This window comes from Glycomyces endophyticus, from assembly GCF_039531525.1.
Classification (GTDB): domain Bacteria; phylum Actinomycetota; class Actinomycetes; order Mycobacteriales; family Micromonosporaceae; genus Glycomyces; species Glycomyces endophyticus.
Genome location: NZ_BAAAQF010000034.1, coordinates 1 through 57,103, shown reverse-complemented (window position 1 = coordinate 57,103; position 57,103 = coordinate 1). Strand labels below are relative to the sequence as shown.

At 73.4% G+C, this 57,103-nt stretch carries 52 protein-coding genes (1 of these 52 cut by a window edge); 36 read left to right on the top strand and 16 right to left on the bottom strand.

The genetic code is table 11. From position 1 onward, the window contains the following. On the bottom strand, positions 1-165 hold the beginning of the coding sequence (locus ABD419_RS24130) for a MarR family winged helix-turn-helix transcriptional regulator (protein WP_344492427.1). The gene continues 336 nt to the left of window position 1, outside the view; 165 of the gene's 501 nt are visible here — the first part of the coding sequence; it begins with the start codon at positions 163-165; its stop codon lies beyond the left edge, outside the window. Positions 166-405: 240 nt separating this feature from the next. Between ABD419_RS24130 and ABD419_RS24125 the strand changes: the two genes are divergently transcribed. Further along, on the top strand, positions 406-891 hold the full coding sequence (locus ABD419_RS24125; RefSeq protein ID WP_344492424.1) for a hypothetical protein: 486 nt from the start codon (positions 406-408) through the stop codon (positions 889-891). 5 nt (positions 892-896) lie between these two features. Here the strand turns inward: ABD419_RS24125 and ABD419_RS24120 are convergent, their stop codons facing one another. After that, positions 897-1,529: a hypothetical protein gene (locus ABD419_RS24120; RefSeq protein WP_344492421.1), complete on the bottom strand. Its 633-nt coding sequence runs from the start codon at positions 1,527-1,529 to the stop codon at positions 897-899. A gap of 38 nt (positions 1,530-1,567) precedes the next feature. Continuing rightward, positions 1,568-3,478 (bottom strand): acetoacetate--CoA ligase, encoded by a 1,911-nt coding sequence (locus tag ABD419_RS24115; protein WP_344492418.1) that lies wholly within the window; start codon positions 3,476-3,478, stop codon positions 1,568-1,570. A gap of 159 nt (positions 3,479-3,637) precedes the next feature. Between ABD419_RS24115 and ABD419_RS24110 the strand changes: the two genes are divergently transcribed. Then, entirely contained in the window at positions 3,638-4,804 is a 1,167-nt protein-coding gene (locus tag ABD419_RS24110; RefSeq protein ID WP_344492416.1) for an acetyl-CoA C-acyltransferase, read from the top strand. Between the two features lie 25 nt (positions 4,805-4,829). Here ABD419_RS24110 and ABD419_RS24105 read toward each other — a convergent pair whose 3' ends face one another. The 7 genes from ABD419_RS24105 to ABD419_RS24075 all read right to left on the bottom strand — a co-directional run bounded on the left by ABD419_RS24105 (position 4,830) and on the right by ABD419_RS24075 (position 12,944). Then, on the bottom strand, positions 4,830-6,740 hold the full coding sequence (locus ABD419_RS24105; protein WP_344492413.1) for a helix-turn-helix domain-containing protein: 1,911 nt from the start codon (positions 6,738-6,740) through the stop codon (positions 4,830-4,832). A gap of 44 nt (positions 6,741-6,784) precedes the next feature. Further along, positions 6,785-8,119, bottom strand: coding sequence for an MFS transporter (locus tag ABD419_RS24100; RefSeq protein WP_344492410.1), 1,335 nt, complete (start codon positions 8,117-8,119; stop codon positions 6,785-6,787). A gap of 45 nt (positions 8,120-8,164) precedes the next feature. Continuing rightward, on the bottom strand, positions 8,165-8,947 hold the full coding sequence (locus ABD419_RS24095) for an SDR family oxidoreductase (protein ID WP_344492407.1): 783 nt from the start codon (positions 8,945-8,947) through the stop codon (positions 8,165-8,167). 90 nt (positions 8,948-9,037) lie between these two features. Next, positions 9,038-10,240, bottom strand: coding sequence for an MFS transporter (locus tag ABD419_RS24090; RefSeq protein ID WP_344492404.1), 1,203 nt, complete (start codon positions 10,238-10,240; stop codon positions 9,038-9,040). A 143-nt stretch (positions 10,241-10,383) separates the two neighbouring features. Next, positions 10,384-10,917 (bottom strand): SUKH-4 family immunity protein, encoded by a 534-nt coding sequence (locus ABD419_RS24085; RefSeq protein WP_344492401.1) that lies wholly within the window; start codon positions 10,915-10,917, stop codon positions 10,384-10,386. 252 nt (positions 10,918-11,169) lie between these two features. Beyond that, positions 11,170-12,270, bottom strand: coding sequence for a winged helix DNA-binding domain-containing protein (locus ABD419_RS24080; protein WP_344492398.1), 1,101 nt, complete (start codon positions 12,268-12,270; stop codon positions 11,170-11,172). Between the two features lie 41 nt (positions 12,271-12,311). Further along, the gene (locus tag ABD419_RS24075) at positions 12,312-12,944 is read right to left on the bottom strand and encodes a dihydrofolate reductase family protein (RefSeq protein ID WP_344492395.1); all 633 of its coding nucleotides are present in this window, start codon (positions 12,942-12,944) and stop codon (positions 12,312-12,314) included. A gap of 120 nt (positions 12,945-13,064) precedes the next feature. On the opposite strand from ABD419_RS24075, the gene ABD419_RS24070 reads away from it, so the two are divergent. The 3 genes from ABD419_RS24070 to ABD419_RS24060 all read left to right on the top strand — a co-directional run bounded on the left by ABD419_RS24070 (position 13,065) and on the right by ABD419_RS24060 (position 15,194). Further along, positions 13,065-13,943, top strand: coding sequence for a LysR family transcriptional regulator (locus ABD419_RS24070; RefSeq protein ID WP_344492392.1), 879 nt, complete (start codon positions 13,065-13,067; stop codon positions 13,941-13,943). Positions 13,944-14,040: 97 nt separating this feature from the next. Then, positions 14,041-14,586, top strand: coding sequence for a hypothetical protein (locus ABD419_RS24065; protein WP_344492389.1), 546 nt, complete (start codon positions 14,041-14,043; stop codon positions 14,584-14,586). A 146-nt stretch (positions 14,587-14,732) separates the two neighbouring features. Next, on the top strand, positions 14,733-15,194 hold the full coding sequence (locus ABD419_RS24060; protein WP_344492386.1) for a hypothetical protein: 462 nt from the start codon (positions 14,733-14,735) through the stop codon (positions 15,192-15,194). Between the two features lie 13 nt (positions 15,195-15,207). On the opposite strand, the gene ABD419_RS24055 is transcribed toward ABD419_RS24060, so the two are convergent. Further along, complete coding sequence (locus ABD419_RS24055) at positions 15,208-15,882, bottom strand: NUDIX hydrolase (RefSeq protein ID WP_344492383.1); 675 nt, start codon at positions 15,880-15,882, stop codon at positions 15,208-15,210. Between the two features lie 66 nt (positions 15,883-15,948). Between ABD419_RS24055 and ABD419_RS24050 the strand changes: the two genes are divergently transcribed. The 6 genes from ABD419_RS24050 (at position 15,949) to ABD419_RS24025 (ending at position 22,442) form a co-directional block, all read left to right on the top strand. Beyond that, on the top strand, positions 15,949-16,950 hold the full coding sequence (locus tag ABD419_RS24050; RefSeq protein WP_344492380.1) for an SPFH domain-containing protein: 1,002 nt from the start codon (positions 15,949-15,951) through the stop codon (positions 16,948-16,950). Continuing rightward, complete coding sequence (locus ABD419_RS24045; RefSeq protein WP_344492377.1) at positions 16,947-17,894, top strand: NAD(+)/NADH kinase; 948 nt, start codon at positions 16,947-16,949, stop codon at positions 17,892-17,894. Before ABD419_RS24050 ends, ABD419_RS24045 begins: the two co-directional genes overlap by 4 nt. Positions 17,895-17,909: 15 nt before the next feature. Then, positions 17,910-18,650 (top strand): SDR family NAD(P)-dependent oxidoreductase, encoded by a 741-nt coding sequence (locus tag ABD419_RS24040; RefSeq protein ID WP_344492374.1) that lies wholly within the window; start codon positions 17,910-17,912, stop codon positions 18,648-18,650. A 148-nt stretch (positions 18,651-18,798) separates the two neighbouring features. Further along, entirely contained in the window at positions 18,799-19,986 is a 1,188-nt protein-coding gene (locus ABD419_RS24035) for an IS701 family transposase (protein WP_425556187.1), read from the top strand. Between the two features lie 204 nt (positions 19,987-20,190). Continuing rightward, entirely contained in the window at positions 20,191-21,441 is a 1,251-nt protein-coding gene (locus ABD419_RS24030) for a family 4 glycosyl hydrolase (RefSeq protein ID WP_344492698.1), read from the top strand. Continuing rightward, positions 21,438-22,442, top strand: a complete 1,005-nt coding sequence (locus ABD419_RS24025; RefSeq protein ID WP_344492368.1) for an N-acetylglucosamine kinase — start codon at positions 21,438-21,440, stop codon at positions 22,440-22,442. The genes ABD419_RS24030 and ABD419_RS24025 overlap by 4 nt, the downstream gene beginning before the upstream one ends. 205 nt (positions 22,443-22,647) lie before the next feature. On the opposite strand, the gene ABD419_RS24020 is transcribed toward ABD419_RS24025, so the two are convergent. Then, on the bottom strand, positions 22,648-23,304 hold the full coding sequence (locus ABD419_RS24020; RefSeq protein ID WP_344492365.1) for a DUF998 domain-containing protein: 657 nt from the start codon (positions 23,302-23,304) through the stop codon (positions 22,648-22,650). A 165-nt stretch (positions 23,305-23,469) separates the two neighbouring features. After that, positions 23,470-24,642 (bottom strand): ROK family transcriptional regulator, encoded by a 1,173-nt coding sequence (locus tag ABD419_RS24015; RefSeq protein ID WP_344492363.1) that lies wholly within the window; start codon positions 24,640-24,642, stop codon positions 23,470-23,472. A 383-nt stretch (positions 24,643-25,025) separates the two neighbouring features. On the opposite strand from ABD419_RS24015, the gene ABD419_RS24010 reads away from it, so the two are divergent. From ABD419_RS24010 to ABD419_RS23965, 10 genes are all read left to right on the top strand, one after another. Beyond that, positions 25,026-26,555: an ABC transporter substrate-binding protein gene (locus ABD419_RS24010; protein ID WP_344492360.1), complete on the top strand. Its 1,530-nt coding sequence runs from the start codon at positions 25,026-25,028 to the stop codon at positions 26,553-26,555. A 3-nt stretch (positions 26,556-26,558) separates the two neighbouring features. Continuing rightward, a complete protein-coding gene (locus ABD419_RS24005) occupies positions 26,559-27,566 on the top strand; it encodes an ABC transporter permease (RefSeq protein WP_344492357.1) in 1,008 nt (335 codons plus the stop codon). Continuing rightward, positions 27,563-28,405, top strand: coding sequence for an ABC transporter permease (locus tag ABD419_RS24000; protein ID WP_344492354.1), 843 nt, complete (start codon positions 27,563-27,565; stop codon positions 28,403-28,405). Before ABD419_RS24005 ends, ABD419_RS24000 begins: the two co-directional genes overlap by 4 nt. Then, positions 28,402-29,391 (top strand): ABC transporter ATP-binding protein, encoded by a 990-nt coding sequence (locus ABD419_RS23995; RefSeq protein ID WP_344492351.1) that lies wholly within the window; start codon positions 28,402-28,404, stop codon positions 29,389-29,391. The genes ABD419_RS24000 and ABD419_RS23995 overlap by 4 nt, the downstream gene beginning before the upstream one ends. Continuing rightward, positions 29,381-30,178 (top strand): ABC transporter ATP-binding protein, encoded by a 798-nt coding sequence (locus tag ABD419_RS23990; protein ID WP_344492349.1) that lies wholly within the window; start codon positions 29,381-29,383, stop codon positions 30,176-30,178. Before ABD419_RS23995 ends, ABD419_RS23990 begins: the two co-directional genes overlap by 11 nt. 115 nt (positions 30,179-30,293) lie before the next feature. After that, the gene (locus tag ABD419_RS23985; RefSeq protein WP_344492346.1) at positions 30,294-31,550 is read left to right on the top strand and encodes a cellulase family glycosylhydrolase; all 1,257 of its coding nucleotides are present in this window, start codon (positions 30,294-30,296) and stop codon (positions 31,548-31,550) included. Between the two features lie 220 nt (positions 31,551-31,770). After that, a complete protein-coding gene (locus ABD419_RS23980; protein WP_344492341.1) occupies positions 31,771-33,147 on the top strand; it encodes a glycoside hydrolase family 43 protein in 1,377 nt (458 codons plus the stop codon). A 9-nt stretch (positions 33,148-33,156) separates the two neighbouring features. Next, positions 33,157-34,620, top strand: a complete 1,464-nt coding sequence (locus tag ABD419_RS23975) for a family 43 glycosylhydrolase (protein ID WP_344492338.1) — start codon at positions 33,157-33,159, stop codon at positions 34,618-34,620. A gap of 346 nt (positions 34,621-34,966) precedes the next feature. Continuing rightward, positions 34,967-35,326 (top strand): RNHCP domain-containing protein, encoded by a 360-nt coding sequence (locus ABD419_RS23970; protein WP_425556186.1) that lies wholly within the window; start codon positions 34,967-34,969, stop codon positions 35,324-35,326. Positions 35,327-35,340: 14 nt separating this feature from the next. After that, complete coding sequence (locus ABD419_RS23965) at positions 35,341-35,760, top strand: RNHCP domain-containing protein (RefSeq protein ID WP_344492335.1); 420 nt, start codon at positions 35,341-35,343, stop codon at positions 35,758-35,760. Between the two features lie 70 nt (positions 35,761-35,830). On the opposite strand, the gene ABD419_RS23960 is transcribed toward ABD419_RS23965, so the two are convergent. Further along, complete coding sequence (locus ABD419_RS23960; RefSeq protein WP_344492332.1) at positions 35,831-36,280, bottom strand: hypothetical protein; 450 nt, start codon at positions 36,278-36,280, stop codon at positions 35,831-35,833. A gap of 173 nt (positions 36,281-36,453) precedes the next feature. Here ABD419_RS23960 and ABD419_RS23955 point away from each other — a divergent pair, with 173 nt between their 5' ends. The 4 genes from ABD419_RS23955 to aac(3) all read left to right on the top strand — a co-directional run bounded on the left by ABD419_RS23955 (position 36,454) and on the right by aac(3) (position 40,500). Continuing rightward, a complete protein-coding gene (locus ABD419_RS23955) occupies positions 36,454-37,164 on the top strand; it encodes a YcnI family copper-binding membrane protein (RefSeq protein ID WP_344492329.1) in 711 nt (236 codons plus the stop codon). Continuing rightward, positions 37,161-38,810 (top strand): copper resistance CopC/CopD family protein, encoded by a 1,650-nt coding sequence (locus tag ABD419_RS23950; protein ID WP_344492327.1) that lies wholly within the window; start codon positions 37,161-37,163, stop codon positions 38,808-38,810. Before ABD419_RS23955 ends, ABD419_RS23950 begins: the two co-directional genes overlap by 4 nt. Before the next feature lie 169 nt (positions 38,811-38,979). Continuing rightward, positions 38,980-39,654: a hypothetical protein gene (locus tag ABD419_RS23945; RefSeq protein WP_344492324.1), complete on the top strand. Its 675-nt coding sequence runs from the start codon at positions 38,980-38,982 to the stop codon at positions 39,652-39,654. A gap of 30 nt (positions 39,655-39,684) precedes the next feature. Further along, a complete protein-coding gene (gene aac(3) / locus ABD419_RS23940) occupies positions 39,685-40,500 on the top strand; it encodes an aminoglycoside 3-N-acetyltransferase (protein WP_344492321.1) in 816 nt (271 codons plus the stop codon). Here the strand turns inward: aac(3) and ABD419_RS23935 are convergent. After that, on the bottom strand, positions 40,497-42,242 hold the full coding sequence (locus ABD419_RS23935; protein ID WP_344492318.1) for a glycoside hydrolase family 35 protein: 1,746 nt from the start codon (positions 42,240-42,242) through the stop codon (positions 40,497-40,499). The genes aac(3) and ABD419_RS23935 overlap by 4 nt on opposite strands. Positions 42,243-42,408: 166 nt before the next feature. Here ABD419_RS23935 and ABD419_RS23930 point away from each other — a divergent pair, with 166 nt between their 5' ends. The 10 genes from ABD419_RS23930 (at position 42,409) to ABD419_RS23885 (ending at position 55,063) form a co-directional block, all read left to right on the top strand. Then, complete coding sequence (locus ABD419_RS23930; protein ID WP_344492315.1) at positions 42,409-43,440, top strand: LacI family DNA-binding transcriptional regulator; 1,032 nt, start codon at positions 42,409-42,411, stop codon at positions 43,438-43,440. A gap of 145 nt (positions 43,441-43,585) precedes the next feature. Next, positions 43,586-44,467 carry an ROK family protein gene (locus ABD419_RS23925; protein ID WP_344492313.1) on the top strand — a complete coding sequence of 294 codons (882 nt, stop codon included), beginning with the start codon at positions 43,586-43,588 and terminating at the stop codon, positions 44,465-44,467. 10 nt (positions 44,468-44,477) lie between these two features. After that, positions 44,478-46,301, top strand: a complete 1,824-nt coding sequence (locus tag ABD419_RS23920; protein ID WP_344492310.1) for a class I mannose-6-phosphate isomerase — start codon at positions 44,478-44,480, stop codon at positions 46,299-46,301. Between the two features lie 31 nt (positions 46,302-46,332). Continuing rightward, positions 46,333-47,595 carry an ABC transporter substrate-binding protein gene (locus ABD419_RS23915; protein ID WP_344492307.1) on the top strand — a complete coding sequence of 421 codons (1,263 nt, stop codon included), beginning with the start codon at positions 46,333-46,335 and terminating at the stop codon, positions 47,593-47,595. Positions 47,596-47,602: 7 nt separating this feature from the next. Beyond that, positions 47,603-48,505, top strand: a complete 903-nt coding sequence (locus ABD419_RS23910; protein ID WP_344492304.1) for a carbohydrate ABC transporter permease — start codon at positions 47,603-47,605, stop codon at positions 48,503-48,505. A 1-nt stretch (position 48,506) separates the two neighbouring features. Beyond that, on the top strand, positions 48,507-49,319 hold the full coding sequence (locus ABD419_RS23905; RefSeq protein ID WP_344492301.1) for a carbohydrate ABC transporter permease: 813 nt from the start codon (positions 48,507-48,509) through the stop codon (positions 49,317-49,319). Positions 49,320-49,328: 9 nt separating this feature from the next. Further along, on the top strand, positions 49,329-51,449 hold the full coding sequence (locus ABD419_RS23900) for a glucosidase family protein (RefSeq protein ID WP_344492298.1): 2,121 nt from the start codon (positions 49,329-49,331) through the stop codon (positions 51,447-51,449). Beyond that, positions 51,446-52,615 (top strand): GDSL-type esterase/lipase family protein, encoded by a 1,170-nt coding sequence (locus ABD419_RS23895; protein WP_344492296.1) that lies wholly within the window; start codon positions 51,446-51,448, stop codon positions 52,613-52,615. Before ABD419_RS23900 ends, ABD419_RS23895 begins: the two co-directional genes overlap by 4 nt. Further along, a complete protein-coding gene (locus ABD419_RS23890) occupies positions 52,612-53,739 on the top strand; it encodes a DUF4185 domain-containing protein (protein ID WP_344492294.1) in 1,128 nt (375 codons plus the stop codon). Before ABD419_RS23895 ends, ABD419_RS23890 begins: the two co-directional genes overlap by 4 nt. A 100-nt stretch (positions 53,740-53,839) precedes the next feature. Beyond that, complete coding sequence (locus ABD419_RS23885) at positions 53,840-55,063, top strand: GAF domain-containing sensor histidine kinase (RefSeq protein ID WP_344492291.1); 1,224 nt, start codon at positions 53,840-53,842, stop codon at positions 55,061-55,063. 1 nt (position 55,064) lies between these two features. On the opposite strand, the gene ABD419_RS23880 is transcribed toward ABD419_RS23885, so the two are convergent. After that, positions 55,065-55,706: a response regulator gene (locus ABD419_RS23880; protein ID WP_344492288.1), complete on the bottom strand. Its 642-nt coding sequence runs from the start codon at positions 55,704-55,706 to the stop codon at positions 55,065-55,067. 187 nt (positions 55,707-55,893) lie between these two features. Between ABD419_RS23880 and ABD419_RS23875 the strand changes: the two genes are divergently transcribed. Further along, positions 55,894-57,103 (top strand): CoA-binding protein (locus tag ABD419_RS23875; protein WP_344492285.1); only part of this gene is annotated, 1,210 nt, incomplete at its 3' end.

The following is a 57,103-nucleotide window of genomic DNA, read 5'->3' as shown; positions in this document are numbered from 1 at the left end:
GAACTCCCCGGTCTGGAGGTCGTACCCGGCCATGAACCGCCGCACCTCGGCCCCCCAGTACTGGGCGAGCCGCATCAGCCTCCCCACCACGTCGATCGGCGACGGGTCCACATCCGGTCGCGCGCAGCGCCATTGGTCCACGATCTGATCCACACTCTGTGACATGCCCACCCCATGCTCAGTCCCGTAGTGCCTGAACCCTACCGCCCGGGACCGGCGCCGGAGAGGAGGCTTCCTCACAGGTGGGACCGCGGTCCGGGATCGGCGCGCGGGGCGGGGGACCGGCGGGACACCGGCAGGATTCCGGGCCGCCGTGGACCGATCACGACGGAACCGCAGGTCCGAGCCGTGGGACGGCTGCCTCCTGGCGGACCGGGCGACACGGGCGGCGTTAGAGTCCCTGCCATGGCAGCCTCCAAGATGAAGACGTTCGGCAACGGCACCCCCTATGTCGAGGCCGGGGGCTGGGCGGTGTGCTTCGCTTGGCTCGTCGACTTCATCGTCTACCTGGTCCTGGTCGCCGTGGGGTTCGTGATCCTGGCCGTGATCGGCGAGGCGGCGTCGCTCAGCCCGAACGTGGGCGTGGTGGGCCTGCTCGCGCTCGTGGTGTTCGCACCCGCGCTCTACGGCCTCTGCTACCGCAACGGCCGCGGGCTCGGAGCGATCTGGGCCGGCACCCGCCTGGTGCGCCTCAGCGACGGCGGCAGGATCGGCGCCAAGGGCCCGTGGGCCATGACCGTGCGGTTGACGCTGCTGCCCTTGATCATCGTGGGCGTGGTCGCCGGCGGCGGGTACGCGCCGGACCTGATCAAGCGCGTCAGCATCGACGTGGCCCGGACCCGCCGGCTCCTCGCGGAGCGGCAGGCCGGGTACCTCGCCCCGCGGGTCTGAGCCGACTACTCCTCGACCGGCCGGAGCACCGGCGCGAACGCCACGGTGTCCGCCGGGAAGTGCTCGGCCGCATAGGCTTCGAGTTCGGGGCTCACCAGGAGCACGTCGGTCACGAGGACCCCGTTCGCCTCGTCCGGGAAGCTCCCGAACACCAGCGCCGGGAACGCCTCCTGCAGTTCGGTGCCGAGCGCCTCCAGCTCGGCGGCGCCCAGGTCCTCGGCCGGCTCGCCGATTTCGGGCTCCGAGTACTGGAGCTCGGGGTGGTCGGCGATGTCGATCTCGTCCATCGTCAGCGCGTCCTCGGTGACCGTGAACGCCTTGCCGTCGTAGGTGCCGGTGACGACGTAGGAGCCCCAGCGGACGCCGAGGGCCTCCTCGTGCTCGACCGCGTCCCACTCCCACCCGGTGACGGGCAGGCCCTCGCACTGCGGGGGATAGGACTCGGCGACGACCGCGCAGAGTTCGGCGCTGTCGCGCTCGGTCCCCTGGTAGACCGTGATGACGCCGCGGTAGGTCGTCTCCTCGGCCGCCGCGTCGGCGGGCCCGTCGCTCGAACCGGTCGGTTCGGTGCCCTGCCCGCAGGCGGCGAGCGTGAACAGCGCCGCGAGCGGGAGGAGCCGGTGCAGTTTCATGTCCATGGGGGTTCGACGCCCCGCGACCGTCACCGGTTCCCCGTTCATCCCTTTGGTCGGAAAGCCTCCAGCGCGCCCGGATCGGCCAGCGAGCCCCTGGCCACCGCCTGGTCGACCGGGACGCCCTGGAGGATGCGCTTGACCGGGACCTCGACCTTCTTGCCGGTGACCGTGCGCGGGATCTTCGGCACGGCGACCACCGCGTCGGGGAGGTGCCGCGGGGACAGCTCGGCGCGGATCGCGGCCCTGACCGCGGCCTCCAGCGCCGCGTCGAACTTCCCGGCGGGCTCCACGAACACGATGAGCCGGTCCTCGTCGTCGAGGTGCACCACGAGCGAGTCGGCGACTCCCGGGACGGCCTCGACCACGGTGTAGAACTCGGCGGTGCCCATGCGCACCCCGCCGCGGTTCAGCGTCGCGTCGCTGCGCCCCGAGATGACCGCCGAGCCGCGGTCAGTGATGGTGATCCAGTCGCCGTGCCGCCAGATCCCCGGGTACTTGTCGAAGTACGTGTCCCGGTACCGCTTCCCGTCGTCGTCGCCCCACAGCCCGACCGGCATCGACGGCATCGGCGCGGCGATCACCAGCTCGCCCTCCCGGCCGATCCCGTCGCGCCCGTTCGGATCGAACGACTGCACGTCGGCGCCCAGGCACCGGCACGACAGCTCGCCGCGCCACACCGGCACCGTCGGCGCGCCCCCGATGAACCCCGTGCACAGGTCGGTGCCGCCCGACAGCGACTGGAGCTGCGCGGTCGCGCTGACCGACTCGTGGACGTAGTCGAACCCGGCCGGAGGGAGCGGCGCGCCGGTCGAGCCGACGCCGCGCAGCCGCGACAGGTCGGCCACGTCCTTGGGCACCACGCCGCGGTCCCTGCACGCCATGAGGAACGGCGCGCTGGTCCCGAAGTACGTCGCGCCCGACTCCTCCGCGAGCCGCCACAGCCCCACCGGGTCCGGCGCGCCGTCGAAGGTCACCAGCGCCGCCCCGACCAGCGGCGCCGACGCGAGGTAGTTCCACATCATCCAGCCGGTGGTCGAGTACCAGAAGAACCGGTCGCCGGGGCCGAGGTCGTGGTGGAGGCCGAGCATCTTCGCGTGCTCCAGCGCGATCCCGCCGTGGCCGTGGACGATCGCCTTCGGCAGGCCCGTCGTCCCCGAGGAGTACAGGATGTACAGCGGATGCGCGAACGGGACCGGCGCGAACGCGAGCTCGCCGTCCCGGCCGAAGTCCTCCCACCGCTCGCCGACCGCGAACCCCTCGTCCAGGTACGGGAACGTCACCACCGTCGCCGGGTCGAGCTCCGCCACCACCTGCGCGATCTCGCGGTCGCGCCGGATCGTCTTGGCGCCGTAGCGGTACCCGTCGGTCACGAACAGGACCGCCGGCTCGACCTGCCGCAGCCGGTCCACGACCGCCCGCGCCCCGAACTCGGGCGCGCACGAGGTGAACACCGCCCCGATCGAGGCCGCCGCGAGCATGAGCGCGTACGTCTCCGGCACGTTCGGCATCCACGCCGCGACCCGGTCCCCGCTCCCGACCCCGGCCGCCAGCAGGCCCCCGCGCAGCCGCGCCACCGCCGACCGGAGCTCGGCGAGCGTCCACTCCACCGGGCCGCGCGTGTCCGAGTAGCCCTTGACCGCGACGTCCGCCGCGTCCATGCCCGGCGCCGCGAGCACCGCCTGCGCGTAGTTCAACCGCTCGTCGGGGAACCACACCGCGCCCGGCATCGACGCCGACGCGAGCACCCGCTCCTCCGGGACGGGCCCGCCGAGCCCGAAGTGCTCCCACACCGCGCCCCAGAACAGGCCCGGCCGCTCGACCGAGCACCGCCACAGGTCCCGGTAGGCGTCCAGGCCGACGCCCGCCCGCTCGGACAGGAACCTGCCGAACGCCCCGATGTTCGTGGTCTCGACCGCGTCGGGCCGCGGCCGCCAGAGCACCTCGCCGGTCACGCACTCGCCTCCTTCGATGGGACCGCCGTCGGTCCGCGCCACGCCAAGTGTTCCCCACGCGCGCCGCATCCGCAGTGGCCCTCGCCCACATACCCGCGCCGGAAAGAGTGGCGCCCCCGACCATGGCCGACAGGGCGTCCCACTCACTAGGATCGGCTCATGAGTCACCGCTCCGAGACCACCGTCGTCCTCGCCGCCGCCCGCACCCCGATCGGGCGCTTCGCCGGCGGCCTGGCCGACGTCCCCGCCACCGCCCTCGGCGGCGCCGCCGTCGCGGCCGCCCTCGAACGGGCCGGCGTCGCCCCCGACCGCGTCGGCCAGGTGATCCTCGGCCACGTGCTGCCCGCCGGGTGCGGCCAGAACCCCGCCCGCCAGGCCGCCGTCGCCGCGGGCGTCCCCATGCACGTGCCGAGCCTGTCGGTGAACAAGGTCTGCCTCTCCGGGCTCACCGCCGTCGGCATCGCCGACCGGTTCCTGCGCGCCGGCGACTTCGAGTTCGTCGTCGCCGGGGGCATGGAGTCCATGTCCCGCGCCCCGCACCTGCTCCCCGGCTCGCGCCGCGGCTTCAAGTACGGCGAGGTCACCATGCTCGACCACGCCGCGTTCGACGGGCTCACCGACGCCTACGACGGCGTCTCCATGGGCGAGTCCACCGAGCGCCACGCCCGGTCGCTCGGCATCGCCCGCGCCGACCAGGACGCCTACGCGCTCGCCTCGCAGCTCAAGGCCGCCAAGGGCGCCGCCGACCGCGCCGCCGAGATCACCCCCGTGACCACCCGCAAGGGCGTCGTCGACGCCGACGAGAGCCCCCGCCCCGCCACCACCCTCGACGGCCTCGCCGCACTGCGCCCGGCCTTCACCGCCGACGGCGCCCTGACCGCCGGGAACTCCTCCCCGATGAACGACGGCGCCGCCGCGCTCGTCCTCACCACCAGGTCCACCGCCGAGCGCCTCGGCCTGGAGTGGGAGTCCGAGATCCTCTCGTACGCGACCGTGGCCGGCCCGGACAACTCGCTCCTGCACCAGCCCGCGCGCGCCATCGAGGCGGCCGCCGCGCTGGCCGGCGTGGCGGTCGCCGACCTGGAGACCGTCGAGATCAACGAGGCGTTCGCCGCCGTGGCCCTCGCCTCGATCCGCGAGCTCGGACTCGACCCCGAGCGCGTCAACCGCGACGGCGGCGCGATCGCCCTCGGGCACCCGCTCGGCGCCAGCGGCGCCCGCCTGGTGCAGACCCTGTCCCGCCAGCTCCCCAGCGGCGCGACCGGCGCCGCCGGCCTGTGCGGCGGCGGCGGGCAGGGCGACGCGATCGTGCTGCGCGCCAGGTAGGGCCGTATGCGACGCGCCGGGCGCCTCAGCGCCCGGCGCGCGAGAGCCGGTGCACCCGCAGCGCCAGCTGGACCTCCAGCGACCGCGCGGGGGAGTTCCAGTCGCCGCCGAGGATCGCCGCGACCCGGTCGAGGCGCTGCGACACCGTGTTGACGTGGACGTTCAACGCGGCCTTGGTCTTCGCCAGGTGCCCGCCCGCCGCGTAGTACGCCTCCAGCGTCCCCGCGAGGTCGGTGCCGCGCCGCTCGTCGTAGTCGAGGACCGGCCCGATCGTGCGGCGCACGAACGCGTCCGTGCCGGCCTCCCCCAGCAGGACCCCGATGAAGCCGAGCTGCTCCATGCACGCGCCTTCGCCCTTGCGGCCCAGCGTGAGCATGGCCTCGGTGCACCGCACCGCCTCGGCGTACGCCTCCGGGATTCGCTCGAGGCCGCCGACCCGGCCCGAGGCCCCGACCGTGACGGGCCGCCCGGCGACGCGGCCGAACGCGGCCGCGAGCTTCGCCGCCCGCGTGCCCGGCTCCTCGGCCGGCAGCAGCAGGACCGGCCGCCCGTCGCGGCCCCCGGCCAGGCCGCCCTCGGCCCGCGCGTACCGGTTCGCCTCCGAGGCCAGCCGCGGCTGCGCGTCGCAGTCGAGGACGAAGACCGCGTGCGGCCGGTGCAGGTCCACGCCGAGCTTCCCGGCCCGCAGCAGCAGGCTCGACCCGCCGCTGCGCCGCCGGCCGGCGTCGGTGAGCAGGTCGTCGAGGAGCTCCCCGCGGACGCGGTTTTCGGCGTCCGCCACCGACCGGCGCAGAAGCAGCAGCAGCGCCGTCACCAGGGACGCGCGCTCGAACAGCTGCCGGTCGGCCTCGCCGAGGTCGGCCCGCCCGCCGAGGACGATGCTGCCCAGCGGCTCCGGCCCGGCCGTCACCGCGCACACCCACAGGCCCCCGGCCAGGACCGCGCCGCGACTCGCCTGCGAACCCTCGACCCCCTCGGGCACGAACCGGACCCCGCCCTCCCCGGCGCGCGCCAGCTCGCCGCCCTCGGCGTCGTAGATCCCGATCGGGCCCGCGAACAGCTCCGCGGTCTGCGCCGCCAGGTCGCCGACGTCGCCGCCGCTCAGCACCAGGCCCGTGAGCCGGTCGTGCGCGTCCGCGGCCCGGCGCAGCGCCCCGTTCAGCCGCGCCGACGTCTCCGCGGCCCGGCTCCGCTCGCGCAGCGCCTGCCGCGCCTCCTCCAGCTGCCGCACGCTCTCGATGGCGACCGCCGCGTGGTTGGCGAGCGACACCAGCATCGCCACGTCGTCCGGCGCGAACCCGCGCGGGACCCGGTCGGCCGCGAACAGCACCCCGATGACCTGCTCGCCCACCCGCATCGGGACGCCCACGATCCCGTGCACGCCTTCTTCGGTGACGGCCGCGTCGATCCGCTCGGTGTGGTGGAAGCGCGAGTCCACCCGGTAGTCGGTGCTCGCGTACGGCAGGGCGGTCTCCGCGACCAGCCCGCCCAGGCCCTCGCCCATGCCGAGCCGCAGCTGCTGGAACTGCGCCGACACCGACCCGTCGGTCACCCGCATGAACGTGTCCCCGGCCTCGGGGTCCTGGAGCGCGATGTAGGAGAGGTCCGCGCCCAGCAGGGTCCGGGCCCGGTGCACGATGGCCCGCAGGACCGAGTCGAGGTTCCGCAGCGCCGCCAGGTCGCCGGCCGTGTCGAACAGGGCCGCCAGCTCCGCCTCCCGGCGCCGGCGCTGCGCCAGCGTCCGGGTGATCCGCCGCGCCGACGCCGTCGCCTCCTCGACCGCGGCCACCGCCGCGGCCGAGGCCCGGGACCGCTGCAGGTCCCGGGCCGGGGCCGCGAGCTCGTCGTCCGAGGTGTCCGCCGCGATCAGGCCGATCAGTCGCAGCAGGGCCGCGGCGGCCGGGCCGATGCCGGCTTCGTCGTCGTCGACGGGCACGGGGGTCTTCTCTCAGGTCGGGGGGCGGGCTCGTCCGAGTGTAGCTACGCCCTGACGTCGCTGGTCAGATCGCGTCCCCGGGTCTCGCGGATGACCGCCGCCGTGATCGCCGTGACGACCGCCGCGCCGCACAGGTACACCGCGACCGGCGTCGAGGATCCGAAGTCCGCCAGAAGCTTCACCGCGATGATCGGCGCCAGCGCCCCGGCCACGATCGACGCCAGCTGCGACCCGACCGCCGCGCCCGAGTACCGCACCCGGGTGTCGAACAGCTCCGACACGAACGCCGCCTGCGGGCCGTACATCGCGCCGTGGAACAGCAGGCCCGTCGTCACCGACAGCGTCACCGTCCAGAAGTCCCCGGAGTCCACCAGCGTGAAGAACGCGAACGCCCACCCGGCCATGCCGACCGCGCCCACGAGCGTGACCGCCCGCCGCCCTATCCGGTCCGACAGCGCGCCCCACAGCGGGATCGTCACGAAGTGGACCGCCGAGGCGATGAGCACCGCGTTCAGCGCCAGGCCCCGCGACAGCTCCAGGTGCACGGTCACGTAGACCAGCACGAACGCCGTCAGGATGTAGTACGAGACGTTCTCGCCGAACCGCAGCCCGATCGCGCCGAGCACCTCGCGCCAGCCGGTGCGGAACACCTCCACGATCGGCGGCCGCTCCTTCACACCGCTCGCGGCCTTCGCGGCCTGCGCCGCCAGGAACACCGGCGACTCCGACACCGAGATGCGGATCCACAGGCCGATGACGACCAGGACCCCCGACAGCAGGAACGGGATGCGCCAGCCCCAGTCCAGGAACGCCTCCTCGGACTGGACGACCGCCAGCAGCGCCAGCACGCCCGTCGCGAGCAGGTTCCCGCCCGGCGCCCCGGCCTGCGGCCACGACGCCCAGAACCCGCGGTGCCTCGCGCCGCCGTGCTCGGAGACGATGAGGACCGCGCCGCCCCACTCCCCGCCGAGGGCGAAGCCCTGGACCAGGCGCAGCAGCGTCAACAGGATCGGCGCGGCGACCCCGATCTGGGCGTACACGGGCAGCAGGCCCATCGCGAACGTCGCGCCGCCCATGAGCAGCAGGCTGAGCACCAGCAGCTTCTTGCGGCCCAGCTTGTCGCCGAAGTGGCCGAACACGATCCCGCCGAGCGGGCGGGCGAGGAAGCCGATCGCGTAGCTGAGGAACGCGATGAGCGTCCCGGTCAGCGGGTCGTCGGTCGGGAAGAACGCGGTGTTGAACACCAGCGCCGCGGCCGAGCCGTACAGGAAGAAGTCGTACCACTCCACGGTGGTGCCGACCAGACTCGCGGTGACGATGCGGCCGATGCCGTTGCGGCGCTTGTCTACCGGGGATGGAGTAAGGGCGGTGTCGGTCATGGGCGTGCCTGTTCTCGATAGTAGGGGTACAGGGGGTACAGGGGGCTAGTTGGCGGTCCAGCCGCCGTCGAGCGTGAGGGAGGAGCCGGTGACGAACCCGCTGCCGGGGCCGCACAGCCACACCACGGCGGCGGCGACCTCCTCGGGCTCCAGCAGGCGCTTCACCGGCGTCCGGTCGAGCAGCACCGACCCCAGCGGGTCCTCGCGGCCGGCCGCCGCGAGGTCGTCGAGCTGGCGCTCCACCAGCGGCGTGCGCACGTACCCGGGGTTCACGCAGTTGCTGGTGATCCCGTGCGGCGCGCCCTCGACCGCGGCGACCTTGCTCAGGCCCTCCAGCGCGTGCTTCGCCGCGACGTACCCGGCCTTGTTCGCGCTGGCGCGCAGGCCGTGCACGCTGGAGACGTTCACGATCCGGCCCCACCCGCCGCCGCGCATGTGCGGCAGGCAGCGCTGCATGAGCAGCAGCGGCGCCGTGACCATCACCCGGTGCATGAGTTCGAACCGCTCCGCCGGGAACTCGCCGAGCGACGCCACGTGCTGGAACCCGGCGTTGTTGACCAGGACGTCGACCTCGCCGGGCAGTGCGGCGACCGCGTCGAGGTCCGCGAGGTCGGCGACGTGGGCCGTCCCGCCGACCGCGAGCGCGACCTCGCGCACGGCGTCGCCGTCGCGGTCCACGGCGTGCACCTCGGCGCCGGCCGCGGCCAGCGCGGCGGCGCACGCCCGCCCGATCCCGGACCCCGCGCCGGTCACCAGCGCCGTCCGTCCGGACAGGTTCGCCCTCTCGGCCGCGGACGCGTGCGCCGCGGCGGGTGTTACGGTATTCATGCAGGTAAATGCTAGGGACGAGTCCCCGTCCGGACCATGTGACCGCCCCACACAATCCCCGCCCGCCCCATGTGGCGGACCCCCACCGCGTCAGCGACCGCCGGCGCCCGCCGCCGCGCCGCGGTCCGGGTCGGTGGTCAGGACGCTCGTGACGACGGCCGCCGCCGCGAACAGGGTCCCCGTCAGCGCGATGTGCCCGGCGCCCCCGTGCGTCAGCGTGAGGCCGCCGAGGGACGACCCGAGCGCGATGCCGACGTTGAACGCCACCGAGTTCGCGGCCGACGCCGTGTCGGTGCTCCCCGGCGCGAACTCCATGACGCGGTTCTGGAGCGCGGGGCTGAACATGCCCATCGACAGGCCCGTCAGCACGATCACCCCGCCGGTCACCCACGGGCTCGCCCCGAAGCCCCACATCGCGGCGAAGATCGCGGTGAGCAGGATGAGCGGCAGCGTGACCGCGAGGCGCTGGCTGCGGTCGGTGAGGACGCCGCCCGCCGCGATGCCGCCGAAGTCGGCGAGGCCGCGGACCAGCAGCAGCGGCCCGAGCATCGCGACCGACATGCCGGCGACGGCGGTGATGATCGTCGAGGTGTACGTGTAGACCGCGAAGAACCCGGCGACCGACAGCACGGTCGTGGCGAGCACCAGCGCGAACCGGCGCGCGTCCGGCGTCGTGCCGCGCCCGGCGTGCTCGTTGCGGGTCGGCTTCGCGGGCAGGGCCGCCAGGAGCACGCCGAACGCGATCAGGCCCATCGCCGCGAGCGCGAGGAACGCGGCGGGCCATCCGGCGCGCTGGCCGAGCCAGGTCGCGCCGGGGACGCCGAGCATCGGGCCGATCGAGCCGCCGGTGTAGACCACGGCCATGACGCGGCCGCGCACGTGGACGGGGAACATCCCGGCGGCGACCGGGCCGACGACGCCCCAGAACACGGCCTGGCTGAGCGCGGTCGCGATGCGGGCGGCGAAGAGCGTCCCGTACTCGCCCGCAGCGGCCGATCCGGCGGTCGCGACGATCATGACGGCCATGAGGGCGAGCAGGAGCGGGCGGCGCGGGACGCGGGCGACGAGCTTCACCAGCGGGAGCGTGAGCACCGCGACGGTGACGCTGTACGCGGTGACCAGGAGCCCGACCTGGGACTGCGTGACCTCCAGGTCCCGGGCGATCTCGCCGAGGAGCCCGACGGGGACGGTCTCGACGGTCACGTAGCAGAACGCGGCCACGGCGAGTGCGACGAGCGCGGCCAGGGACCGGCGGTCGAGGGCGGGCGGTTCGGTCGCGGTTCGTCCGGACACGGGGGGACACCTCGTTCACTTCGGCTGCGGGGCAGCGCAAGGGGGCCTGGGGGACCAGGGGCGGGGCCCGTCCGTGAGGCGACGGCGGGGCCGTCGGAAGCGTACAGCGGATCGCGGGGTCCGGCGAACCGGTTCCGGCGCGGTCAGGGGATGCGGTACTCCAGCTGCATGAACGTCATCGACCACCACGACTCGCGGTCGGCGAACGCGGCCGGGTCGATCTTCATGAGGGTGCTGCGCAGGACGGCGGCGCGCCGCGCGCGCCCGGCCCGGCCGGTGTCCTCGTTCACGAAGAGCGCGAAGTGGAACAGGAACTCGCTGAGGGTCCGGAAGCTGGCGTTGACCAGTTCGAGGGTGCCGTCCTTGGCGCCGAACATGAGGACGCGGCCGCTCGCGGTGTCGAAGCAGAACAGGGTCGCCTCGGGGTCGGCGGGCACGGCGCCCACGACCACGACCTGGAGGGCCCCGGCGGGCCCGCGCTCGAGGTCGACGCGGGCGAAGAGCTCGTACCGGCCGGTGAGGTACGAGGTGAAGACCGCGGACATGTCGACCGGGAGGAGGTCGACCTCGGGGTAGGTCCGCGCGGGCGCGGGGAACTCCCGCATCCAGCGGCTGCGCGGGAAGCGGATCACGTTGTCCGCACCCCACGCCTTGACGTACTCCTGGAGGACGCGCATGTCCACTCCTCGGCCGGTGGCACCGCACTGAGAGGGCGTCGGGCGAGCCCCCTCTGTGGACGATAGGGGAGATCGCGCGGTCCCGCCGCCCCCCTCGCCCGCACGCGGGCGACGCGGGTGGCGCGGGTCGCCGCGAGTGACGGCCGCGCAGCGTCGCGGGCGTGAAACCGCCCGTTCGGCCGAGGCCGGGTCGCCCTTGTGGACGATCCGGTGCGGGTGCGGGTGCGGGTGCGGGTGCGGGTGCGGGTGCGGTCAGGCCGGGTCGGCGAGGACGATCCGGCGGTCGGGGTCGTCCGGGGCGATGAAGTCGAGGAGCCGCGCGCCCTCGGCGAGGACGGCCGCGGCGTCGGCGTCCGCGAGCGGCCGCGTGGGGCTGACGGTGACGGTGCTCCCGGCGACCGTCCAGGTCCCGGCCGCGAAGCCGTCGACGAGGACCATCGGGACGCCGCCCGAGGCGCCGGCCGCGTACCGCCTCCGGTCCTCCTCGCTGATGATCCGGGTGCGGTCGCGGTGGCCCTGGAGCGCGTTGTCGAACGCCGGGAGGAACCGCACCGGCGCCGGCCCGTCGGGGTCGGCGAGGACCGCGTCCGGCAGGTCGAACAGTTCGATGCCGTTCTCGCCCTTGCACACCCGCAGTTCGCTGCGCATCGCGTCGACGGTCGCCCGCAGCCGCGTCAGTCCCGACCACGCCTGCACGTCCATGACGCTCGCGGGCCCGAACGCCGCGAGGTACCGCCGGACCAGGCGCTCCAGGTCGCGCTCTTCGCGCAGCGGCACGCCGGTCTGCTCCTCGGCGAGGGAGACGGCGACGTTGGAGGGGTGGCGCCAGCCGCCCCACGCGCCGTTGCGCGCGGCGTGGGTGAGGGCCGCGGTGATCTCGACCGTGTCGGCGAGCCGCCCGGCGTGCCGTCCCGGGAAGCGCTCGGCGAGCAGCAGCCCGAACTCCTTGCGCGTCAGCGTCCTCCCGGCCAGCAGCTCCCGGCCGGCGCGGGTCAGCTCGTCGAGGTCGAGCCCCGCGATCTCGGCCGCGTAGTACGAGGACTTCAGCACGGTCGCGACGACCGGCTGCGCCGCCGGCCGCAGCCAGGCGTAGTCGCGGCCCGAGGACAGGTGCACGGTGCAGCGCAGGGTGACCGAGCGGACGACCGTCCCGTCCTCCAGCAGCGCGGCGAGGTCGGCGTGCGCGAACGGGGCCAGCCGCGTCCACAGCCCCAGGTACGGGCTGTTCGGGAACTGGCCCTGCATCGCCACGAGGTGCTCGACGGCTGCGAGCGGCGCGAGGGCGACCCGCTCGTCCAGGAACTGGCGGGCGAGGAGCGTGCGGTTGAGGGTGCGGGTGCTGATGACGGACACGCCGCCATTCAACCGCACGCGGACCACCCGCCGCGCCGCCGTCAGGCCCGGACGCGGTCGAACGTCAGGTGCGTGACCCCGCTGGGGGCCGAGGTCGCCTCGACCTTGAAGTCGCGCTCGACCCCTTCGAGGCCGCCCCAGAGGCGCACGCCCCGGCCGAGCAGGATCGGGACCACCGCGACGTGCATGTAGTCGATCAGCCCGGCCTTGAGGAACTCGCGGATGACCGTGGCGCCGCCGCCGATGCGCACGTCCTTGCCGCCGGCGGCCTTGCGGGCCTCCTCCAGGACCTCCGCGGGGGAGGCGTCGCGGAAGTGGAAGACGGTGCCGCCCTCCATCTCCGCCGAGGGCCGCGCGTGCCGGGTGAGGACGTAGACCGGGGTGTGGAACGGCGGGTTGGATCCCCAGGGGCCCTTCCACTCCGGGTCCTCGTGCCACCCGGGGAAGCCGAACTTCCCCGATCCCATGATCTCCGCGCCGATGCCGGGGTCGTGCTGGCGCACGAAGGCGTCGTCGACGCCCGCGCTGCCGCCCTCCTCCCACCACTTGGTGGCGAACATCCACTCGTGCAGGCGCTCCCCGGCGTGTCCGAAGAAGGCCTCGCAGCTGGTGCCCTCCCCGGTGCCGAAGCCGTCGAGCGAGACGGAGAAGTTGTGGACTCGGGCCAGTGACATGGTCGGTGCTCCTTCGCTTCCCGGGCCGCGTCGGCGCGGCCCGGCCCTGCAGCGATCATCGCCGCCCGGTGTCATGATGTCCAATGCCAAGTCCGGCCGAGACCCATCAAGGAAATTGATGTGCTGAACCCGATCCACCTCCGCGTCCTCGAAGCGGTCGCCCGGCACGGCTCGGTGATCGACGCCGCCAAGGAGCTGCACTACTCCCAGCCCTCCATCAGCCACCACCTCCGCCGCCTGGAGGCCGCCACCGGCGCGGCCCTCGTGCAGCGCGCGGGCCGCGGCATCCGCCTCACCCCCGAGGGCGAGCTCCTCGCCGGGCGCGCCACGGAGATCCTGGGCCGCATGGACGCCGCGTCGGTCGAGCTGGCCGCCCGCGTGGGCCTGCGCGCCGGCCGCGTGCGCATCGCCGGGTTCGCCACGGCCCTGAGCACCCTCGTGCCGCGCGCCGCCGCCGAGCTCGCCCGCGCCCACCCGGGCATCGAGCTGCACCTCGCCGACGCCGACCCCGTCGAGTCCCTGTCGCTGCTGCGCTCGGGCCGCGCCGACCTCGCCCTGGTCTTCCGCGACGAGGGCGCGCCGTTCGAAGCGGACGGCGTCCGCCTCGTCCACCTCCTGGACGACCGCCTCTACCTGCTCAGCGACCGCCCCGGCCAGCGGATCGAGGACCACCGGGACTCGGCGTGGATCGGCGGCTGCGAACGGTGCCGCGCCGCCACGGTGGCCGCGTGCGAGCGCGCGGGGTTCACGCCGCGGATCGTGTACTCCAGCGACGACATGGTCGTCACGCACGCGCTGGTGGCCGCCGGCATGGGCGTGGCCGTCCACAACGGACTCGCACTGCGGGCGCACCGCGAGCCGGGCGTCCACGCCGTGCCGCTCGACTGCGGCCCGCGCCGCGTCGCCGCGGCCGTGTACGGCGACCCGCCCGACCCGCCCGCCACGGCGGCGATGCTCGGCATCCTCGCCGCCGTCGCGGCCCGGTTCGACGAGGCGTGAACTCCGGAGGGCCGCAACGGATCCGGAACGCCGCTGGCGGCGATCGCGGCGCGCCTCCCCGGCCGGACGGTCCGGCACGGTCCAATACCCTTGGGGCATGAGCAAACTCGAACAACTCACCCCCAAGGCCGTGACACGCGGGCGCACGCTGATCGCGGCCCTGCTGACCCTCCCGGCCGTGCTCGGCTTCGTCGCCCTCGCCCCGGCCGCCGCGCAGGGCGCCACCGGCGCCGACCACTGCGTCGTCAACCTCGTGACCGACGAGGTCAGCTGCGCCTCGACGCAGGCCGCCGCGTTCGCCGAGGACCGCGCCGCCTCCGCGGAGGTCGGCGTCCTCGCCGACACCGTCCTCATCACCATGTACGACCGCACGAACTACGACCCGGCCGGCGGCACCCGCTCCTTCGTCGCCACCAACTACACCTGCACCGCCGCCTACTCCCCGGTCGAGTTCAGCGTGGACTACCTCGACGCCGCCGGATGGAGCAACCGCGCCAGCTCGGTGCACACCTACCGCTCGTGCGACATCAAGCTCTGGGACTCCGTGACCCTGTCGGGCGCCTCCTCGACGTGGATCGACAACCTCGCCAACCTCGGCACCATCGGCTGGAGCAACCGCGCCGGCTCCTACCAGATCAGCTAGCGCCCCGCGGCGCCCGCCGATGAGGGCGGGCGCCGCCGCGAACCCGCGGTCCGCGGGCCCCACGGCACGACACAGCCCCGCGCCCGCCGACCGCCCCGCCGCGAGACCTACGCTGGGACGGACCGCCCCACGACAGCGAGGACCCGATGACCGACCCGACCATGGACGCCATCAGCAGGGCCGTCGCCGAAGGCCAGACCCGCGACCCCGCCGGGGCCCGGCGCACGCTCCTCGGCCTCTGGGCCGAACTCGGCGCCGCCGGCGACCCCCTCCACCGCTGCACCCTCGCCCACCACCTCGCCGACCTGCACCCCGATCCGGCCGAGGCCCTCGCCTGGAACGTCCGCGCCCTCGACGCCGCCGACGCCCTCACCGACGAGCGCACCGCGGCCCACCACCCCGGCCTCGCGGTCGCCGGGTTCTACCCCTCGCTCCACCTCAACCTCGCCGACGACTACCGCCGCCTCGGCTCCTTCGAAGCGGCGCAACGGCACATCGACGCCGCCCTCGCCCACGCGCCCGCGCTGGCCGACGACCCCTACGGGCAGCTCATCGGCGACGCGATCACCCGGACGGCCGCCTCCATCGCGGAGCGGCGCACCGACTGAGGGCCCGGGCCGCTCAGGCGCCGCGGCGCAGCAGCGGGGGATTGAGCACCGCCGCCTCGCCGCGCCGGAAGAGCCGGGCCGGTCGGCCCGGCTCGCCCTCGGTCGAGGCGCCCGTCGCCGACACGAACCCCGGCGTCGAGGTCGCCTTGCGGTGGAAGTTGCGCGGGTCGATCGTCTCGCCCCAGACCGCCTCGTAGACCTGGCGCAGCGCCGCGATGGTGAACTCCGGCGGGCAGAACGCCGCCGCGAGCGGGGTGTACTCCAGTTTGGACCGCGCCCGCTCGACCCCGTCGGCGAGGATGCGGTCGTGGTCGAACGCCAGTCCCAGCTCGCCGACCGGCCGCCACTCCGCCTCCGCCGCGTCCGTCCCCGCCGTGGGCGTCGGCAGATCGGGCAGCAGCGCCAGGTACGCGACCGTGACCACGCGTCCGCGCGGGTCCCGGTCGGGATCGCCGTAGCTGGCGATCTGCTCCAGGTGCCCGCCCGGCCCGTCGAGGCCCGTCTCCTCCGCCAGCTCGCGCCGCGCGGCGGTCGGCAGGTCCTCGTCCGCCAGCACGAACCCGCCCGGCAGCGCCCACTCGCCGAGGAACGGCTCGCATCCGCGCCGCACCAGCAGCACCTGCAGTTCTCCTTCTCGGACGGTCAGCACCACCAGGTCGACCGTGACCGCGAACACCGGATAACTCATTATCACCACCTTGACGATAACCTAGCACATGGATTATCGTCATGATGACGAGAAAAGGAGGCCCCCATGGCCGATGTCACCAACCGCCTGTTCCTGCGCCACCTCCGCGGCACCCCCACCGTCTGGGTCCGCTTCCAGAAGCGCGGCCGGTCCGTCAACGAGGGCACCGGCCAGTCGTTCTGGTACCGCCCCCTCACCGCGGTGCTCTCCGAAGTCCCCGTGGACGACCGCGAACTCCCGCTCATGTTCCACGCCCGCACCGCCGACTTCGCCGACGTCACCGTCCAGGCCACCGTCACCTACCGCATCGCCGACCCCGCGCTGGCCGCCACCCGCCTCGACTTCTCCGTCGACCCCTACCGCGGCCAGGCCCGCGCCCGCCCCCTCGACCAGATCGCCACCCTCCTCACCGAACTCGCCCAGCAGCCCGCCCTCGACCTCCTCGCCCGCGTCCCCCTCGCCGACGCCCTCACCCTCGCCATCACCGAGGTCCGCGAGTCCGTCGCCGCCGCCCTCTCGGCCGACCCCCGCCTCGGCGACGTCGGCGTCGCGGTCGTCAGCGCCCGCGTCGTCGCCATCCGCCCCGAACCCGAGATGGAGCGCTCGCTCCAGACCCCCACCCGCGAAGCCGTGCAGCAGGACGCCGACAAGGCCACCTACGCCCGCCGCGCCCAGGCCGTCGAGCAGGAGCGCGCCATCGCCGAGAACGAGCTCCAGAACAAGATCGAACTCGCCCGCCGCGAGCAGCAGCTCGTCGAGCAGAAGGGCGCCAACGACAGGCGGCGCGCCGAACTCACCGCCGCCGCCGAACTCGCCACCGCCCAGGGCCAGGCCGAGAAGGCCCGCACCCTCGCCGCCGCGCAGGCCGACCGGGTCCGCACGGTCGGCGCCGCCGAAGCCGAGAAGGAGGCCGCGCGCATGGCCGTCTACCGCGACCTGCCCGTCGCCACCCTCCAGGCCCTCGCCCTGCGCGACCTCGCCGGCGGGCTCCCCGAGATCGGCCAGCTCACCATCACCCCCGACCTCCTCACCGGGGCCCTCACCCGCCTCGCCGACGGCCAGCGATGAGCGCCACCCTCGCCCCCCGCGTGGTCGTCGTCAGCCGCCGCAGCGAACTCGACGAACTCCTCGTCCGCCACGGCACCCGCGCCGCCGCCGCCCACTTCCTGCGCCAGCGCGGCCGCGACCTCGACGAGGTCACCACCCGCCACGAGGCGCTCCAGTCCGCGCTCACCGCCGTCGACGCCGCCGTGCCCGCCGACTGGCGCCGCGGCGCGGTCGACCGCGACGACCTGCCCCGCTTCCTCTTCGGCCCCGAGGACATCGTCGTCGCCGTCGGCCAGGACGGCCTCGTCGCCAACCTCGCCAAGTACCTCGCCGACCAGCCCGTGGTCGGCGTCGACCCCGAACCCGGCCGCAACGCCGGCGTCCTCGTCCGCTTCCGCGCCGCCGACACCGCCCGCGCCCTCCGCGCGGTCGCCGACCGGCAGGCGGCCGTGCGCGCCCTCGCCATGGTCGCCGCCCGCCTCGACGACGGCCAGCAGATCGCCGGCCTCAACGAGGTCTACGCCGGCCACGCCGGCCACCAGTCCGCCCGCTACCGCCTCGTCGACGCCGAAGGCCGCGGCGAACGCCAGTCGTCCTCCGGCCTCCTCGTCGCCACCGGCGCGGGCGCCACCGGCTGGAGCGCCTCCATCGCCGCCGAACGCGACCGCCACGACGTCCTGCCCGAGTTCCAGGCCAACGCCCTGTCCTGGTTCGTCAGGGAGGCCTGGCCCTCGCCCGCCACCGGGACCGCCCTCACCTCCGGCACCCTCGGCACCGGCCAGGAGCTGCGGCTCGTCTGCGAGAGCGAGCGGCTCGTGGTCTTCGCCGACGGCGTCGAGTCCGACCACCTCACCGTCACCTGGGGCCAGCAGATCACCATCGGCCTCGCCGACCGCCGCCTCCACCTGGTCGTGCCCCCGCCGCAGTCGGCCCGACGCATCCGGTTACGCCCCACCGGATCATGACGTTACGGTGAGCCGATGAACCGATTCGAAGGCGCAGTCGCCGTCATCACGGGTGGAGCGAAGGGCATCGGAGCGGCCTGCACGGCCCGCCTCGCGGGCGAGGGCGCGGTCGTCTACGTCGCCGACGTCGACGACGAGGCGGGGGAGCGGATCGCCGCGGCGACCCCCGGCGTCCACTACCGGCGGTGCGACGCGGCCAGCGCCGCCGACTGGGAGGCGCTGGCCGCCGAGGTGCTCGCCGCCCGCGGCCGGGTCGACGTGCTGGTGTCCAACGCGTTCGCGAGCGTCCTCGGCGCGCCCCACGAACTCGCCGAGGAGGACTGGGCCCTGACGCTCGACGTCACGCTCAAAGCCGCCTACCTCGGCGTCAAGGCCCTCATCGGACCGCTGCGGGCGTCGGGCGGCGCGGTCGTGGCCGTCTCCTCGGTCCACGCCCACCGCTCGCACCCCGGCTACACCGCCTACGCCGCCGCGAAGGGCGGCCTGAGCGCGCTCGTCCGCCAGCTCGCCGTCGAGTACGCCCCCGACGTCCGGTTTAACTCGGTCGCACCGGGTCCCATCCTCACGACCCACTGGGCCGACACCTCCGAGGAGGAGATCGCGAGCGCCGGCCGGGGGACGCTCGCGGGCCGCGTCGGCCGACCCGACGAGGTCGCCGCGGCCGTCGCGTTCCTGGCCTCGAAGGAGGCGAGCTACATCACCGGCGCCGAGCTCCCCGTCGACGGCGGCTGGCTCGCCTTCAAGCACGAGCCCTAGGTCGCAGGAACGGGACCGCCCGCGGGCGGTCCCGTTCGCCCCTCCTGCCATGGGGATCCGGCCGGAGCGCGTCCGCGGCACCGGTCCGCGCAATACATGTGAAAGCGGGGCGAACGCCGCTTCCGGTGCCTTTCTACAATCTTCATTGATGATCGAAGACGTTGCACCCCAAGAGATCACGAGCTGGCGCTCACGATTGGACGAGGTTTTCTCTACGATGGCCGGACTGTTCGGCAGAGTGGAGCTCCGGCGCCGCGCCAGAACCTACCTGATCGGCCTGCTCTCGCCCCTCGAACGCAAGACCGGATGGCAGCTCGCCGCGGCCGCCGGCGACCCCACCCCGGTTCGCGTGCAGCACTTCCTGAGTCGTGCCGTCTGGTCCGCCGACCTGGTGCGAGACGCGCTGCGCGCCTACGCCGCCGCGCACCTGGCCGGCCCCGGCGGCGCGCTCGTCGTCGACGAGACGGGCTTCCCCAAGCGGGGCCCCTCGTCGGCCGGCGTGCAGCGGCAGTTCCTGCACGCCACCGGAAGGACCGAGAACTGCCAGGTCGGCGTCTTCCTCGCCTACGTGGGCGAGCGCGGCGCGGCGCTCATCGACCGCGAGCTGTACCTGCCGCCCTCGTGGGCCGAGGACCCGGACCGCTGCGCCGCCGCGGGCGTCCCGGCGGGCCGCGTCGCCGATGGGGCCCTTGCGAAGCCGCGGCTCGCCGAGGCGATGATCGGCCGCGCGGTCGCCGCCGGCGTGGAGGCCGGCTGGGTCGCCGCCGACGCCACGTACGGCCGCGACAGCGCGTTCCTGGCGTTCCTGTCCTCGCGCCGCCTGTCGTACGTCGTCGAAGTGCCGCTGACGCAGACGCTTCGCGAGTCCGACGAGAGCGGCCGCGTCGACGTCCTCGCCAGCGGCGCACCCGAATCGGCGTGGCACCGGGTGCCGCCCCGTCCAGGCGGATGCGCTGCGGGGGAGTACGACTGGGCCTGGGCCACCCTGCCGGGCGCCGACGACCTCCCGCCCGGGTTCGTGCGGACGCTCCTGGTGCGCCGCTCGACCGAGCGCCCCGCCGAACTCGTGTACTACCTGTGCTTCCACGCCGACGCGGTCCGGCGCGAGGAGATCGTGCGCACCGCCGAGGCCCGCCGCATCATGGCGGCCTGCCTCCGCGCCGCGAAGGCCGAGTGCGGGCTCGACCACTACCAGGTCCGCAGGTGGGAGGGGTGGTACCGACATGTGACGCTGGCGATGCTGGCCCACGCGTTCGTCGCCGTCACCACCGCGGCCGAGCGCGCCCAGGGGGAGGTCGGCGGTCCCGAAGCGCCCCGGGCCATCCACTGGCGCTGAACGTCCCGGCGAGACCACACCCGGTCGCGGGGGCCGTTGTCCGGCGCCGTCCCCGATCGCTTCAAGAGTTATCTCGGAATCGAGGTGATCGGACTCCGAGAGACCGCCGCGGTCCGATGCACACGTTGACATCGATGAGTTAGTTAGTTAACCTGACTATTTATGACCGCCGCCCCCGGCCGGTCGACGACCGAGAGGACCCTGATGAAGATCGCCGTGGTCGGTGGCGGATCCACCTACACCCCTGAGCTGGCCGAAGGCTTCGGCGCCAACGCCGCCGCCCTCGGCATCGACGAGGTCGTGCTCGTCGACCCGGCCGTGGACAAGCTCGACGTCATCGGCCCGCTCGTGCAGCGCATCATGCGCCGGCACGGCAGCGACGCCCGCGTCTCCTGGACCGCCGACCTCGACCGGGGCGTGGCCGACGCGTCCCTCGTGCTGCTCCAGCTCCGCGTCGGCGGCCAGGACGCGCGGATCGAGGACGAGGCCTTCCCCCTCGAATGCGGCTGCGTCGGCCAGGAGACGACCGGGGCGGGCGGGCTCGCGAAGGCCCTGCGCACCATCCCGGTCGTGCTCGGCATCGCCGAACGGGTGCGCCGGTCGGCCGCCCCCGGCGCGTGGATCGTGGACTTCACCAACCCCGTCGGCATGGTCACGCGGGCGCTGCTCGACGAGGGCCACCGCGCCGTCGGCCTGTGCAACGTCGCGATCGGCTTCCAGCGCCGCTTCGCCGGACTCCTCGGCCGCGCCCCCGAGGACGTGGTCCTCGACCACATCGGACTCAACCACCTCACCTGGGAGACCGGCGTCCGCCTCGACGGCCGCGACGTGCTGCCCGAGCTCCTCGCCGAGCACCGCGCCGCGATCGCCGAGGAGGTCGACCTGCCGGAGGCCGTCTTCGCCGACGGCCTCGTGCCCTCCTACTACCTGCACTACTACTACGCCCACGACCAGGAGGTCGAACGGATGCGCTCCGCGCCCTCGCGCGGCCGGGAGGTCGCCCGCATCGAGGCCGAGCTCTGGAAGATCTACGAGGACGACACCCTCGACCGCAAGCCCGACCTGCTGTCCCAGCGCGGTGGCGCCTACTACTCCGAGGCGGCCGTGGCGCTCATGCGCTCCCTGCTCACCGAGGACGGCGCGGTCCACGCCGTCAACGTGCGCAACCGCGGCTTCCTGCCGTACCTGCCCGACGAGGCCGTCATCGAGGTGTCGGCCGCCGTCGGCGCCGAGATCGCGCCCGCGGCCGCCGTGCCGCTCGGGGCGCGCCAGCGCGGCCTCGTCTCGGCCGTCGCCGCCTACGAGGAGCTCGGCGTGGCCGCCGCTGTCCACGGCGGCGAGCGCCGCGTCTACGAGGCACTGCTCGCCCACCCGCTGGTCGGCCAGCACGACCTCGCCGAGGGCCTGACGCGCCGTCTCATCGCGACCGGGCGGGACCACCTGCCTTGGGCGTGAACGGGACCGCATTCATCGCCGTCGACGGCGGCAACTCCAAGACCGACGTGGTCGCCGCGACCGCCGACGGCCGCGTCCAAGCCTTCGTGCGGGCGGGGACCTCCTCGCCGCACCGGCTGGGCTACCGCGAGTCGATCGACTTCCTGGGCGGCCTGATCGCCGCCGCCCGCGCCGAGGCCGGGTGGGGGAGCGGCGTGCCGCTGGCGCGCGTCGACGCCCTCCTGGCCGGGGCCGACCTGCCGGTCGAGGTGGACCGGCTGACCGCCGACGCCCGCTCGCACGGGTGGGCCGACGCGGTCCGGGTCGACAACGACACGTTCGCGCTGCTGCGCGCCGGGACCGAGGACCGGAACGCCGTCGCGGTGATCTGCGGGGCCGGCATGAACAGCGTGGGCCGCAACGAGGCCGGCGAGTGGTCGCGGTTCCCGGCGCTGGGCCCGACCACCGGTGACTGGGGCGGCGGCGAGGACCTCGGCGACGCCGTGCTCTTCCACGCCTCCCGGTCCGAGGACGGCCGCGGCCCGGCGACGGCGCTGGCCGCCGCAGTCCGGGCCCACTTCGGCACCGGCTCGGTGGAGGAGGCCGCGATCGGCCTGCACCTGGGCGCGTTCTCGCGCGACATGGTCCACGGCTTGGTGCCGCGGCTGTTCGCGGCCGCCGACGCCGGCGACGCGTGCGCGGAGTCCGTCGTGGAGCGGCAGGCCGAGGAGGTCATGGCGATGGTGCGGGTCGCCGCCCGCCGCCTCGGCCTCGGCGGGTCGCCGTTCACCGTCGTGGGCGGCGGCGGGGTCCTCGCGGCCGCGCCGCCCGCGCTCCTGCGGCACCTGGAACCGCGCCTGGCCGACGAGTACCCGCTCGCGAAGTTCACCGCCCTCGACCGCCCCCCGGTCCTCGGTGCGGCCTGGTCCGCCCTCGACGCCCTCACCGGCCAAGTCGCGGGCCCGGCCCACGAACGCCTCGCCGCCGAGATCGCCGCCCGCGAGCCGATCCGGGTCGGCTAGGGCCATCAGGGACCGGCGGTGTCCGAGTCCGTCGGCTCGCAAGGCCCTCCCGATACCGGTGTTGCATCGGGAGGGCCTACGACGCGGCGGACCGACGGGCCGGATGACGACCGGTCAGAAGGCCCCAAGCCTTCACGGGACGGCCGCACCGCATGGTGCGGCCGTCCGCTTCGGTTCGCGCCGTAGGCCAACGGGTGGAATCGGCCTACCCGTCCGCCTCCGGTGCGGCGCGCAGGAGGCGCACCGCGAGCGCCGTCGTCCAGGTGAACCCGACGAGGAGCGACGCGCGCTGGTAGAGGCCGCCGTACTCGACCAGGCCTTCGGTCTGGGCGAACCCGAGGCTCGCCAGGGCCAGCAGGACGCCGAAGGCCAGCACGGTGAGCACCGAGTACACGGCCCACGGCCGCTCGGTCCGGGCGAATCGCGCGCCGAGCACGAGTCCCGCCCCCATGAGCGCGGCGAAGCCGAGCATCGAGAAGGCGTCGTGCAGTGCCCCCGCGGTGGTGTAGTCGGTGAGGTGGTCGGGCGTGCCCGGCGGGTAGCCGCTGACGGGGTCCGACTCGAATGCTCCGGCGCCGATGAGGCCGACGCCCCAGGCGGCCAGCAGGATCGGGCCCCAGAGCGCGCCGCGGCCCGGCGCGAGGGCGCGGCGCGCGCCGAGCGCCAGGGCGACGATCAGCAGTCCCGTGGTGATGAAGTTCGCGACCTGGACCCAGCCGTGGCCGCCGATCGCCAGGGAGCTGATCGGGTGGCGCAGGAGGTCGTAGTCGGCGCGCAGCAGGCTCTGGACCGTGGCGGCGACCAGGAACAGCGGCCCGGCGGCGGCGCCGAGGAGCAGGAGGCTTCGGGTGGACGGGCGCATCGGCGCCTCCTCGGGGGTGGGGAGGAGTGTGCCCTCAGCGTACGCAGCCCACGGCCGCAGCGGATCTGCCGGAAGCCGTGCCGCGGCCGCCATCCCCGTCGCGCCCGGCGCACGCCCGCCCCGCTTGCTGAGGCCCGCCGCGGTCGCGGTGCGGACCCTGCCGCGTCAGGAGGGGAGCGCCGCGTCGAGGACGCGCCCCTTCAGGTCCTCGTACGCCAGGTCCAGGACGCCGATCGCGACGGCGTCGCCGTACACGGCGGAAGGCAGGATGCGCTCAGCGAGTGCCTCGGCGTGGCGGCGGACGCGGTCGACGAGGGCTTCGCCGCCCGCGCGGGCGATCTCCCCGCCGAGGACCAGGTTCGGCGGGTCGAACAGGCAGGTGAGCAGGTGCAGCGCCCCGGCGACGCGGTCGGCGTAGGCGTCGATGAGCGCGTCGGCGCCGCGCTTGACGGCCTGGGTCATGACGGCGACGGCGTCGGCGCCCTCCACGCCGTGCTCGCGGCCGAGCGCGACGACGGCCGGTGCGCCGATCCAGTCCTGGTAGGTCGGGTCGTCGGGGCCGGTCCGGTCGGGGTACACCGGCACGTACCCGAGCTCGCCGGCGGCGCCGCGGGCGCCGACGACGAGGCCGCTCGCCAGGTCGATGCCGGTGCCGATGCCCTCGCGGCCGAGCCACAGCAGCACGAGCCCGCCGGAGACGGCCGGGTTGCGCCGCTCGGCGACGGTGGCGGCGTTGACGTCGTTGTGGATCGTCACCGGGCAGTCCAGGTACGTCTCGATCGCCTCGCGCATGTGCACCTCGGGGGCGCCGGGGATGTCGGCGTACCCGATGGTGTCGGTCTCGGCGTCGTACGCGCCGGGCACGGCCAGGTGCACCACGGCGATGCGGTCGCGGTCGATCCCGGCGTCGTTCGCGGTCGCGCTCAGCATGTTCTGCACGGCGCGGTCGACGGGGACGGCGGTGAAGTCGATGCGGCGCGTGGAGGAGGCGCGCTCGCGGCCCTTGAGGTCGCGGACGGCGACGGTGACGCCGTCGGGCTCGTGGAGGGTCACGGCGGCGGCGAACGCGTGGTCGGCGTTGACGGAGTACACCTCGGCGCGGGGCCCGACCTGCCTGGCGGTGGTGCGCCCGAGCGTGACCGCGAGCCCGGACTCGAACAGCCGCAGCATGACCTGCGAGGCCGTGGGCTTGGCCAGGCCGGTGAGCTTGCGCAGCTCCACGCGGGTGAGCGTGTCGTTCTCCAGCAGGTGGTAGAGCGCGGCGCGCTCGTTGATGGTCCGGAGCAGGTGGGAGGACCCGGAGGGGACCGGCGGGTCCGGCGTGCCGTTGGTGCGCATGGGCGTCCTTCTTCATCTGCCCAGGTGAACGGGCGTGCGGCGATTTTCTTCGCGCCGATGTTGACCCGGGGGCTCGCTGAGTATACTATCGGCGCTTATAAGTTAGTAATCTTATCTAACTATTAACGCTCCTCGAACGCCAATCCCCACGGCGACCCCTCCGTCGCCCCGAGCAAGGGACTCCACCATGACGCACCGCCCCGGCCGCCCCGAGCCGCCGCTTCCTCCTCCAGGCGTCCGCCGCCGTCGGCGCCGGCGGCCTCCTGGCCGCCTGCACCGGGACCGGCGGCGCCGACGGCACCGCCACGGTCCTCTACACCGCCGGCCTCCAGGACGGCGAGCCCGCCAACTTCAACCCCCTGGGCTGGACCGCCTCCTGGCCCGTGGGCAACTACGCCGTCCACGTCTACGAGACCCTGTTCAACTTCAACCTCCTCACCGGCGAGTCCGAGCCGCTCCTCGCCTCCGGGATCGAATGGGCCGACAACGTCGGCACCGTCACCCTCCACGACGGCACCGCCTGGCAGGACGGCACCGCGCTCACCAGCGCCGACGTCGTCTCCACCTTCCGCCTCGGCGACCGCAACGAAGGCATCGCCTACGGCGACGTGTGGACCTACGTCGACGCGATCGAGGCCCCCGACGACCGCACCGTCGTCTTCACCCTCAACGCCGAGCGCCCCCAGCGCCTGCGCCTGATGGACCTGCTCTGCTTCACGTACATCCTCCCCGCGCACGTGTGGGACGGGGTCGCCGACGCCGACCTCACCGAGTTCCCCAACACCGAGCCCGTCGGCTCCGGCCCGTACACCCTCGACTCCTACACCCACCAGGACGTCACCCTCGCGCTCCACCAGGACTACTGGGGCGACGCCGTCCACGGCAAGCCCGTCCCCGAGAAGGTCGTCCACGCCATCTACGAGGGCAACGACGCCGCCAACCTCTCGTTCCAGAACGGCGACATCGACCTCTCCGCGTACTTCCTGCCGCGCGTCAACGAGCTGTGGGAGGACAAGGGCCTGCCCGTCAAGACCTGGGAGCCCGACGCCCCCTACCACCTGCCCGGCTCCATCCCCATGCTCATCATCAACACCGTCACCGGACCCCTCGCCGACGCCCGCGTGCGCCGCGCGCTCGCCCACGCCATCGACTACGCCAAGATCGCCGAGAGCGCCATGGCCGGCATGAGCGACCCCGCCCAGGCCAGCGTCATCCTCCCCGAAGGCGCCGAGAGCGTCCACTTCAACGCCGAGGCCGCGGCCGCCGGCTGGTCCTACGACCCCGCCGAGACCGCCCGCATCCTCGAGACGGAGGTCGGCGCCGCCAAGGGCGAGGACGGGATCTACGTCCTCCCCGACGGCACCCGCCTCGGCCCCTTCAAGGCCGCCACCCCCCAGGGCTGGACCGACTGGAACGCCGCCCTCGACATCGTCGCCACCACCGCCACCGCGGCTGGCATCGACGTCGTCACCGAGTTCAGCGACTTCACCGAGGTCAACGACAACCTCGGCAACGGCGCCTTCGACATGGTCCTGTGGTACGTCTCCGACGTCGCCCCCTCCAGCCCGTGGTCGCGCATCCGCGACCTCATCGACGACCGCGAGGTCCCGCCCGTCGGCGAGATGGCCTTCTGGAACTTCGGCCGCTTCCACCACGACGACGTCCCCGCGCTCCTCGACGAGGCCGCCACCGCTCCCGACGCCGCCGGCGCCACCGCCGCCTACACCGCGCTCGACGACATCATCCGCGCCGAGGCCCCCGCCATCCCGCTCATGTACCGCCCCTTGGAGTTCTACCAGTTCAGCGAGAAGAACTGGACCGGCTTCCCCACCAAGGACGACCCGTACTGCGCCCCCATGCAGGGCATGACCGGCATCCAGATCCTCACCAAGATCACGCCGGTCGAGCAGTAGGACATGACCCTCCTCCGCCACATCCTCTCCAAGCTGGGCTGGTACGCCGCGGCCTTCGCCGCGGCGCTGGCGCTCAACTTCTTCCTGCCGCGCCTGCTCCCGGGCAACCCCGTGGACACCCTCGTCGGGCAGGCGCTCCGCGGGCACGCCTCCTCCGAGACCAAGCAGCGCGTCTACGAGACCTACATCGCCGAGTTCGGGCTCGACCAGCACCTCTGGTCGCAGTTCCTCACCTACATCGGGAAGACCCTGCAAGGGGACTTCGGGACCTCGTTCAGCCGCTACCCGGCCGACGTCGCCACCATGATCGGCGACGCCCTGCCCTGGACGATCGCCCTCCAGCTCCCCGCGGTCCTGCTCGGCTGGCTCATCGGCAACCTCGTCGGCGCCATAGCGGCCTACCGCCGCGGCGGCTTCGACCGGACCGTCTACCTGTCGAGCCTCTTCCTCACCGCCGCGCCCTACTACTGCCTCGCCGTGCTGCTGCTCTACGGCCTCGCCGTCGCGCTCCCGCTGTTCCCGACCGGCGGCGGCTGGTCCTTCGGCAACAGCCCCGAGTGGACCGGGATCTTCGCCGTGGACGCCGTCTCGCACTGGTTCCTGCCGTTCCTGTCCCTCCTGCTGGTCTTCATCGGCGGGCAGGCGATCGGCATGCGCTCCATGGCCGTCTACGAGGTCGACGCCGACTACGTGCGCTTCGCCGAGAGCTTCGGCCTCGCCGACCGCACGATCGTCGGCTACATCTTCCGCAACGGCATGCTCCCGCAGATCACCGGACTCGCGCTCGCCATCGGCACCCTCGTCGGCGGCGCGCTGCTCACCGAGATCGTCTTCTCCTACCCGGGGATCGGGACGCTCCTGTACGACGCGATCCTCAACAAGGACTACCCGGTCATCCAGGCCGTCACCCTGCTCGTCCTCATCGTCGTGCTCGTCGCCAACTTCCTGGTCGACGTCCTCTACGGCCTCATCGACCCGCGCATCCGCGCCGCTGAAAGGGGCGAACGGTGAAGGCGCTCAAGGCACTCCCCGCGCGGTTCCACGCCGCCGCCGCGGTCTTCCTGCTCATCTGCGCGGCCGGCCTCGTCGGGCCGCTCGCCGCGGGCGCCGGCCCCGGCGACCTCCTCGGCGGCCCGTTCCAGCCGCCCGGCGCCGACTTCCTCCTCGGCACCGACCACCTCGGCCGGTCCGTCGGCGTCCAGCTCGTCCACGGCATCCGCACGTCCATCTACATCGGACTCCTCGCGGGGGTCGCCGGCACCGTCCTCGGCGTCCTCATCGGCACCCTCGCCGGCTACCGCGGCGGCCTCCTCGACGAGATCCTCATGGGGCTCACCAACATCATGATCACCGTCCCGGCGATCATCGTGCTCCTGCTGCTCTCCATCAGCCTCGACACCCGCTCGGTCACCGTCATGGGCGTCTGCATCGGCGCGGTCTCCTGGCCCTGGACCGCCCGCGCCGTCCGCTCCCAGATCGCCAGCCTCCGGCAGCGCGAGCACGTCGACATCGCGCGCCTCTCCGGCTCCCGCACCGGCCGCATCATCGCCGTCGAACTCCTGCCGTACATGATGTCCTACATCGTGATGGCCTTCGTCATCCAGCTCTACGGCGCGATCCTCGCCGAAGCGGCCCTGAGCCTCCTCGGCCTCGGCCCCTCCGGCACCGCCTCCCTCGGCGTGATGCTCCACTGGGCCATCGCCTGGGAGTCCATCCGCGGCGGCCAGTGGTGGGTCTTCCTGACCCCCACCGTGTTCATCACCGCGATCACCTTCTCCCTCCTGCTCGTCCAGTCGAGCCTCGACACGGTCTTCAACCCGCGCCTGCGCGACCGAAAGGCGGCCCGATGACCCTCGCGAGCCTCACGTGGCTCTCCGCCCACTACGCCGCCGGAGACCAGCGGTTCCACGCCCTCGACGACGTCGCCCTCGAGATCCGGCCCGGCCAGATCCTCGGCGTCGTCGGCGAATCGGGCTGCGGCAAGTCCACGATGGCCTCCGTCCTCTCCCTCAACCCCGGGCCCTCCCTGCGCGTCACCTCCGGCACCCTCGCCATCGGCGGCCGCGACGTCGACCTCACCGACACCGCCTCCCACCGCGCCCTGCGCGGCGGCACCGTCGCCCTCCTCCCGCAGGGCGCCCTCAACGCGCTCAACCCCACCCGCCGCGTCGGCGCCATGGCCCACGACATCCTCGCCGCCGGCGACCGGCGCATCAAGCGGCCGGAGTCCCTGCGCCGCACCGCCGCCCGCCTCGAAGCGCTCGAACTGCCCCCGCGCGTCCTCCGCGCCTACCCCCACCAGCTCTCCGGCGGGATGCGCCAGCGCGTCGTCACCGCGCTGGCGACCCTGCGCGACCCGCGCCTGCTGGTGGCCGACGAGCCCTCCTCGGCCCTGGACGTGTCCTCGCAGCGGCTCCTGGTGGACCTGCTCCGCCGCCTGGTCGGCGACGGCCTCGTCGAGGGCATCGTGTTCATCACCCACGACGTGGCGCTCCTGTCCGAGCTCGCCGACCGCATCGCCGTCATGTACGCCGGCCGCGTCGTCGAGGAGGCCCCCGCGAAGGACCTCGTCACCGCCCCGCGCCACCCCTACTCCCAGGCCCTCCTCGCCTCGGTCCTGGTGCCCGAACCGGGCGCCCGCGGACGCCGCCTCGCCGGCATCCCCGGCTCGCCCCCCGACCTGCGCGCCCCGATCCCCGGCTGCCCGTTCGCACCCCGCTGCGAGCACGCCGTGGACCGGTGCGCCACCGACCGGCCGCCGCGCCTGGTGATCGGCGAACGCGACGACTCCTGCTGGCGCAGCGTCGAGATCGAGGAGGCGGCCCATGCCGGCTGAGCACGACGGGAACGAACTGCTGCGCACCGAGGGCCTGGCCAAGACCTTCGGCCGCGGCAAGGACGAGGTCCGAGCCGTCGACGGCGTCGACCTGCACCTGCGCCGCGGCGAGGTCACCGCCCTGGTCGGCCAGAGCGGCTCGGGCAAGAGCACCCTCGGGCGCCTCCTGCTGCGCCTGGCGGACCCCACCGCGGGCCGGGTCGTCTTCGGCGGCCGCGACGTCACCGCCGTGCGCGGCGCGGCCCGCCGCGACTACTGGCGCGAGGTCCAGGCGGTCTTCCAGGACCCGTTCGCCGCGTTCCACCAGTACCGGCGCGTGGAGGCGACCCTCGCGACGGCGTTGCAGCTCATGCCCTCCGAGACCCGCGAGAGCGGGCGCGAGGCGATGGCCGCGGCGCTGGCGGCGGTCGGGCTCGACGCGGCCGAGACGCTCGCCAAGCGCCCGCACGAGCTCTCGGGCGGGCAGCGCCAGCGGGTCATGCTCGCGCGGGCGCTCATGCTGCGCCCGCGCCTGCTCATCGCCGACGAGGCGACGTCCCTGCTGGACGCCTCGGTGCGGGTCACGGTCCTCAACCTCCTGGCCGACCTGCGCGACGAGCGGGGGATGACCGTGCTGTTCGTGACCCACGACCTCGGGCAGGCGTACTACCTCGCCGACCGGATCGCGGTCATGCACCGGGGCCGTATCGTGGAGTCCGGCCCCGCCGAGCAGGTGGTCGCCGAGCCCGAGCACCCGTACACGCGCTCGCTCCTGGCCGACGTGCCGAAGCTCCACCGGTCCTCCTGAGCCGCGGGCCGCGAATCCGACAATATTGGCATTAATCAATCTATTGACTCGAATTCGCGGCCCCCGTAAGGTGATCAATAGATAGTAATACTGCCTAACTATTGAGGAGGAGTACATGGCGCTCCCACCCCGCCGCAAGCGGCTCTTCGGCCTGCTCGCGGCCCTCGCCGCCGTCGCGGTCATCACCCCGATCGGCATCGGCGCCGCCTCGGGCGAGCACGCCGACGACCCCGGCACCGTCGCCGAGGCCCTCACCCCGACCGCCGAGCACGGGCGGCTGTCCGTGTGCGGCACCACGCTGTGCGACGAGTCCGGGAACCCGGTCCAGCTGCGCGGCATGAGCACCCACGGCCTCCAGTGGTACTCGCAGTGCGTCAACGACGCCTCGCTCGACGCCCTCGCCTACGACTGGGGCGCCGACATCGTGCGGCTCTCGATGTACATCCAGGAGGACGGCTACGAGACCGACCCCGAGGGTTTCACGCAGCGCATGCACGACCTCATCGACGAGGTCACCGCCCGCGGCCAGTACGTGATCGTCGACTGGCACATGCTCAGCCCCGGCGACCCGCACTACAACCTCGAGCGCGCGAAGACCTTCTTCGCCGAGATCGCCGCCGAGCACGGCGGCCAGGACAACATCTTCTACGAGGTCGCGAACGAGCCCAGCGGCGTCACCTGGGCGCGGATCAAGAGCTACCACGAGCAGATCATCCCGGTGATCCGCCAGTACGACGACGACGCCGTCATCCTCCTCGGCACCCCCGACTGGTCCTCCCTGGGCCTCTCCGGCGGCTCGGACGAGCAGGAGGTCATCGACGACCAGGTGGACGCCGAGAACATCATGTACACCTTCCACTTCTACGCCGCCTCGCACGACGACTGGTACCTCGACGGGCTCTCCCGGGCCGCCGACGAGATCCCGATGTTCGTGACCGAGTTCGGCACCCAGGAGTACACCGGCGACGGACCGAACGACTTCGCCATGGCCCAGCGCTACCTCGACCTCATGGAGGACAAGGGCATCAGCTGGGTCAACTGGAACTACTCCGACGACGCGCGCTCCGGCGCGGCCTTCGAGCCCGGCACCTGCCCCGGCGGCCCCTTCACCGGCGCCGGCGGCAACCTCAAGGAGGCGGGGGAGTGGGTCCGCGACGCGATCCTCGACGGCGGCACCAGCGCCCCGCCCACCGAGGAGCCCACCGAGGAGGAGACCACCCCGGCCTCCTCGGGCACCTGGAAGGCCGGCACCTCGTACGCCGTCGGCGCCACGGTCACCTACGGCGGCGCCTCGTACCGGTGCCTCCAGGCGCACACCTCGCTGACCGGCTGGGAGCCCCCGAACGTCCCCGCGCTGTGGGCGAAGGCCTGACCCGCTGAACCGCGGGGGCGCCGCCCCCGCCGCACACCGCCCGCGATCCGGTGAGGGCCCGGATCGCGGGCGTCTTCCGTGCCCGCGTTCGATAAATATCGATGGTCTTGACTGTGTCGATGTGTTATCGCTATCATCGGCGTGCGATGTGATCGCTAACTCAAGGGTTCGGCGCAGCCCCGGGCGCGGACCCGCACCCCCGTCTCGGAAGGGACCCCGCATGACCGCTCGCCGCACCCTCCTCACCGCCGGGCTCGCCGCCGCCGCGGCCGCCGCGCTCCCCGGCGCGGCCGCGCAGGCCCAGACCTACGGCGCCTACGCGATGGCCTACTTCAAGGAATCCCCGAACCTCACCGACGACAGCTACGCCCTCCACCTCGCCGTCTCCGCCGACGGCCTCGAATGGACGCCGCTCAACCAGAACCAGCCCGTCGCCACCCCCACCGCCGGGATGCAGGGCCTGCGCGACCCCTTCCTCCTGCGCAAGCAGGACGGCACCTTCACCGTGCTCGCCACCGACCTCAAAGGCCGCGTGTTCAACCTGAACAACCAGTACATCCACGTGTGGGACTCCGCGGACCTGCGCACCTTCACCGGCTACCGGCGCGTGCGCCTCCACGCCCTCAACACCCACTCGTGGGCCCCGACCGCGTTCTGGGACCCCGCCCGCGGCCAGTACGGGGTCGTCTACTCCGCCCACAACGGCACCCGCGACGTGTTCATGGTCAACTACACCACCGACTTCGTGAACATGGGCGCCGCGCAGACCTACTTCGACCCCGGCTTCAACGTCCTCGACGGCGACGTCCTGCGCCACGGCGGCGCCTTCTACCTCGCCTACAAGAACCTCGCCAACGGCAACCTCTACGTCGCCCGCTCCACCACCGGCGCCCCGAACTCGTACACGACCCTCACCGGCGGCCTGCGCCAGGGCAGTGCCATCGAGGCCCCGATCCTGGTGGCCGCCAACAGCGGCGGCTCCTTCTGGCTGTGGGGCGACTCCTTCTCGCCCGCCAACGCCGTCTTCTACGCCTGGCAGTCCACCAACATCGCCGGCAACAGCTGGACCGCGCTCAACCAGCGCACCTTCACCGCCCCGATCAGCTCCAAGCACGCAGGCATCGTCCCCATCACCGCCGCCGAGCGCACCGCGCTCCTGACCCGCTGGGGCGCACCGAACTGGAACCGCCTCAAGTCCTACAACTTCCCCGACCGGTACGTGCGCCACGCCTCCAACGTCGGCCGCATCGACCCCTTCCCGATGGAGCCCCCGGCCGACCAGCAGTGGCGACTCGTCCCCGGGCTCGCCGACAGCGCCGGCGTCTCCTTCGAGTCCGTGAACCTCCCCGGCCGCTACCTCCGCCACGTGAACTACGCGATCCAGCTCGCCACCGGCGACGGCACGGCCCAGTTCGCCCAGGACGCCACCTTCCACCGCACCGCCGGCCTCGCCGACGCCTCCTGGGCCTCCTTCCGGTCCCACAACTTCCCCGACCGGTACCTGCGCCACTCCGGGTACGTGCTGCGCATCGACCCGCTCTCCTCGGGCTCCTCGGCCACCGACCGCCAGGACGCCACCTTCCGAGTGACCTATTAGGAGCCGGCCATGTCCCTCACCCGCCGCCGCCTCCCCGGCCTCCTGCTGACCCTGCTCGCCCTCCTCGCGAGCCTGGTCGTCTCGGTCCCGGCCGCACAGGCCCAGACCGCTACGTTCACCAACCCGCTCAACAGCTCCGGCCCGGACCCCTGGATGACCTACCACCAGGGGAACTACTACCTGATGACGACCCCATGGAACGGCCCGATCACCATGCGCCGCGCCGCCACGATCGACGGCCTCAAGCACGCCGCCGCCGTCCCGGTCTACAGCGACTTCCCCGCCGGGCGCGACAAGAACGTCTGGGCCCCCGAGTTCCACTACCTCAACGGCCCCAACGGATGGCGCTGGTACATCTACTACTCCGCCGGCGCCGGCGGCATCGAGGACCAGCGCGTCCACGTCGCCGAGAGCGCCGGCACCGACCCCATGGGCCCCTACACCTACAAGGGCATGATCTTCGGGGCGAGCAATTGGTGGGGGATCGACGGCAGCGTCGTCACCATCGGGACCCAGCGCTACCTCCTGTGGTCGGGCGTCCCCGGCCAGTGGACCGGCGCGGACCCGAGCATCTACATCGCGGCCATGACCAGCCCCTGGACCCTCTCGACGCAGCGGACCGCGATCTCCACCCCGCAGCTGTCCTGGGAGACCCAGGGGACCCCCATGAACGAGGGCCCGGTCGCGCTCCAGCACGGCGGCGACACCTTCGTCGTCTACTCCGCCAGCGCCTGCCAGGGACCGGACTACAAGCTCGGCCTCCTCGAACTCACCGGCGCGAACCCGCTCAGCGCCGCGTCCTGGACCAAGCGGCCGCAACCGGTGTTCCAGCGCAGCGACGCCAACGGCGTCTACGGACCCGGCCACAACGGGTTCTTCACCTCACCGGACGGCACCGAGCACTGGATCGTCTACCACGCCAACACCTCCGCGTCCCAAGGCTGCGGCTCGACCCGCACCACCCGCATCCAGGAGTTCACCTGGAACGCCGACGGCACCCCGAACCTCGGGACCCCCGTCTCGGTGAGCACCGTCCTGCCCGTGCCCTCCGGCGAGACCGTCGGGGCCTACAACCGCCTCCAGTCCTACAACTTCCCGAGCCGGTACGTGCGGCACGCCGACTTCGACGTCCGCATCGACGCGAGCGTCTCCCCGGCCCAGGACGGCTGGTTCCGGCTCCGGACCGGCCTCGCCGGCACCGGGACGGTCTCCTTCGAATCGGTCAACTACCCCGGACACTACCTGCGGCACAGCGGGTTCGACCTCGTCCTGGCCCCGAACGACGGGACCGCCCAGTTCGCCGCCGACGCGACCTTCCGACGCACCGCCGGCCTCGCCGACGCGACCGCCGCCTCGTTCCAGTCCTACAACTACCCCGACCGCTACCTGCGCCACTACGACTACCTGCTGCGGATCGACACGATCACCACCGCGACCGCGCGGGCCGACGCCACGTTCCGGGTCACCTCGTGAGCCGGCGCCCCGGCCGGGAGCGTCCTCGCCCGGCCGGGGCACCACCACACGCCACTGTCCGGCACCGGACGGTGCGGACCAGACCGCTCTCGGATAAATTCGTTGACAGGACCCGACCGCGTTTCCTACCGTGGTCGGGTCCGCTCACGTGCGGGCACCGTCCGGGCTCCGGCCCTAGAAAGCAGTGTCTATGCCCCGCCGTGCGCCGAGCGCGCCTCGCAGCATCGCGTAAGCCTCCGACGATCCCGCCGCACCCGAGGTGCGGCACCGGAGGCGCGCGTCCACCGACCGAGCCGCTCGGCCTGCTCTTGCTGTCATCGCACGACTCTCCAGCAAGGAGCCCCGGGTGTCACACACCAGCAACACGCTCACGATCCACACCTTCACCTGCGCATGGTGCGGCCTGACCGCCACCAAGTCCACCACCGACGGCGCCCTGCGCAACCACTGCCCGTCCTGCCTGCACTCGCGGCACGTCGCCGACCACGTCGACGGCGGCCCCAGCGAGTGCGAGGGCCGCATGAGCCCGATCGCCATCGCGGTCCTGCGGACCGGCGACTGGATGCTCATCCACCGCTGCGTGCGCTGCGACGAGCTCACCTCGAACCCCGTGTGCGGGGACGACAACCAGCTCATCCTCATGCGCATGGCCGTGCGCCCGCTCGCCCAGCCGCCGTTCCCGCTCGAAGCGCTCGGCAGTCTGTAGAGGGGGGGACCGACATGCCACGACGGACCAGGCCCCGCGAGCACGACCACCGCAGGCAGCGGCACAAGGACGTCCTGCACGACCGCGGCGGGCACCGCGCGAACGACTTCCGCTGCGTCGGATGCCGCCTCGACGTGTCCCTGGACGCGCCGGGCACCGCCCACCGCAACCACTGCCCGCAGTGCCTCGCGAGCCTCCACGTCGACCGCCGCATCCCCGGCGACCGCGACGCGGCGTGCCGCGGGCGCATGGAGGCGCTGGCGGTCTTCACCAGGCCCGACGGCGAGTGGATGATCGTCCACCAGTGCCTGTCGTGCGGCGAGCTCAGCTCCAACCGCATCGCGGGCGACGACAACGCGCTCGCCCTGATGCGGCTGGCGCTGCGCCCGCTCCAGGACACGGACCGGGCGAGCCGAACGCTGATCAACCTGTGACCGCGTCCGGGGGCGTCCGCGCCCCCGGACGCGTCTGACCGCTCCCATGTGAGACAGTCATTGATATTTGTCAATCTTCTGGGATGATCGGTGCGTGCGCACCCGGGAGACGCTGATCCAGGCCGCCAAGGCCGCCGTGTTCGCGCTGGTGTGCGCGCCGGTCGCCGCCGGGGCCCACGTCCTCGCGGGCGGCACCGTCTCGACCGGGCCGGTGGTGCTGGCGGCCATGCCGATCGCGGCCACCGCCCACCTGTTCGCGCAGCGCGGCCCCCGCCGGGCCGCCTGGCTCTTCAGCGTCTTCACCGTCGCCCAGGCGCTCCTGCACAGCCTCTTCGCCCAGACCGGCGACCACGCCCTCCACGGCGAACGCGAGACCGCCGCCATGGCGATGCTCCACACCGGCGCCACCACGATCGCCGTCCTCTGGACCACCCGCGTCGAACCGGCCCTCCCGCGCCTGCGCGACCGCGTCGCCGCCGCCCTCACACGCCTCCTCGACCGGCTCCGCCCGCCGGGCCACCCGACTCCAGTACGCACCGCACCCGCTGTGCCGCAGCTGATCACGCCCCCGAGGCGACGACCGGCCACCGGGGCGACGACCGTGCGGGGACCACCGCGGCCCGGCCGCACCCGTCCCCCCGTCGTCCCGCGCGCCGAATCCGGCGCGCACCTCCCCAGAAAGCAGACTTCACCATGCCCCGCAACCGCATCGGCCGCGCCCTCGCGCGCACCGCCGTCGTCGGCGCCGCCGCCACGGCCGCCGTCGCACTGGCCGGACCGGCCTCCGCGCACGTCACGATCTCCACGGCGAACACCGTCGCCGGCACCTACACGCTCCTCACCGTCTCCGTCCCCCACGGCTGCGACGGCGAGCCCACCACCGCGATCGCCGTCCAGATCCCCGAGCCGATCAACGCCGTCACCCCCACCGTCAACCCCGGATGGGAGGTCCAGAAGGTCATGACCGACCTCCCCGCGCCCGTGGTCGACGCCCACGGCAACGAGGTCACCGAACGGGTCGACCAGGTCGTCTACACCGCGAAGACCCCGCTCCCCGACGACCTGCGCGACGCCTTCGAACTCTCCCTGCGCCTGCCCGAGGAGGCCGCCGGGCAGACCCTGCACTTCCCGGTCGTCCAGACCTGCACCACCACCGACCACCCCTGGATCGAGATCGCCGCCGAAGGCCAGAACCCCGACGAGCTCGCCTCGCCCGCACCGTTCATCGAGGTCCTCGCCGCCGCCGACACCGAGGACGCCGAACCCGCCGACCTCGAACCGGCCGCCGCCGAGTCCACCGGCGACACCGGCACCGACCCCGTCACCTACGTGGCGCTCGCCGTCGGCATGATCGGCGCCGGCCTCGGCGCCGCCGGCCTCCTGAGAGGACGACGCGCGGCGTGACCGCGCTCCGCACCCGACCGCCGGGGCGAGCCGCGCTGCTCGCCCTCGCGGTCCTCCTCGCCCTCGCGCCCGCCCGCGCCGCCTCGGCGCACGCCGCGCTCCTGTCGACCGACCCCGCCGACGGCGCCGCCCTCGACGCCGCCCCCGACACGGTCACCCTCGCCTTCAACGAATCCGTGCGGCCCGTCGACGACGCGATGCGCCTCATCGACAGTGCCGGCGGCGACCACGACGTCGACGCCGCGGCCCGCGACCGGGACGTCGTCCTCGACCTGCCCGACGACCTGCCCGACGGCGCCTACCACCTCAACTGGCGCGTCATCTCCGCCGACGACCACCCCATCGCCGGCGTCCTCGCCTTCACCGTCGGCGACGCGCAGCCCGGCACCGCGCCCGCGCCGACCGAGACGCCGGACGAGATCCCGGCCCCGGTCCCCGCGGCCGCCGCCGCGCTCCACTACCTCGGCCTGCTGCTGTTCGCCGGGTACCTGTGCTTCCGCACCGCGATCGCGCGCGGCGCCTGGCCCGCCCGCCCCCGCGGCCGCCTCCTCCGCACCGCCGCGACCGCCGCGATCATCGGCGCCGCCCTCGCGGTTCCTCTGGGCGGCTTGGAGATCGCCGGTCTGCCCCTCAGCGGCCTCGCCGACGTCGGCGCCTGGACCGCGTCGGCCACCACCGCGTCCCTCATCGTCCTCGCCGCCACCGCCATCGGCGTCGGCGGCGCATACGCGATCCGCGAACGGCACCCGCGCGCCGCCCCCGCCCTCGCGGCCGCCACCGTCGCGGCACCGGCCCTCGCCGGCCACTCGCTCAGCTTCGGCGTGCAGTGGATCATGATCGGCGCCGACGCCATCCACCTCGCGACCGGCGCGTTCTGGGCCGGGGGACTGGCGGGCCTACTCGTCATGCTCCGGCACCGCACCGGCGACCCCGCCCGCGCCGCCCTGGTCGTCTCGCGCTTCTCCGCCTGCGCCGCATACAGTGTCGCCCTCCTCGGCACCAGCGGCCTCGTCATGGCCCTGTCGATCCACCGCGACTGGGACGCCTTCGCCGCCTCCGACCACGGCCGCGCCCTGATCGTCAAGCTCTCGCTGGTGGCGCTCGCGCTCGCGCTGGCGGGCTGGAACCGGTTCCGCCTCATCCCGGTCGTCGCCGCGAGCGCGGCGGCGGGCCTCTCGCGCCTGCGCCGCGTCCTGGCCGCCGAGGCCGCCATCGTGGCCGCGGCCGTCGTCCTCACCGGCGTCCTCGTCAACGCGAGCCCCGCGGCCCCCGTGCAGGAACCGGCCCCCGAACCGCTGCCGACCGGCGGCGTGGTCTCCGCGGAGGGCGCGCTCGGCGACGGCGCGTTCGAGGCCCACCTGTCCCCGGGCCTGACGGGGGAGAACATGCTCATGCTCGCACTCACCGACGCGGCCGGGGCGCCGCTCGTCCCGCTCGAACCCCCGGTGGTCACCGCGGTCCTGCCCGCGGAGGACTTCGGCCCCGTCGCCGCCGAGATCCACGAGTTCGCGCCGGGCCAGTACCACTGCGCGATGGACCTGCCCCTCCCCGGCACGTGGGAGGTCACCGTCCAGGCCCGCGCCACCGAGTTCGACGCCGTCACCGCCACGATCACCGTCGACATCGGATCGTCGACTCCCGACTGACCGCGAGCGGGTCCCGAGTACTCCTCGGCCAGTGCGTGACGCGGGCGACATGCGAAGAACGGGCAGGTGAGCGGTGCGGACACTGCGGCTTGTGGACCGCCGGGACCCCGCGGCGGCGCGATTCCGAATACGCTCGGCGTCACGACCCCCGACCGAACAGCGAGTGCGCATGGCCGAACCCCGAGACAGCAGACGCCGCGAGCGGGCGCTCGCCGTGATCCCGCCCGGCATCGTGTTCGCCGCGACCGCGCATCTCCTGTGGACGGCCATGTTCGCTCCGGACGTCCTGCCGGACTGGTGGTTCGCGGCCTCGATCATCCTGGTCGCCGCGGCCTTGGCGGGCTTCTTCGCCTCCTGCTGCATCGGCCGCTTCCGCGGGGACATACGGGGCATGACCGCCGTGCTGGCCTTCATCGCGATCGGAGGCATCATGCTGGCGCCGGTGTTCGAGTCCAGCGTCCTCAACGCGCGCGGAGTGGGCGTGGAGTGCACTGTCGTCTCCAGCAGGCGGAAGGAGCACCGCGGTGACACGCTGATCGAACACACCATGGACTGCCCGGGTCGCACCGGTGTCACCTGGAGCACCGACGAGGACGACCGGTGGATCTCCGGCGACCGCGTCGTCGGCCACTTCGATCCGGAAGACCGCGCGCACTACTCGTTCGGCGACCGCGACTGGTTCGAGACCGTCCTCTGGGGAGTCGGCGCGCTCCTCGCCGTGGTCGTCGCGATCGTGCTGCGGCTGCTCGCCGTCGACGACGCGTTCCGGGCGCGGCTGACGGGTGGGGCGGCCGGAGGCCGGGCCGCGGGTGTCGTGGACTCGAGCGGGCGAGGCGACGGCTGACGCGCCGACCCCATCGGTGAGAATCAGGCCATGGGCAACCCTCCGAAGAACGCCGCGGTGACGCGGGCGCGGCTGGCCGGCGACCTGCGCCGGCTCGGTCTCGCGGACGGCGACGCCGTCATGGCGCACGCCGCCTTCAGCACGGTCGGCACCGTGATCGGCGGGCCCGACGCGCTCGTCGACGCGGTGCTCGACGCGGTCGGCCCCGGCGGCACGCTGCTGAGCTACCAGGACTGGGAGGTCGGCGCCGACGTCTGGGACGAGGAGGGCCGCGTCTTCGAGCAGCTCCGCGACCACGTGCCGCCCTACGACCCGGCGACCGCCCGGTCCGCCAGGTACATCGGCCTCCTCGCCGCCACCGTCGGCACCCGCCCCGGCGTGCGCCGCAGCGGCAACCCCGGCGCCGCCGTCGCGGCGCTCGGCGCCCGCGCCGAGGCGTTCACCGCCGGGCACCCGCTCGACTACGGGTACGGCGAGGACTCCCCGTTCGCGCGGCTCGTGGCCGCGGGCGGCAAGGTGCTCATGGTCGGCGCGCCGCTGGACACCATGACGCTCCTCCACCACGCCGAGCACCTCGCCGACCTGCCTCGCAAGCGCCGCATCAACATCGAGTACCCGTTCGCGACCGCGAACGGCACGGAGTGGCGCACGGTCGAGGAGTTCGACACCGGGAGCCCGGTCGTCGCCGGGCCGCCCGAGGACTACTTCGCGCGGATCGTCGAGGACTACCTCGCCACCGGCGCGGGCCGCCGCGGCGCCGTCGGGCACGCCGACGGCGTGCTCGTGGACGCCGCGGGCGTCGTCCCGTTCGCCGTCGCCTGGATGGAGGAGCGGTACGGGGGCTAGAACTCCAGCGGGCCGAGGTCCGGCGCGGCGACGAAGCGCAGGACCGCCTCGGGCGCGCCGTCGAGTTCGAGGAGCACCGCCTCGTTCAGGCCGGGCCGCAGCACGGGGCCCGGCACGTACAGCGTGCGCTGCGGGCCCCGGGACCAGTAGCGGCCCAGGCAGAACCCGTTGATCCAGGCGATGCCCTTGCCGAGCGCGGCGGTGTCGAGGAACCGGTCCGCGGCGTCCTCGGCCGTGAACTCGGCGCGCGCGAACCCCAGGCCCGGGAGTGCCGGGCCCGCCTCGGCCGCGTCGCCGGCGAGGGGGAGCAGGTCGCCCTCGCCGACCGCCCGGGTCGTCCACCCGGCCAGGTCCCGCCCGTCGAGGCGGACGCCGCCGATGAGGCCCTTGTCCTCGCCCAGGCGCGGCCCGTAGTTGACGCGGCCCTGGTTCTCGACCAGGAGCGTCAGCCGCTCCCGCACGGCCGGGATCGCGAGCGCGCGCTGGTGGAGCTCGCGCGAGAGCACGCCGACGCCGACGCCGTCGACGACCACGTGGACCCGGTCGCGCACCTCGCCGATCGCCAGGACGCCGCCCTCGCTCCGGAACCGCTTCTCGTGGAGCAGGAACGCCGCGTCGTGGCGGGCCTCGGCGAACGAGGGCACCGCCTCGGTCTCGGTCGCCTCCACGGTCCGCAGCGCGTCGAGGAACCCGCCGGCCCGCCGCAGCGGGGCCTCGCCGGTCGGCGCGGGCGCGGCCGGGTCGGGGACCTCCTCGGGCAGTTCGGTGTAGCGGCCCAGGACCTCGCGGAACGCCCAGTACTTCGCGGTCGGGCGGCCCGCCTCGTCCAGCGGCGCGTCGTAGTCGTAGCTGGTGGTGATGGGCATGTACGTGCCCTTGTCGTTGGCGCCGCTGGTGAGTCCGAAGTTGGTGCCGCCGTGGAACATGTAGAGGTTCACCGAGGCGCCGCGGCCCAGGAGCACGTCCAGGTCGGCGGCCGCCTCGTCGGCCTTGGTCGTGTGGTGGTGGGTGCCCCACGAGTCGAACCAGCCGTCCCAGTACTCCGAGGACATGAGCGGCCCGGTGGGCTGGTGCTCGCGCAGGACGTCCAGGCGCGCGTCGGAGCGGGACCCGAAGGACGCGGTCATGTGGAGCCCGGGGGCGGAGCCGCGCTTGAGCATCCACGGCTCCGGCTGGTCCACAGTGGTCAACGGGACGGTGATGCCGCTGCCGCGGAACATGGCCGTGAGCGTCTCCAGGTACGCCGTGTCGTCCCCGTAGGCGCCGTACTCGTTCTCGACCTGCATGAGGATCACGGGCCCGCCCGCGTCGACCTGGAGCGGGGCCACGATCGCGCACACGCGCTCGAGGTACGCCTCGATGGCGGCCAGGAACCGCGGCTCGCCGCGGCGCACGCCGACCTCGGGGTCGGCGAACAGCCAGGTGGGGAGGCCGCCGTTGTCGAACTCGGCGCAGATGTAGGGGCCGGGGCGCACGATCGCGTGCATGCCCTCGGCGGCGACCGCCTCCAGGAACCGGCGCAGGTCGAGCCGGCCCTCCTCGGTCCACGCGCCGGGCCGGGGCGCGTGGAGGTTCCACGGCACGTAGGTCTCGACGGTGTTCAGGCCCATGAGCCGCGCCTTGCGGATGCGGTCGGTCCAGTGGTCGGGGTGGACGCGGAAGTAGTGGATCGCGCCCGAGAGCACGCGGCGGGGCTCGCCGTCGAGCAGGAAGTCGTGCTCGCCGATCGCGAAGCGGCTCATGCGCTGGTCCTTCGTTCAGGGTATTTATGTCCATTGGAAAAAGTACCCGCCCCGTGCCCGTCCGCGCCGGGCCGCCCCTCGCCCGGTGAGATAGCCCCCTTCCGGGGGGCCGCCGCCCGCCCCGCGGTTCGCATAGGATCAACGCACCACACGCGAAAGGGCGGGCATGTCGACGGTTCGAGGAGCGCGGCAGCCGACCATCAAAGAGGTCGCGAGCCGCGCCGGAGTCAGTCCGATGACGGTCTCCCGCACGCTCGCCGGGGGCCGGAACGTGCGGCCCGACGTGCAGGAGCGCGTCATGGCGGCCGTCCGGGAACTCGGCTACTACCGCAACGAGAACGCCCGCAGCCTGCGCCCGGGCCAGCCCAGCGGCCTCATCGGCGTCGCGATCACCAACCTCGCCAACCCGTACTACGGGAACTTCGCGCTCGGTGTCGAGGAGGTCGCCGCCGAGCACGGCCGCCGGATCATCCTCGGCAACACCGGCGAGGACGACGCGCGCGAGCGTCAGCTCGTCAGCGACTTCATCGGCCGCCAGGTCGACGGCCTCATCCTGGTCCCCACCAGCGGCGACGCCGCCCACCTGCGGCCCGAGCGCCTCGGCGAAGTGCCGCTGGTGCTCGCCTCCCGCCGCGTCCCGGGCCTCGACGTCGACACCGTCCTCCTCGACGACGTCGGCGGCGCCTACCGCGGCACCGTCTCGCTCCTCGACGCCGGCCACACCCGCATCGGCTTCCTCGGCAACCGCAGCTCGGTCTTCACCGGCGAGCGCCGCTACCGGGGCTACGAGCAGGCCATGACCGAGCGGGGCGCGGTCGTCGACCCGGCGGTCGTCGCCCGCGACCAGCAGGACGTGGACGCCGCGAGCCGGGCCGCCAGGGCCATGCTCGACCTCGACGCGCCGCCGACGGCGATCTTCAGCGCCAACAACCGCAACACGATCGGCGCGATGCGCGAGATCGGGCGGCGCATCCGCGACGGCGTCCCCGGGCCCCGCCCGGCCCTCGTCAGCTTCGACGACTTCGAGCTCTCCGAGCTCATGCCCGTCCCGGTCACCGTCATCGACCACGACGCGCGCCTCCTCGGCCGCGAGGCCGCCACGCTCCTGTTCTCGCGCCTCGACGGCTCCGCCGACGACGCCGCGCGCACGGTCGAGCTGCCCGTCTCCATCGAATTCCCCCTGAGCCCGGCCGCGTAGCCGCAGGTCACGGCCGCGGGCCGCGACACGCCGACCTCGGCGTCCGACCGGGTTGCAATCCGCCGCGCTATGTTGGTAACGTTACCAACCGCGAGGCCGTCTCACGGCCCCCCGACCAGTCCGCGCACGAGGAGGCACACGAGCGATGGAGCTCTGCATCGACTTCGGCGGCTCCGAGATCAAACTCGGCGTCGTCGACCGGGGCGCGCCCCTCCGCACCGCCGTCGTCCCCGTCGGCGAGGGCGACCTCGAAGCCGCCGCGGCCGAGGCCGCCGCGCTGGCCGTCGACCTCGCCCCGACCGCCGCCGGCATCGCCGTCCCCGGCGTCGTCGACCGCGCCGCCGGGCGCATGGTCAAGGCCCACGACAAGCACCCGCGCCTCGACGGCCTCGACCTCACCGCCTGGGCCCGCGACGCGTTCGGCCTCCCCGCGGTCGTCGAGAACGACGCCCGCGCCGCCCTCGTCGGCGAGATCACCACCGGCTCCGCCGCCGGCGCCCGCGACGCCGTCCTCATGACCCTCGGCACCGGCATCGGCACCGCGGCCGTCATGGGCGGCACCGTCCTGCGCGGCGCCCACGACCACGCCGGCATCCTCGGCGGCCACCTCACCGTCGACCTCGACGCCCCGCTCTGCAACTGCGGCAACACCGGCTGCGCCGAGTCGATCGCCGGGGCCTGGGCCATCCGGCGCGACCTCGCCGCCCGCGGCGACGCCGTCGCCGACGTCCGCGAGATGTTCGCCGCCGCCGCGGCCGGCGACACCGCGGCCGCCGCGGTCCGCGACCGCGCCGTCCGCGCCTGGGGCGCCACCGCCGTCTCCCTCTGCCACGCCTACGACCCCGACGTCGTCGTCCTCTCCGGCGGCATCATGCGCGCCGGCGACGCCGTCGCCGCCCCCGTCGAGGCCTACGTCCGCGAGCACCTGTGGACCAGCTCGCACCGCCCCTCCTTCACCGTCCCCGACCGACCCGACCTCTCCGTGCTCCGAGGACTCGCCGTCCTCGCCGCCGGAGCCCATTCCTGAAGGAGCGCACGTGCCAACCGCCAGCCCGTCCGAACCGATCGGCCGCTACGAGAAGCAGCCGACCGTGCCGCTCCCGGCCCACGCCCGCGTCCTCACCGGCGCCGCGGCCTGGAGCGCCGCCGCCGCGACCGCGACCGAGCGCGCCGCCGGCCGCGCCCCGCTCCTCGTCGTCGACGCCTACCCCGGCGCCGACCTCCCGCTCCTCGCCGCGGACATCGCCGCCGCCCTCCCCGACTGGACCATCGTCGACGTCGAGGACGCCGCCGCCCTCCCCACCGAGGTCATCGACGCCCGCATCGCCGACAACCTCACCGGCGACCGCGTCTTCGGCGTCCTCTCCCACGCGAACGTCGACGCCTTCTACGACACCGAGCGCCTCGACAAGCTCGCCGTCGAGGCCGACGGCGACGACCGCCCCGTCGTCCTCCTCGGCTGGGGCGCCGACCTCGTCGCCCGCCGCACCGGCGCCCCCTACGCGCTCGTCCTCGCCGACATGGCCCGCTGGGAGATCCAGCTCCGCCAGCGCGACGGCGCCACCAACTGGCGCGCCGGCAACCCCGGCGAGGACCGCCTCCGCAAGTACAAGCGCGGCTTCTTCGTCGAATGGCGCGCCGCCGACCGCCACAAGCGGACCCTGTTCGACCGCGTCGACTTCGTCCTGGACGCCAACGCGATCGGCGCCGCCGCCCCCACCGGCCGCCCCGCAGGGATGGTCGCCGGCGACGCCTTCCGCACCGCCGTCGCGAACGCCGCCCGCGCCCCCTTCCGCGTCGTCCCGTTCTTCGACCCCGGCGTGTGGGGCGGGCAGTGGATGAAGGAGAAGCTCGACCTCGACCCCGCGCAGCCGAACTACGCCTGGTGCTTCGACTGCGTCCCGGAGGAGAACTCCCTCCTCCTGGAGGACGCCGACGGCGCGATCGTCGAGATCCCCTCCCTCGACCTGGTGTTCACCCAGCCCGAGGCCCTCCTCGGGACGCGGACCTACGCGCGCTTCGGCGCCGAGTTCCCCATCCGCTTCGACTTCCTCGACACCATGGGCGGCGGCAACCTCTCCCTCCAGGTCCACCCGCTCACCGACTACATCCAGCAGACCTTCGGCATGCACTACACGCAGGACGAGTCGTACTACATGCTCGACGCCGGCGACGACGCCGTCGTCTACCTCGGCGTCAAGGACGGCGTCGACCGCGACGCCATGCTCGAGGACCTCCGCACCGCCGAGACCGGCGAGCGCCCCTTCCCCGCCGAGAAGTACGTCAACGCGTTCCCCGCCAAGAAGCACGACCACTTCCTCATCCCCGCCGGCACCATCCACTCCTCCGGCGCGAACTCGATGGTCCTGGAGATCTCCGCGACCCCGTTCATCTTCACCTTCAAACTCTGGGACTGGGGCCGCGTCGGCCTCGACGGCGTCCCCCGTCCCGTCCACCTCGACCACGGCGAACGCAACCTCGTGTGGGACAGGGACACCGCCTGGACCGAGGCCAACCTCGTCAACCGGGTCGAGACCGTCGCCGCCGCCGGCGACGACGTCGAGGAGCGCACCGGCCTCCACGAACTCGAGTTCATCGAGGTCCGCCGCCACTGGTTCGACGACGAGGCCGCGCACGACACCGAGGGCACCGTCAACGTCCTCAACCTCGTCGAAGGCGACGAAGTCGAAGTCGCCTCGCCCACCGGCGCGTTCGCGCCCTACACCGTCCACTACGCCGAGACCTTCATCGTCCCGGCCGCCGTGGGCCCCTACGTCATCCGCCGCACCGCACGCTCCCGCAGCGAGCGGTTCGGCACCGTCAAGGCCTCCGTCCGCGGCACCCGCATCGGCGAGGCGTAGCCCGCACCCCTTGAGAACAAAGGAGTTCGACATGAGATCCCCGAGGATCCCCCTCACCATCGCGGCCGCCGCCGCGGCGAGCCTGGTGCTCGCCTCCTGCGGCGGCGGCGCGGAAGACGACGGCGCCACCACCGGCACCCTCGACTTCTACACCAACAAGGCCGCCTGGGAGCCCGACTTCGACGAGCTCAACGCCACCAGCGAGTCCGGCGCCGACATCACCCTGAACACCACCGGGTACTCCGACGCCGCCCAGTACGACGCGTTCATCAAGCAGTCCTTCCGCACCGACAAGAGCCCCGGCCTGTTCACCTGGCAGACCGGGCCCTCGCTCACCGAGCTCGTCGACGAGGACCTCATCGCCTCGACCACCGACATCTGGACCAAGGCCGTCGACGAAGGCTGGGTCTCGCCCGACCTGCGCGACTCCTACACCGTCGACGGCGAGCAGTACTGCGTGCCGATGAACATCGCCTACTGGGTCATGTACTACAACAAGGCGATCTTCGACGAGCAGGGCATCGCCGAGCCCACCACCTGGGCCGAACTCGACGCCGCCGCCGCGCAGCTCTCCGACGCCGGCATCACGCCGTACTACCAGACCAGCACGCTGTTCACGTTCCAGTGGTTCCAGCAGCTCGTCGCCGGCACCGACCCCGAGCTCTACAACGGGCTCGCCACGGGCGAGGTCAAGTACACCGACCCCGAGATCGTCGACATCATGAACACCTGGCTCGACCAGGAGGAGGCCGGCTGGTTCTCCGACGCCGGCTCCACCGTCGACCCCGCCGTCGGCCTCAAGCAGGGCGACTACGCGATGATCAACTTCGGGTCGTTCTTCAACGGCTCCCTCGACGGCGCCGGCATGGTCTCCGGCGAGGACTACGACATGTTCGTCATCCCCGCCGTGAACGGCGCCCTCGAGAACACGCCCGTCGCCGTCGAGTCCGGCCCGCTCTGCGTCGCCGAGAACTCCAGCCAGAAGAGCCTCGGCCTCGCCTACTCCGAGTGGTGGATGTCGCCCGAGGCCCAGACCGCCTGGAGCGCCGCCCGCGGCGACGTCGCGTTCAACCCGCAGGCCACCGTCGCCGACCCGATGCTCGAAGAGCTCGGCACCACCGTCTCCGGCGACGGCTACGAACTCTACGACCGCTACTACGAGGCCACGCCCACGCCGATCCTCACCGTCGCGCTCGAGCAGTTCGGCGCCTTCATCGCCAACCCGTCGGACCCGCTCCCGTTCCTGGAGGCCATCCAGGCCGAGGCCGACGACTACTGGGCAGACCAGGAGTAGCACCCGCATGACCGACAAGACCCTCAGCCCGAAGGCCCTGCGCCGGAACGACCAGTACCGCTGGTCCGCCCTGGGGTTCATCGCGCCCGGCGTGCTCCTGGTGGCGGTGCTGCTGTACCTGCCGCTGCTGTGGACCACGTTCCTCAGCCTCACCGAGTACAACGGCCTGGGCGATCCCGAGTGGATCGGCCTGGAGAACTACGTCGAGATGTTCGACGACCCCGGCTTCATCGGCTCCGTGCTCAACACGCTGCTGTGGGTCGGCGGGACCCTCCTCGTCCCCGTGGGCATCGGGCTGGGGGTCGCCCTCCTGACCTGGAACCTCAAGGGCGGCACCTGGCTCCGCCTCCCGTTCCTCATCCCGTACGCGCTCTCGGGGATCGGCGTCGGCGTCATCTGGTCGTTCATCCTCTCCGGCGACGGCGCCCTCGACCAGGCGCTGGCCGCCTTCGGGATCGCCGACACCCCGCGCTGGCTCGTCGACGCCCCGCTCAACACGGTCGTGATGATCCTCGCGACCGCGTGGCAGGGCGTCGGCGTGAACGCCCTCCTGTTCACGATCGGCCTCCAGTCGATCCCGCGCGAGCCGCTCGAAGCGGCGCGGATGGACGGCGCCAACGGGCTGCGGCTGTTCCGCAGCATCCTGTGGCCGATGCTGCGGCCGCTGACCGCGGTCGTGGTCGGCCTCTCGATCGTCGCCTCGCTGAAGACCTTCGACATCGTGCAGGGCATGACCAAGGGCGGTCCGGGGCGCGACTCCGAGACGCTCGCGCTGACGATGTACAAGGAGACCTTCGTGAACAGCGAGTACGGCCTGGGCTCGGCGATCGCGGTGTTCCTGACCGTGGTCACGCTCATCGCCTCCATCCTCTACCTGCGCCAGCAGCTGTCGAGCAAGCACGGGGTCTGACATGTCTCGCATCATCCGCACCGCCGTCCTCGCCGTCCTCGGCCTGATCTGGCTCCTCCCGGTGTACCTGCTGCTGGTCAACGCCGCGAAGTCCCCGGAGACGTTCACGACCAAGGAGTCGTGGATCCCCACCGACTTCGCGCTGTTCGGGAACATCGCCGAGGCGCTGCGGCTCTCCGGCCTCGCCGAGAGCGCCGCCAGCACCCTCCTCTACGCGGTCGTGGCGCCCGCGATCGCCGTCGTCGTCGGCGCCGCCGCCGGGTTCGCGATCGTGGCGCTGCGCCTGCGGCACGGGTTCGCGTGGTTCGTCGCCATCTTCGGCGGCACCGTGTTCCCGCTCCAGATGATCCTGCTGCCGCTGTTCGACGCGTACTCGCGCACCGGGCTGTTCGACACGCAGGGCGGCATGATCATCGTGTACACGGCGATCTCCATCCCGTTCTCCGCGTTCGTGATGCGCAACTTCTTCAGCGGCATCGCGCACAACGTGTTCGAGGCCGCCGTCATCGACGGCGCCTCGACCTGGCGGATCTTCGCCCGCGTCTACCTGCCGATGGCCTCCAGCGCGCTGGTGGCGGTCTTCATCCTCCAGGCCACGTTCATCTGGAACGACTTCCTGCTCGGCCTGGTGCTCAGCCAGTCGGACACGGTGCGGCCCATCGTGACCAGCCTCGCGGGGATGCAGAGCACCTACGGCGGCGCGCAGATGTCGACCGTCCTCGCCGGCGGCCTGCTCGTCTCGCTGCCCACGGTGATCCTGTTCCTGTTCACGCAGAAGTTCTTCGCCCGCGGCCTCGCGCTCGGGCAGTACTAGGAGTCCTCCATGCGCCATATCCCGACGGTGGACGACCTGGCCGCCGACCCGGTCACGCACCACTACGACGACATGATCGCGCCCAGCGGGCTGACGAACCTCCTCGGCACCGTGCGGGTCGACCACGACCTGACCGCGCTCACCGCCGTCACGTTCCCGCCGGTCTCCCAGGGCCTCACCCGGACCGCCGCGTCCTTCGTGGACGGACGCCTGGTGGAGTCGTACGGCGCCCCGATCACCCACGAGTGGCGTCCCGACCGGGTCCGCCGCTCGGTGTCCCTCCCGGGCCTGGACCTGGCCACCGTCACCGTCTGCGCCCCGGGGGAGGCCGGCGTCGCGATCGACGTGGCCGCCACCAACACCGGCGACGCGGCCCGCACGGTCGCCGTGACGCTCTCCCTCGCGGCGGGCGCCGCCCGCTCGGCGGAGGCGTGGCTCGACGCCGTCGCCCCCGAGGAGCGCAACCGCGCCGCCGCCGGACCCGACCGCCTGGTCTTCCGCAACGGCGCGGGCACCGCCTGGAGCGTCCAGGGCGTCGACACGGACGCCGAAGTCCGCCTCTCCGGGATCGCGCCCTCCGCGGGCGAGCACGAGGTCGGCATCGGCGGCATCGAGCGCGGCGGCGAGATCACCGTCAGCCTCGACGTCGCCCCCGGCGCCACCGCCCGGTTCGGGTACGTCCACGCCGTCGGCGCCACCGAAGCCGAAGCGGCCCAAGCGTTCGAGCGCATCGCCGCCGACGTCCCCGGGGCCGTCGCGGGCGCCGAGGCGTTCTGGGACCACCAGCTCGAAGCGGCCTTCACCCCCGGCAACACCGAGTTCTCCGGCCACCTGCCGGTCCTGGAGACCGCCTCCGAGCCGCTGCGGCGCCTCTACTGGTGGGGCGTGCTCGGCACGATCTGGTTCCGCCGCGACTTCCCCGGCAACGTCCTGGGCCGCAGCTACGACACGCTCATGCCGAACTACTGGGCCACCACCACCTTCATCTGGGACTACAGCCTCAGCTCCCTCACCCACGCCCTCCTCGACCCGGCCGTCATGCGCCGCCAGGTCGAGCACTGGATCGCCTCCGACATCCACACGCACTTCGGGACCTCCTCGCTCACCGGCGGGCCCGTGGGGCGCTGGTACTCCGTCAACGACTACGCGATGACCCGCCTGGTCCACGACTACCTCCGCTTCACCGGCGACACCGCGCTCCTGGACGCCTCGCCCGGCGGGCGGACGGTGACCGAGCACCTGCGCGACTGGGCCCGCGCCTGGCAGGACCTGCGCGGGGGCTCGCCGCTCGCCGACTACGGCGAGATCGACAACCTCCTCGAATGCGTCAGCTCCTACACCCACGAGGTCGCGAGCCTGAACGCCGCCAACGTGTGGAACCTGCGCACCGTCGCCGAGATCCTCACGGCCCGGGGCGACGCCGACGGCGCGGCGGCCCTCGACGCCGAGGCCGACGCGCTCGTCAAGGAGGTCGCCGACCTCTACGTCAGCGGCAGCGGCCACTTCGCCGCCCGCCAGCCCGACGGCACCCGCGTTCCGGTGCGCCACGTCTACGACTTCTCGGTGGTGGGCACCACCATCGCGGGCGACCTCGACGAGGCGACCCGCCGCGAGATGACCGCGTTCTTCGAACGCGAGCTGCGGACCGACGTCTGGCTCCGCTCGCTGTCCCCGTGGGACCCCGACGCGAGCTTCAGCCCCCGCCCCGACCACCAGTGGAACGGCGCGTACCCGGCGTGGCCCGCCGACGCCGCCCGCTCCCTGGTCGCCCTCGGCGAGCCGCAGGCCGCGCTCGACTGGGTCCCCGGGCTCGCCCGCTCGGCCAACCAGGGCCCGCCCGGCCAGGCCCACTTCACCGAGGAGGCGATGCCCGCGGTCAACGGCGGCGCCCGCAAGGCCCCGCCGCAGCTGCCGTACATCATCGACTGGGCGTGCTCCTCCGCCGGAGCGTACGTGGCCCTGGTGATCGAGTCGTTCTTCGGCGTGGACCCGAAGGTCGGCTCCGCCGACCTCGGCACGGCGGGGGCGTGCGTCGCCGGCCTCGACCCCGACGCGGTCCTGCGCGGCCTGCGCGTGGGGGACCGGCTCGTGGACGTGCACGCCGACGGCTCGGTGGTCGACGCCGGATGACGCTGCAGCGCATCGCGATCGACCCGGCGATGGTGCGCGGCGCGGTGGAGCTGGAGGCGACCGGCCGCGGCCTGCTCCCGCACCGCCTGCCGCGCTGGGCCCGCCGCCAGATCCCCGACCGGTTCATGGTGCAGACCAGCGCCGAGAGCACCGGCGTGCGCCTGGCGATCCGCACCGCCGCCGACACGGTCGAACTCGACGTCCAGGCCCGCCGCATCGCCGCCGACGCCGAGACGCCGTTCCCGCCGAGCGTGTACGAGCTCACCGAGGACGGCGCCGTCACGGCCGCCGCGACCGCGGTCGCGGGGTCCCGCTTCGTGTTCACCTTCGAACGGCCCGAGGGCGAGATCGTGCCCGGCCCCGACGCGACGGTCCGCTTCACGGGCCTCGCCCGCGGCCGCGAACGCGACCTCGAACTCTGGCTGCCCTACCACGACGCCGTGGAGCTCCTCGGACTCCGCGCCGACGCCCCCGTCGCGGCCCGACCGGACACCGGCGCGCTCCGCTGGGTCCACCACGGCTCCAGCATCAGCCACGGCTACCGCGCCGAGACCACCACCGGCACCTGGCCCGCCGTCGCGGCCCTGCGCGCCGGCGCCGACCTCACCAACCTCGCGTTCAGCGGCAACGCGATGCTCGACCCGTTCACCGCCAGGACCATCCGCGACACCCCCGCCGACCTCATCACCCTGAAGATCGGCATCAACCTCGTCAACGGCGACGTCATGCGCGTGCGCGCCTTCCGGCCCGCCGTCGACGGCTTCCTCGACACGATCCGAGACGGCCACCCCGAGACCCCGATCGTCCTCGTCTCCCCGATCTGGTGCGAACCGGTCGAGGCCAAGGCCGGACCCACGGTCCAGGACCCCGACCGCGCCGAGGAGTGGTCGATCGCCGGGGGCACCGAGGCCGACGTGCTCGCCGGACACCTGTCGCTCCAGGCGATCCGCGCCGAGCTCGCCGCCATCGTGGACCGCCGCCAGGACGACGACCACCGCCTCCACCACCTCGACGGCCTGTCCCTGTACAGCGGAGAGGACGCCGCGTCCGCGCCGCTCCCGGACAACCTCCACCCCGGCCCCGACGTCCAGCGCCTCATCGGCACCAGGTTCGCCGACCGCGTCCTGGCCGAATTCACCCCTGAACTGCAAAGGAGCAGTACATGACCAACCGACCGACCACAGTGGCCGCCATCGTCCTCACCGGACTCGCGGTGGCCGCCGTCCCGACCGCCGCGCAGGCCGCGACCGCCTGCGAGCCCCAGGTGTCCGCGAGCGTCAACGAGGAGCTCACCGAGCGCTTCGGGACCTACGGCGACACCGCCGGCCGCTGGACCGGCGCCGACTCCGCCTACAGCGTCCCGCTGCCCGACGGCTCCACCGCGTGGCTGTACTCCGACACCTTCATGGGCGAGGTGAACGACGACCTCAGCCGGCCGATCGACTCGCCGTTCCTCCACAACTCGATCATCGTCGACGCCAGTGCCGTCGACGACAGCGGCGACCTCACCACCGTCACCGGCGGCACCGAGGCCGCCCCCGAGTCCCTCGTCAAGGTCCCCGGCGGCGACGAGCACCAGAACTGGTACTGGTTCGGCGACGGCACCGTGGAGGGCGACACCCTCCAGGTGATGCTCCTGGAGTTCGTCAAGACCGGCACCGGCGTGTTCGACTTCGCCTTCGCGGGCAACGCCGTCGCCAGCTTCGACACCGACGACATGAGCCTCACCGCGATCACCGACCTCCCCGAGTCCACGGTGAACTGGGGCTCGGCGATCTACGAGGACCCGCAGGACGGCCACACCTACGTGTTCGGTGTCGAGGACAACCAGGCGCAGAAGTTCGCCCACCTCGCCCGCGTCCCCTCCGGCTCGCTCGCGAGCGGGCCCTGGGAGTACTACGCCGACGGTGCCTGGTCGGCCGACCCCGACGCCTCCACCCGCATCCTCGAAGGCGTCTCCAACGAGTTCAGCGTCCAGCGCTACCAGGGCCGGTTCACGCTGGTCACCGGTGACGCCACGGAGCCGCTGAGCGCCAAGATCGTCATGTACCGCAGCGACGACCTCGCGGGCCCGTACACGGACAAGACCGTCCTGTACGAGACCCCCGAGACCGGCGGGAACGTGTTCACCTACAACGCCAAGGCCCACCCGCACCTCGGCGACGGCGACACCCTGCTGATCACCTACAACGTGAACAGCTTCGTCGGCGACGACCTGTACGCCGACGCGCACCTGTACCGCCCCCGCTACATCGACGTCGACGTCCGGATCCCGGGCCGGCGCCGCTGAGCGGCGCAGGGCCGCCCGGGCGACCCCCGGGCGGCCCTCCTCCGAACGCCCGAGGGCGGGCGGCACCCTCGCCCCCTTCGGGACTCGTTACGATCGAGCGATGTCAGCGACGACGCCCGGACCCCGCGGGCTCGGCTCCCCCGAGCCGCGGACCCCGATCGACCGGCTGCTGAGCGAGCTCGCCTCGCGGGTCGACGAGATCGTCATGGACCGCGAGCGTCTCCGCGCCCTGCTCGACGCGGTCATCAGCATCAGCTCCGACCTGGAGCTGGCCGCGATCCTCGACCGGATCGTCGCCGCCGCCTTGAAACTCGTCGACGCCCGGTACGGCGCGATGGGCGTCCTCGACGACGCCGGCGGCCTCGCCGACTTCCGCACCCAGGGCCTGAGCCTCGCGGAGATCACCGCCCTCGGCGACCCGCCCGCCGGGCGCGGCATCCTCGGCCACATCATCGACCACCCCGAGCCGCTGCGCCTCATCGACCTCTCCTCGCACCCGGCCTCGGTGGGCTTCCCGCCCGGGCACCCGCCGATGCGCACGTTCCTCGGCGTCCCGGTCACGGTGGGGGACAAGGCCTGGGGCAACCTCTACCTCACCGACAAGCGCGGCGGGGAGCTGTTCACCGAGGACGACGAGGCCCTCATCAAGGCCCTCGCCGCGGCCGCGGGCGTCGCGATCGACAACGCCCGCCTGTACAGCGAACTCGCCGCCTCCCAGGCCGAGCGGGAGCGCCTGGTCGTCTTCCGCGACCGCGACCGCATCGGCCGCGACCTCCACGACCTGGTCATCCAGCGGCTCTTCGCGACCGGGCTGCAGCTCCAGTCCATCGTGCACCTCGTCGACGAGTCCGAGGCCGCCGCGCGCATCAACTCCGCGGTCGACGAGATCGACGGCGCGATCGGCGACCTGCGGGCCGCGATCTTCAGCCTCCACACCGACACCGACCAGGAGCTGTCGGCCGCCGTCCGCAGCCTGGTCGGGCTCGTGCGCCACCAGCTCGGCTTCATGCCCGAGGTCCGCTTCATCGGCCCGGTCGACGGCGCCGTCTCCGAGTCCGTCCACATCGAAGTCCTCGCGATGCTCCGCGAGGCGCTCAGCAACGCCGCCAGGCACGCCGACGCGAAGCGGGTCGACATCACCGTCGCCGCCGAGGACGAGACCCTCTCGGTCACCGTCCTCGACGACGGCCGCGGCATCCCGGTCGAGGCCCCGCGCCGCGGCCTGAACAACCTCGCCTCGCGCGCCGAGGCCCTCGGCGGGACCTTCGGGTTCGAGGACGCCGTGCCGACCGGGACCCGCCTCCACTGGACGATCCCGCTCTAGCTCAGCCGAGCAGCCGCGAGGCCAGCACCGCCGCCTGAGTGCGCCGCTCCAGCCCCAGCTTCGCCAGCACCCGCGTCACGTAGTTCTTGACCGTCTTCTCCGCCAAGTGCATCCGCTCGGCGATCTGCCGGTTCGTCAGGCCCTCGCCGATGAGTTCGAGGATGCGCCGCTCCTGGTCCGAGAGCGCGTCCAGCTCCGGGGTCTTCGGCGGCCCCGACCGCAGCCGCTCCAGCACCGCGCCCGTCACCCGCGCGTCGAGCAGCGACCCGCCCGCGGCGACCTTCCGCACCGCCTCCACGAGGTCGTTGCCGCGCACCTGCTTCAGCAGGAACCCGGCCGCGCCCGCCTCGATCGCCGCGAACAGCGTGTCGTCGTCCTCATAGGAGGTCAGGACCAGGACCGCGACCGCCGGGTCCGCCTCCCGCACCCTGCGGCACACCTCGACCCCGTTCCCGTCGGGCAGCCGCGCGTCGACCACCGCGACGTGCGGCCGGGCCGCGGGGATGCGCCGCAGCGCCTCCGCCACGTCGGACGCCTCGCCGACGACCTCGATGTCCCCGTCCCGCTCCAGGAGCTCGCACAGCCCCCGCCGCACCACCTCGTGGTCGTCCAGGAGGAACACCCTGATCTTCGCCGCGTCCATGCTTCGAGTATGAGCCCTTGCGGCGGCCCGTCCCGGTCCGCCCGGTCCGGGACCTTGGTCCCGGGACCCGGACGGGACCAACGTCCCGCGGAGTCCCGTCGTTCGGCACTGTCGCGTCCCTCCTTCCAGGAGCAGGATCGTCGTGGACAGTGAGCGCCGACCCCGAACCCCTCGCCAGGAGCCGTGAATGATCCCTCGCCCGATCCCGACCGCCGACGTCCTCGACGCCGACGGCCGGATCGTCCGCCTCCGCCCACCCGCCCCGGGCGACGCCGAGGCGCTCTTCCCCGACGGCCCGCCCGAGCACTGGACCGGACCCGACGCCGTCGCCGCCGTCGCCGAGTCCGGCGGCGCCCCCGTCGCGGCGGCCGTCCTCGACCTCCGGAGCGCCCGGCCCGAGCGGACCGCGCCGGCCGTCGCCGTCGCCCCCGGCCACGGCCGCCGGGGCCTGCGCACGCTCCTCCTCGAACACCTCGCCCCCGCCGCGGCCGACGCCGGCGTCAAGGCGCTCGACCCCGGACCCGTGCCCGAGTCCGAGCGCTCCACGCTCGCGCCCCTCCTCGACCCCGCCTCGGTCGCCGTCCTGGGCACCGAGGAGTCCGGACCCGCCGCCGCGATCCTGCGCTCCCTCCTCGACCACGGCTACACCGGCACCGTCTCCCCGCGCCTGCCCGCCGAACCGGTCGACCTGGTCATCGCGGCCGTCCCCGCACCGGCCGCCGCCGACGTCCTCGAACGGGCCGGCGCCGCCGGCGCCCGCGGCGCCCTCATCGCCGCCGCCGGCCCCGGCCGCGCCCCCGACGCCATCGTCCAAGAAGGCCTCCACCACCTCGCCCGCGCCAACGGCCTCCGCCTGATCGGACCCGACAGCTTCGGCGTCGTCAACACCGCGACCCGCCTCCAGGCCAGCCTCGCCGCCGCACCGCCCCGGCCCGGCGGCCTCTGCCTCGCCGCCCAGTCGAGCGCGGTCGCCGCCGCCGCGCTGGCGCACACCGCCCGCGCCGGCCTCGGCCTCCACGCCTTCGCCGCCCTGGGGGACCGGGCCGACGTGTCCGTCAACGACCTCCTCGCCCACTGGTTCGACGACCCCGGCTGCACCGCCGTGGCCCTGTACCCCGAATCGTTCGGCGACCCGGGCCGCTTCGCACGCGTCGCCCGCGCCGTCGCCCGCCGCAAACCGGTCCTCGTCGTCAAAGGCGGCGGCACCGAGCCCGGCCGCCGCGCCGGACTCGCCTTCACCGCCGGGGCCGCCCCCTCCGACACCGTCATCGACGACCTCTTCGCCCAGGCCGGCGTCGTCCGCTGCGACACCTTCGAGCAGCTCGCCGACACCGCCCGCGTCATGGTCGACCGGCCCCTCCCGCAGGGCCGCCGCATCGGCGTGCTCGGCGAGGCGG

Excerpts from the sequence above, each read along its gene's own strand:
- ABD419_RS24125 (WP_344492424.1), top strand. The coding sequence starts at position 406 with ATGGCAGCCTCCAAGATGAAGACGTTCGGCAACGGCACCCCCTATGTC.
- ABD419_RS24120 (WP_344492421.1), bottom strand. The coding sequence starts at position 1,529 with ATGGACATGAAACTGCACCGGCTCCTCCCGCTCGCGGCGCTGTTCACG.
- ABD419_RS24110 (WP_344492416.1), top strand. The coding sequence starts at position 3,638 with ATGAGTCACCGCTCCGAGACCACCGTCGTCCTCGCCGCCGCCCGCACC.
- ABD419_RS24100 (WP_344492410.1), bottom strand. The coding sequence starts at position 8,119 with ATGACCGACACCGCCCTTACTCCATCCCCGGTAGACAAGCGCCGCAAC.
- ABD419_RS24095 (WP_344492407.1), bottom strand. The coding sequence starts at position 8,947 with ATGAATACCGTAACACCCGCCGCGGCGCACGCGTCCGCGGCCGAGAGG.
- ABD419_RS24085 (WP_344492401.1), bottom strand. The coding sequence starts at position 10,917 with ATGCGCGTCCTCCAGGAGTACGTCAAGGCGTGGGGTGCGGACAACGTG.
- ABD419_RS24075 (WP_344492395.1), bottom strand. The coding sequence starts at position 12,944 with ATGTCACTGGCCCGAGTCCACAACTTCTCCGTCTCGCTCGACGGCTTC.
- ABD419_RS24065 (WP_344492389.1), top strand. The coding sequence starts at position 14,041 with ATGAGCAAACTCGAACAACTCACCCCCAAGGCCGTGACACGCGGGCGC.
- ABD419_RS24060 (WP_344492386.1), top strand. The coding sequence starts at position 14,733 with ATGACCGACCCGACCATGGACGCCATCAGCAGGGCCGTCGCCGAAGGC.
- ABD419_RS24055 (WP_344492383.1), bottom strand. The coding sequence starts at position 15,882 with ATGAGTTATCCGGTGTTCGCGGTCACGGTCGACCTGGTGGTGCTGACC.
- ABD419_RS24050 (WP_344492380.1), top strand. The coding sequence starts at position 15,949 with ATGGCCGATGTCACCAACCGCCTGTTCCTGCGCCACCTCCGCGGCACC.
- ABD419_RS24045 (WP_344492377.1), top strand. The coding sequence starts at position 16,947 with ATGAGCGCCACCCTCGCCCCCCGCGTGGTCGTCGTCAGCCGCCGCAGC.
- ABD419_RS24040 (WP_344492374.1), top strand. The coding sequence starts at position 17,910 with ATGAACCGATTCGAAGGCGCAGTCGCCGTCATCACGGGTGGAGCGAAG.
- ABD419_RS24035 (WP_425556187.1), top strand. The coding sequence starts at position 18,799 with ATGATCGAAGACGTTGCACCCCAAGAGATCACGAGCTGGCGCTCACGA.
- ABD419_RS24030 (WP_344492698.1), top strand. The coding sequence starts at position 20,191 with ATGAAGATCGCCGTGGTCGGTGGCGGATCCACCTACACCCCTGAGCTG.
- ABD419_RS24020 (WP_344492365.1), bottom strand. The coding sequence starts at position 23,304 with ATGCGCCCGTCCACCCGAAGCCTCCTGCTCCTCGGCGCCGCCGCCGGG.
- ABD419_RS24015 (WP_344492363.1), bottom strand. The coding sequence starts at position 24,642 with ATGCGCACCAACGGCACGCCGGACCCGCCGGTCCCCTCCGGGTCCTCC.
- ABD419_RS24005 (WP_344492357.1), top strand. The coding sequence starts at position 26,559 with ATGACCCTCCTCCGCCACATCCTCTCCAAGCTGGGCTGGTACGCCGCG.
- ABD419_RS23995 (WP_344492351.1), top strand. The coding sequence starts at position 28,402 with ATGACCCTCGCGAGCCTCACGTGGCTCTCCGCCCACTACGCCGCCGGA.
- ABD419_RS23990 (WP_344492349.1), top strand. The coding sequence starts at position 29,381 with ATGCCGGCTGAGCACGACGGGAACGAACTGCTGCGCACCGAGGGCCTG.
- ABD419_RS23985 (WP_344492346.1), top strand. The coding sequence starts at position 30,294 with ATGGCGCTCCCACCCCGCCGCAAGCGGCTCTTCGGCCTGCTCGCGGCC.
- ABD419_RS23980 (WP_344492341.1), top strand. The coding sequence starts at position 31,771 with ATGACCGCTCGCCGCACCCTCCTCACCGCCGGGCTCGCCGCCGCCGCG.
- ABD419_RS23975 (WP_344492338.1), top strand. The coding sequence starts at position 33,157 with ATGTCCCTCACCCGCCGCCGCCTCCCCGGCCTCCTGCTGACCCTGCTC.
- ABD419_RS23965 (WP_344492335.1), top strand. The coding sequence starts at position 35,341 with ATGCCACGACGGACCAGGCCCCGCGAGCACGACCACCGCAGGCAGCGG.
- ABD419_RS23955 (WP_344492329.1), top strand. The coding sequence starts at position 36,454 with ATGCCCCGCAACCGCATCGGCCGCGCCCTCGCGCGCACCGCCGTCGTC.
- ABD419_RS23945 (WP_344492324.1), top strand. The coding sequence starts at position 38,980 with ATGGCCGAACCCCGAGACAGCAGACGCCGCGAGCGGGCGCTCGCCGTG.
- ABD419_RS23935 (WP_344492318.1), bottom strand. The coding sequence starts at position 42,242 with ATGAGCCGCTTCGCGATCGGCGAGCACGACTTCCTGCTCGACGGCGAG.
- ABD419_RS23930 (WP_344492315.1), top strand. The coding sequence starts at position 42,409 with ATGTCGACGGTTCGAGGAGCGCGGCAGCCGACCATCAAAGAGGTCGCG.
- ABD419_RS23925 (WP_344492313.1), top strand. The coding sequence starts at position 43,586 with ATGGAGCTCTGCATCGACTTCGGCGGCTCCGAGATCAAACTCGGCGTC.
- ABD419_RS23915 (WP_344492307.1), top strand. The coding sequence starts at position 46,333 with ATGAGATCCCCGAGGATCCCCCTCACCATCGCGGCCGCCGCCGCGGCG.
- ABD419_RS23910 (WP_344492304.1), top strand. The coding sequence starts at position 47,603 with ATGACCGACAAGACCCTCAGCCCGAAGGCCCTGCGCCGGAACGACCAG.
- ABD419_RS23905 (WP_344492301.1), top strand. The coding sequence starts at position 48,507 with ATGTCTCGCATCATCCGCACCGCCGTCCTCGCCGTCCTCGGCCTGATC.
- ABD419_RS23900 (WP_344492298.1), top strand. The coding sequence starts at position 49,329 with ATGCGCCATATCCCGACGGTGGACGACCTGGCCGCCGACCCGGTCACG.
- ABD419_RS23895 (WP_344492296.1), top strand. The coding sequence starts at position 51,446 with ATGACGCTGCAGCGCATCGCGATCGACCCGGCGATGGTGCGCGGCGCG.
- ABD419_RS23890 (WP_344492294.1), top strand. The coding sequence starts at position 52,612 with ATGACCAACCGACCGACCACAGTGGCCGCCATCGTCCTCACCGGACTC.
- ABD419_RS23885 (WP_344492291.1), top strand. The coding sequence starts at position 53,840 with ATGTCAGCGACGACGCCCGGACCCCGCGGGCTCGGCTCCCCCGAGCCG.
- ABD419_RS23880 (WP_344492288.1), bottom strand. The coding sequence starts at position 55,706 with ATGGACGCGGCGAAGATCAGGGTGTTCCTCCTGGACGACCACGAGGTG.